Annotated in this window: 59 protein-coding genes and 1 pseudogene (1 of these 60 running past the window's edge); 34 read left to right on the top strand and 26 right to left on the bottom strand. The window is 72.2% G+C overall.

Going from position 1 to position 55586, the window contains the following annotated elements; genetic code table 11:
- From KME79_RS28210 to KME79_RS28195, 4 genes are all read left to right on the top strand, one after another.
- On the top strand, positions 1-16 hold the 3' end of the coding sequence (locus tag KME79_RS28210) for an AMP-dependent synthetase/ligase (RefSeq protein WP_308249080.1). 1778 nt of this gene lie to the left of the window's left edge; 16 of the gene's 1794 nt are visible here — the last part of the coding sequence; its start codon lies beyond the left edge, outside the window; the stop codon is at positions 14-16.
- Between the two features lie 62 nt (positions 17-78).
- Positions 79-1194, top strand: coding sequence for an acyltransferase family protein (locus KME79_RS28205; RefSeq protein WP_246640556.1), 1116 nt, complete (start codon positions 79-81; stop codon positions 1192-1194).
- Positions 1195-1362: 168 nt separating this feature from the next.
- Positions 1363-1911: a hypothetical protein gene (locus KME79_RS28200; protein WP_219547232.1), complete on the top strand. Its 549-nt coding sequence runs from the start codon at positions 1363-1365 to the stop codon at positions 1909-1911.
- A gap of 231 nt (positions 1912-2142) precedes the next feature.
- On the top strand, positions 2143-2628 hold the full coding sequence (locus tag KME79_RS28195; RefSeq protein WP_219547230.1) for a hypothetical protein: 486 nt from the start codon (positions 2143-2145) through the stop codon (positions 2626-2628).
- A gap of 64 nt (positions 2629-2692) precedes the next feature.
- Here the strand turns inward: KME79_RS28195 and KME79_RS28190 are convergent, their stop codons facing one another.
- Both KME79_RS28190 and KME79_RS28185 read right to left on the bottom strand, forming a co-directional pair.
- On the bottom strand, positions 2693-3529 hold the full coding sequence (locus KME79_RS28190) for an MBL fold metallo-hydrolase (protein ID WP_219547228.1): 837 nt from the start codon (positions 3527-3529) through the stop codon (positions 2693-2695).
- Entirely contained in the window at positions 3523-4119 is a 597-nt protein-coding gene (locus KME79_RS28185) for a dihydrofolate reductase family protein (RefSeq protein ID WP_219547226.1), read from the bottom strand. The genes KME79_RS28190 and KME79_RS28185 overlap by 7 nt, the downstream gene beginning before the upstream one ends.
- Positions 4120-4192: 73 nt before the next feature.
- Between KME79_RS28185 and KME79_RS28180 the strand changes: the two genes are divergently transcribed.
- A complete protein-coding gene (locus tag KME79_RS28180) occupies positions 4193-4687 on the top strand; it encodes a winged helix-turn-helix transcriptional regulator (RefSeq protein ID WP_219547224.1) in 495 nt (164 codons plus the stop codon).
- A 102-nt stretch (positions 4688-4789) separates the two neighbouring features.
- Here KME79_RS28180 and KME79_RS28175 read toward each other — a convergent pair whose 3' ends face one another.
- The 3 genes from KME79_RS28175 to KME79_RS28165 all read right to left on the bottom strand — a co-directional run bounded on the left by KME79_RS28175 (position 4790) and on the right by KME79_RS28165 (position 6826).
- Positions 4790-5302, bottom strand: a complete 513-nt coding sequence (locus KME79_RS28175; protein ID WP_219547222.1) for a hypothetical protein — start codon at positions 5300-5302, stop codon at positions 4790-4792.
- Between the two features lie 71 nt (positions 5303-5373).
- Positions 5374-5919, bottom strand: coding sequence for a hypothetical protein (locus KME79_RS28170; protein ID WP_219547220.1), 546 nt, complete (start codon positions 5917-5919; stop codon positions 5374-5376).
- 169 nt (positions 5920-6088) lie between these two features.
- Complete coding sequence (locus KME79_RS28165) at positions 6089-6826, bottom strand: phosphotransferase family protein (RefSeq protein WP_246640555.1); 738 nt, start codon at positions 6824-6826, stop codon at positions 6089-6091.
- An 86-nt stretch (positions 6827-6912) separates the two neighbouring features.
- Here KME79_RS28165 and KME79_RS28160 point away from each other — a divergent pair, with 86 nt between their 5' ends.
- On the top strand, positions 6913-7149 hold the full coding sequence (locus KME79_RS28160; protein WP_246640554.1) for a hypothetical protein: 237 nt from the start codon (positions 6913-6915) through the stop codon (positions 7147-7149).
- Positions 7062-7253, top strand: a complete 192-nt coding sequence (locus tag KME79_RS45390) for a mycothiol transferase (protein WP_246640571.1) — start codon at positions 7062-7064, stop codon at positions 7251-7253. The genes KME79_RS28160 and KME79_RS45390 overlap by 88 nt, the downstream gene beginning before the upstream one ends.
- 32 nt (positions 7254-7285) lie before the next feature.
- Here the strand turns inward: KME79_RS45390 and KME79_RS28155 are convergent, their stop codons facing one another.
- Together KME79_RS28155 and KME79_RS28150 are read right to left on the bottom strand one after the other, a co-directional pair.
- Positions 7286-7723, bottom strand: coding sequence for a hypothetical protein (locus KME79_RS28155; protein WP_219547216.1), 438 nt, complete (start codon positions 7721-7723; stop codon positions 7286-7288).
- Between the two features lie 79 nt (positions 7724-7802).
- A complete protein-coding gene (locus KME79_RS28150; protein ID WP_219547214.1) occupies positions 7803-9431 on the bottom strand; it encodes an ABC-F family ATP-binding cassette domain-containing protein in 1629 nt (542 codons plus the stop codon).
- 359 nt (positions 9432-9790) lie between these two features.
- Between KME79_RS28150 and KME79_RS28145 the strand changes: the two genes are divergently transcribed.
- Both KME79_RS28145 and KME79_RS28140 read left to right on the top strand, forming a co-directional pair.
- Positions 9791-10264 carry a SigE family RNA polymerase sigma factor gene (locus KME79_RS28145; protein WP_308249079.1) on the top strand — a complete coding sequence of 158 codons (474 nt, stop codon included), beginning with the start codon at positions 9791-9793 and terminating at the stop codon, positions 10262-10264.
- On the top strand, positions 10261-11415 hold the full coding sequence (locus tag KME79_RS28140; protein WP_219547212.1) for a hypothetical protein: 1155 nt from the start codon (positions 10261-10263) through the stop codon (positions 11413-11415). The genes KME79_RS28145 and KME79_RS28140 overlap by 4 nt, the downstream gene beginning before the upstream one ends.
- Positions 11416-11484: 69 nt before the next feature.
- Here KME79_RS28140 and KME79_RS28135 read toward each other — a convergent pair whose 3' ends face one another.
- Complete coding sequence (locus KME79_RS28135) at positions 11485-12054, bottom strand: MarR family winged helix-turn-helix transcriptional regulator (RefSeq protein WP_219547210.1); 570 nt, start codon at positions 12052-12054, stop codon at positions 11485-11487.
- A gap of 89 nt (positions 12055-12143) precedes the next feature.
- Here KME79_RS28135 and KME79_RS28130 point away from each other — a divergent pair, with 89 nt between their 5' ends.
- The 3 genes from KME79_RS28130 to KME79_RS28120 all read left to right on the top strand — a co-directional run bounded on the left by KME79_RS28130 (position 12144) and on the right by KME79_RS28120 (position 15000).
- Complete coding sequence (locus tag KME79_RS28130) at positions 12144-12719, top strand: NADPH-dependent F420 reductase (RefSeq protein ID WP_219547208.1); 576 nt, start codon at positions 12144-12146, stop codon at positions 12717-12719.
- A gap of 98 nt (positions 12720-12817) precedes the next feature.
- Positions 12818-13717 (top strand): dioxygenase family protein, encoded by a 900-nt coding sequence (locus tag KME79_RS28125; RefSeq protein WP_219547206.1) that lies wholly within the window; start codon positions 12818-12820, stop codon positions 13715-13717.
- Between the two features lie 113 nt (positions 13718-13830).
- Positions 13831-15000, top strand: a complete 1170-nt coding sequence (locus KME79_RS28120; protein ID WP_219547204.1) for an ArgE/DapE family deacylase — start codon at positions 13831-13833, stop codon at positions 14998-15000.
- A gap of 22 nt (positions 15001-15022) precedes the next feature.
- On the opposite strand, the gene KME79_RS28115 is transcribed toward KME79_RS28120, so the two are convergent.
- The 3 genes from KME79_RS28115 to KME79_RS28105 all read right to left on the bottom strand — a co-directional run bounded on the left by KME79_RS28115 (position 15023) and on the right by KME79_RS28105 (position 16407).
- On the bottom strand, positions 15023-15634 hold the full coding sequence (locus KME79_RS28115; RefSeq protein WP_219547202.1) for a TetR/AcrR family transcriptional regulator: 612 nt from the start codon (positions 15632-15634) through the stop codon (positions 15023-15025).
- The gene (locus tag KME79_RS28110; protein ID WP_219547200.1) at positions 15631-15990 is read right to left on the bottom strand and encodes a DoxX family protein; all 360 of its coding nucleotides are present in this window, start codon (positions 15988-15990) and stop codon (positions 15631-15633) included. The genes KME79_RS28115 and KME79_RS28110 overlap by 4 nt, the downstream gene beginning before the upstream one ends.
- Positions 15991-16173: 183 nt before the next feature.
- Positions 16174-16407 carry a hypothetical protein gene (locus tag KME79_RS28105; RefSeq protein ID WP_219547198.1) on the bottom strand — a complete coding sequence of 78 codons (234 nt, stop codon included), beginning with the start codon at positions 16405-16407 and terminating at the stop codon, positions 16174-16176.
- 143 nt (positions 16408-16550) lie between these two features.
- On the opposite strand from KME79_RS28105, the gene KME79_RS28100 reads away from it, so the two are divergent.
- Positions 16551-16994 (top strand): CBS domain-containing protein, encoded by a 444-nt coding sequence (locus KME79_RS28100; RefSeq protein ID WP_219547196.1) that lies wholly within the window; start codon positions 16551-16553, stop codon positions 16992-16994.
- 6 nt (positions 16995-17000) lie between these two features.
- Here the strand turns inward: KME79_RS28100 and nhaA are convergent, their stop codons facing one another.
- Positions 17001-18317 carry a Na+/H+ antiporter NhaA gene (gene nhaA, locus KME79_RS28095; protein WP_219547194.1) on the bottom strand — a complete coding sequence of 439 codons (1317 nt, stop codon included), beginning with the start codon at positions 18315-18317 and terminating at the stop codon, positions 17001-17003.
- 222 nt (positions 18318-18539) lie between these two features.
- Between nhaA and KME79_RS28090 the strand changes: the two genes are divergently transcribed.
- The 6 genes and pseudogenes from KME79_RS28090 to KME79_RS28070 all read left to right on the top strand — a co-directional run bounded on the left by KME79_RS28090 (position 18540) and on the right by KME79_RS28070 (position 21729).
- Positions 18540-19277, top strand: coding sequence for an NADP-dependent oxidoreductase (locus KME79_RS28090; RefSeq protein WP_219547192.1), 738 nt, complete (start codon positions 18540-18542; stop codon positions 19275-19277).
- Positions 19278-19377: 100 nt separating this feature from the next.
- Positions 19378-19980 (top strand): RNA-guided endonuclease InsQ/TnpB family protein, encoded by a 603-nt coding sequence (locus tag KME79_RS28085; protein WP_219547190.1) that lies wholly within the window; start codon positions 19378-19380, stop codon positions 19978-19980.
- Positions 19938-20057 (top strand): annotated as a pseudogene (locus KME79_RS47685) (hypothetical protein); the annotation flags it as partial. The gene KME79_RS28085 and the pseudogene KME79_RS47685, both read left to right, overlap by 43 nt.
- Before the next feature lie 137 nt (positions 20058-20194).
- Positions 20195-20578 (top strand): zinc ribbon domain-containing protein, encoded by a 384-nt coding sequence (locus tag KME79_RS45380; protein ID WP_443684585.1) that lies wholly within the window; start codon positions 20195-20197, stop codon positions 20576-20578.
- Entirely contained in the window at positions 20578-21027 is a 450-nt protein-coding gene (locus tag KME79_RS28075) for a cupin domain-containing protein (protein WP_219547186.1), read from the top strand. The genes KME79_RS45380 and KME79_RS28075 overlap by 1 nt, the downstream gene beginning before the upstream one ends.
- A gap of 111 nt (positions 21028-21138) precedes the next feature.
- Complete coding sequence (locus KME79_RS28070; RefSeq protein ID WP_219547184.1) at positions 21139-21729, top strand: HD domain-containing protein; 591 nt, start codon at positions 21139-21141, stop codon at positions 21727-21729.
- Between the two features lie 8 nt (positions 21730-21737).
- Here KME79_RS28070 and KME79_RS28065 read toward each other — a convergent pair whose 3' ends face one another.
- The gene (locus KME79_RS28065) at positions 21738-23567 is read right to left on the bottom strand and encodes a glycoside hydrolase family 15 protein (protein WP_246640553.1); all 1830 of its coding nucleotides are present in this window, start codon (positions 23565-23567) and stop codon (positions 21738-21740) included.
- Between the two features lie 218 nt (positions 23568-23785).
- Between KME79_RS28065 and KME79_RS28060 the strand changes: the two genes are divergently transcribed.
- From KME79_RS28060 to KME79_RS28045, 4 genes are read left to right on the top strand one after another with little or no spacing between them, the layout of a single operon-like run.
- Positions 23786-24199 carry a TOBE domain-containing protein gene (locus tag KME79_RS28060; protein WP_148030920.1) on the top strand — a complete coding sequence of 138 codons (414 nt, stop codon included), beginning with the start codon at positions 23786-23788 and terminating at the stop codon, positions 24197-24199.
- A gap of 9 nt (positions 24200-24208) precedes the next feature.
- A complete protein-coding gene (gene modA / locus KME79_RS28055; RefSeq protein WP_219547180.1) occupies positions 24209-24997 on the top strand; it encodes a molybdate ABC transporter substrate-binding protein in 789 nt (262 codons plus the stop codon).
- 6 nt (positions 24998-25003) lie between these two features.
- Positions 25004-25837, top strand: coding sequence for an ABC transporter permease (locus tag KME79_RS28050; protein WP_219547178.1), 834 nt, complete (start codon positions 25004-25006; stop codon positions 25835-25837).
- Positions 25834-26865 carry an ABC transporter ATP-binding protein gene (locus KME79_RS28045; RefSeq protein WP_219547336.1) on the top strand — a complete coding sequence of 344 codons (1032 nt, stop codon included), beginning with the start codon at positions 25834-25836 and terminating at the stop codon, positions 26863-26865. Before KME79_RS28050 ends, KME79_RS28045 begins: the two co-directional genes overlap by 4 nt.
- Positions 26866-26904: 39 nt before the next feature.
- Here KME79_RS28045 and KME79_RS28040 read toward each other — a convergent pair whose 3' ends face one another.
- From KME79_RS28040 to KME79_RS28030, 3 genes are read right to left on the bottom strand one after another with little or no spacing between them, the layout of a single operon-like run.
- Positions 26905-28170 carry an MFS transporter gene (locus KME79_RS28040; RefSeq protein WP_219547176.1) on the bottom strand — a complete coding sequence of 422 codons (1266 nt, stop codon included), beginning with the start codon at positions 28168-28170 and terminating at the stop codon, positions 26905-26907.
- Positions 28167-29258, bottom strand: a complete 1092-nt coding sequence (locus KME79_RS28035) for a PLP-dependent cysteine synthase family protein (protein WP_219547174.1) — start codon at positions 29256-29258, stop codon at positions 28167-28169. Before KME79_RS28035 ends, KME79_RS28040 begins: the two co-directional genes overlap by 4 nt.
- Before the next feature lie 56 nt (positions 29259-29314).
- Positions 29315-29752, bottom strand: coding sequence for a hypothetical protein (locus KME79_RS28030; protein WP_219547172.1), 438 nt, complete (start codon positions 29750-29752; stop codon positions 29315-29317).
- Positions 29753-29994: 242 nt separating this feature from the next.
- Here KME79_RS28030 and KME79_RS28025 point away from each other — a divergent pair, with 242 nt between their 5' ends.
- The gene (locus KME79_RS28025) at positions 29995-31305 is read left to right on the top strand and encodes an aminotransferase class V-fold PLP-dependent enzyme (protein WP_219547170.1); all 1311 of its coding nucleotides are present in this window, start codon (positions 29995-29997) and stop codon (positions 31303-31305) included.
- Positions 31306-31385: 80 nt separating this feature from the next.
- Here KME79_RS28025 and KME79_RS28020 read toward each other — a convergent pair whose 3' ends face one another.
- The 4 genes from KME79_RS28020 to KME79_RS46550 all read right to left on the bottom strand — a co-directional run bounded on the left by KME79_RS28020 (position 31386) and on the right by KME79_RS46550 (position 39440).
- On the bottom strand, positions 31386-32264 hold the full coding sequence (locus tag KME79_RS28020) for a universal stress protein (protein ID WP_219547168.1): 879 nt from the start codon (positions 32262-32264) through the stop codon (positions 31386-31388).
- Positions 32261-34957: a formate dehydrogenase subunit alpha gene (gene fdhF, locus KME79_RS28015; protein ID WP_308249077.1), complete on the bottom strand. Its 2697-nt coding sequence runs from the start codon at positions 34955-34957 to the stop codon at positions 32261-32263. Before fdhF ends, KME79_RS28020 begins: the two co-directional genes overlap by 4 nt.
- Positions 34954-36561: an NAD(P)H-dependent oxidoreductase subunit E gene (locus KME79_RS28010; RefSeq protein WP_219547164.1), complete on the bottom strand. Its 1608-nt coding sequence runs from the start codon at positions 36559-36561 to the stop codon at positions 34954-34956. Before KME79_RS28010 ends, fdhF begins: the two co-directional genes overlap by 4 nt.
- A gap of 155 nt (positions 36562-36716) precedes the next feature.
- The gene (locus KME79_RS46550; protein WP_219547162.1) at positions 36717-39440 is read right to left on the bottom strand and encodes a cation-translocating P-type ATPase; all 2724 of its coding nucleotides are present in this window, start codon (positions 39438-39440) and stop codon (positions 36717-36719) included.
- A gap of 202 nt (positions 39441-39642) precedes the next feature.
- Between KME79_RS46550 and KME79_RS28000 the strand changes: the two genes are divergently transcribed.
- The gene (locus KME79_RS28000) at positions 39643-40491 is read left to right on the top strand and encodes a universal stress protein (RefSeq protein WP_219547160.1); all 849 of its coding nucleotides are present in this window, start codon (positions 39643-39645) and stop codon (positions 40489-40491) included.
- A 552-nt stretch (positions 40492-41043) separates the two neighbouring features.
- The gene (locus KME79_RS27995; RefSeq protein WP_219547158.1) at positions 41044-41205 is read left to right on the top strand and encodes a hypothetical protein; all 162 of its coding nucleotides are present in this window, start codon (positions 41044-41046) and stop codon (positions 41203-41205) included.
- Positions 41206-41217: 12 nt separating this feature from the next.
- Here KME79_RS27995 and KME79_RS27990 read toward each other — a convergent pair whose 3' ends face one another.
- The gene (locus tag KME79_RS27990) at positions 41218-43731 is read right to left on the bottom strand and encodes a cation-translocating P-type ATPase (protein WP_246640552.1); all 2514 of its coding nucleotides are present in this window, start codon (positions 43729-43731) and stop codon (positions 41218-41220) included.
- A gap of 178 nt (positions 43732-43909) precedes the next feature.
- Between KME79_RS27990 and KME79_RS27985 the strand changes: the two genes are divergently transcribed.
- From KME79_RS27985 to KME79_RS27950, 8 genes are all read left to right on the top strand, one after another.
- On the top strand, positions 43910-44179 hold the full coding sequence (locus tag KME79_RS27985) for a metal-sensitive transcriptional regulator (protein WP_148030934.1): 270 nt from the start codon (positions 43910-43912) through the stop codon (positions 44177-44179).
- A 77-nt stretch (positions 44180-44256) separates the two neighbouring features.
- Entirely contained in the window at positions 44257-45591 is a 1335-nt protein-coding gene (locus KME79_RS27980; protein ID WP_219547156.1) for an MBL fold metallo-hydrolase, read from the top strand.
- Positions 45592-45615: 24 nt separating this feature from the next.
- Positions 45616-46185 (top strand): rhodanese-like domain-containing protein, encoded by a 570-nt coding sequence (locus KME79_RS27975; protein ID WP_219547154.1) that lies wholly within the window; start codon positions 45616-45618, stop codon positions 46183-46185.
- Between the two features lie 43 nt (positions 46186-46228).
- Positions 46229-46972, top strand: coding sequence for a sulfite exporter TauE/SafE family protein (locus KME79_RS27970; RefSeq protein ID WP_148030937.1), 744 nt, complete (start codon positions 46229-46231; stop codon positions 46970-46972).
- 186 nt (positions 46973-47158) lie between these two features.
- On the top strand, positions 47159-47842 hold the full coding sequence (locus KME79_RS27965; RefSeq protein ID WP_148030938.1) for a GntR family transcriptional regulator: 684 nt from the start codon (positions 47159-47161) through the stop codon (positions 47840-47842).
- A gap of 148 nt (positions 47843-47990) precedes the next feature.
- A complete protein-coding gene (locus KME79_RS27960) occupies positions 47991-49169 on the top strand; it encodes a CaiB/BaiF CoA transferase family protein (RefSeq protein ID WP_219547147.1) in 1179 nt (392 codons plus the stop codon).
- A gap of 37 nt (positions 49170-49206) precedes the next feature.
- Positions 49207-50361: an acyl-CoA dehydrogenase family protein gene (locus KME79_RS27955; RefSeq protein WP_219547145.1), complete on the top strand. Its 1155-nt coding sequence runs from the start codon at positions 49207-49209 to the stop codon at positions 50359-50361.
- 81 nt (positions 50362-50442) lie between these two features.
- Positions 50443-51591 (top strand): acetyl-CoA C-acetyltransferase, encoded by a 1149-nt coding sequence (locus KME79_RS27950; RefSeq protein ID WP_148030941.1) that lies wholly within the window; start codon positions 50443-50445, stop codon positions 51589-51591.
- A gap of 80 nt (positions 51592-51671) precedes the next feature.
- Here KME79_RS27950 and KME79_RS27945 read toward each other — a convergent pair whose 3' ends face one another.
- From KME79_RS27945 to KME79_RS27925, 5 genes are all read right to left on the bottom strand, one after another.
- Positions 51672-52367 carry an ABC transporter ATP-binding protein gene (locus KME79_RS27945; protein ID WP_148030942.1) on the bottom strand — a complete coding sequence of 232 codons (696 nt, stop codon included), beginning with the start codon at positions 52365-52367 and terminating at the stop codon, positions 51672-51674.
- Positions 52354-53142 (bottom strand): ABC transporter ATP-binding protein, encoded by a 789-nt coding sequence (locus tag KME79_RS27940; protein WP_148030943.1) that lies wholly within the window; start codon positions 53140-53142, stop codon positions 52354-52356. Before KME79_RS27940 ends, KME79_RS27945 begins: the two co-directional genes overlap by 14 nt.
- Complete coding sequence (locus KME79_RS27935) at positions 53139-54047, bottom strand: branched-chain amino acid ABC transporter permease (protein ID WP_219547143.1); 909 nt, start codon at positions 54045-54047, stop codon at positions 53139-53141. The genes KME79_RS27940 and KME79_RS27935 overlap by 4 nt, the downstream gene beginning before the upstream one ends.
- Positions 54040-54891: a branched-chain amino acid ABC transporter permease gene (locus KME79_RS27930; protein WP_219547141.1), complete on the bottom strand. Its 852-nt coding sequence runs from the start codon at positions 54889-54891 to the stop codon at positions 54040-54042. The genes KME79_RS27935 and KME79_RS27930 overlap by 8 nt, the downstream gene beginning before the upstream one ends.
- A gap of 137 nt (positions 54892-55028) precedes the next feature.
- Positions 55029-55586, bottom strand: a 558-nt coding sequence (locus KME79_RS27925; protein ID WP_219547139.1) for a VOC family protein, incomplete at its 5' end; no start/stop codon positions are given.

The raw sequence follows: 55586 nt of genomic DNA, 5'->3' as shown, positions 1-55586 counted from the left end.
GGAGCTGTACCGCTGAGCGCCGGACGCCAGGACCGGCAGACCGGCCGCGTCGCGGGCAGGCGATCGACGCTGGACCGGATGGTGGCGGACACGCCGGCGTCCCGTGACCGGGTGGTCGACGCCGCCCGCGCGCTGTGCATCGTGGTCGTCACCCTCTGGCACTGGACCTTGTCGGTCAACCATCGCACCGCCGACGGCAGCCTGGCCATGCCCAACCCGATCGATGCCGTGCCCGGTGGCTGGCTGGCCACCTGGGTGCTGCAGATCATGCCGGTGTTCTTCCTGGTCGGCGGGTACGCCAACCTGGTCGGCCGGCAGCGGGCCCAGGCACGCGGGACGACCGCCGGCCAGTTCGTCCGGGGCCGGTTGCGCCGGCTGCTGTGGCCGACCGCCGTCTGGGCCCTGGTCTGGCTCGCCGGCGAGCTGATCGCCGCCGCCCTGCCCGGCCCGCACCGGTGGATGTGGGAGTGGTTCCCCGGTTACCTGACGCCGCTGTGGTTCCTGGGCGTGTACGGCCTGCTGATCGCCGTGGTGCCGATCACCGCGAGCCTGCACGACCGCTACGGAGCCGGAGTCCTGGCGGCGCTCGTGCTGCTGATCGCTCTCGGCAGCGTGGCGAACCGCGGCGCCGGCCTGGCCTGGGCGGGCTGGGTGACCGCCGCCCTGGTGTGGCTGTTCTGCCACCAGCTCGGCTACGCCTGGCGCGGCTGGGAGCTGGGGCGGCGGCCGCCGGCGCAACGGCTGGCGGTCGCCGGGATCGGGCTGGCCGGGCTGGCCGGGCTGACCGTGGGCGCGGGCTACCCCCTCTCGATGGTGGGCACCACCGGCGCCGAATCCAACATCTTCCCGACCAACGCCGCCATCGCCGCCCTGGCCGTCTTCCAACTCGGGCTGCTGGCCCTGATCACGCCGGCCGCCGAGCGCCTGCTGCGCCGGCCGGCTGCCTGGAAGCCGGTGGTGGCCCTCAACGTGGCCGCGTTGACCATCTTTCTCTGGCACATGACCGCCTACCTGGTGGTGCTGTGGGCCTATGAAGGGCTGGGCGGCACCCTGTCGGTGGAGCCCACCGCCGGCTGGTGGGCCCAGCGCTGGCTGTGGCTCCTGGCCCCGTCGGCCGTGCTGGCCGTGCTGGCCGCCCTGTTCCTCCAGGTCGAGGTGGCCGCCCGCCGGCCCCGTAAAGAGGCAGGTCGCTGACCTCGGCACGCTGATCCGCTCACCGTGACGGCCCCCTTGCGCCGGGATACCCCACCGCCGGTCCGAGGGCGTCAGCCGTGCGGCGTAGTCGCATCAGCCTCCGGTCGTACGAAGGTGGCGCTCCCGTGGTGGACGCGCCCGGCCGCCGCCGCTTCCTACCGTGACGCCGTGACCATCAACGAAACGGCGCAGAGCGGGCGGGTGGCGGCGGGGCTGGCGGCGTCCGCCGGCGGGCTGGCCATGGCCGTCACGGGCGTGATGCAGGCGATGCGGCCCATGGACGATGATCCTCGCGTGCTCGGTGAGGAGCACCTCATGCTCGGCCTCTTCGCGGCCTCGCTGATCCTCCTCGTCCCCGGCCTCGTCGCGCTCGCCCGCCACGGCGGCCGTACCGCCCTCGTGGGGGCCGTCGTGGTCTCGGCCGGCCACGTCCTGCTGGCGTTCGGCGCCACGTCGTCGAACCTGCGCGGCGAGGACTACGCGTGGTTCCCCTTCGTGGCCGTACCGGCGAACCTCGGCATGCTCGTGGGGGCGATCATGATGGCGGTGTCGCTGTGGCGAGCCGGGCAGGTGCCTCGCGCCGTGGCGGCGGCCCTTCCGGCCCTCTGGGCGTGCGAGATCATCCTCGCCCAGCTCGGCGGCGGGCTGATCGCCGGCCTCTACTGGCTCGTCGTGGGCGTCCTGCTCACCTCCGGCACCTGGCGAACTCGCCGATGAGCTCGCGTTCGGTGATCCGGACGAGCCCTGATGGAGTGCAGGCATCTCCGTCTTCTGAGGGTGACCCCGGGCGGGGCGAGCAGAACCGGCCGCCGGCCGAGACGCTTTTCGCGTGGGGGCCGGAGCTCCTCAAGGGGTTCGCCGCCGGTGCGAGTGTCGTGCTCGCCGTCATGTTCGGGTGGGCGATCGTCGTGGGCCTCATCCTCGGACTCGTCGGCGCGCTGCTCGGCCATGGACCCGAAGACCCCCGAGCTGGACAAGTTCTTCGACGACTACTTCGAGCCGGTGTACTACGGCCTGCCGGGCCTCGCGGTCCTGGTCGGGGGCGGCGGCTGGGGGATACTCCGCCTGCTGGAGCGGCGAGAGGAGCGGGCGGACCGGCACGCGATCGTGCTGGAGAGCAGGGCCAAGGCCGTCCAGGACGTGGTGCGCGAATCGGCGAGCGTGTCGGAGGACCTCGACCGGGAGATCGCGGAGAAGCTCGCCCGGCTCACCGAGCTCACCGCCCGTCTCGAAGCGGTGCGCAAGGAAGTCCAGCTGACGGAGGAGCAGACCAGGATGGTGGACGTCGTCATCGGCAAGCATCTGGTCGGCCAGGCCAGGGCGCAGCTCGTGCAGCAGGTGGTCTGCCTGGTCCTGGCCTTCCTGCTCGGCTTCGTCGTCAACTGGCTGTCCACGCCGGCGCTCGACACGCTGCGGGGCTGGTGGACCACCTGAGCGTCCCCCAGGCCGCCGGAACGTCCTCGCGTTCGCGCGTACCGGCTGTGCCGCACGCCGAGAACTAGCCGGGCGTCCCGTCGCGCTCGCTTCTCCGGGCGAGGCTCTGGGCTTGGCCCGCGTGTATGTCGCTCACCCATTCCCAGCCGGGCTGGGCCGACGGGCCGAGTCGTGGGTCGTCGGGAGTACGGCCGTCACGCAAGGCGTGCACGTACGCGCGGTCCAGTTCGATCCGCGCGCGTACCTGGTCGGCTCCGCCGACGGACCCGTGACCGGGGACGAGGACATCGGCGTCGCCCGCCACGTCCTCAAGCAGTCGCAGCCCGGCGAGGTACTCCTCGACCGGGTCGTTGGTGCCGTTGAAGTCGTCGAGCATCGGAACCAGGACGTCGGACAGCATGTCGCCGGCGACGAGAACCCCGCGTTCCTCGATCAACAGCGCCGCGTGGCCCGGGGAATGAGCCGGATGCTCGATGATCCGGACTTGAGGGCCATCCCACGGAATCCGGGTGGTTCCGGCAGGCAGAGCGGTGATGAGGCCGAACAGGTCCAGCGGTGTCTCGTCGGCGATCTCCGGCGGCAGCCCTTCGGCGACGCGGTCTTTCCAATCCGGGTTCGAGCGCAGATCTCGCATGGAAGCCGCACAGCGGGCCGTACCGTAACGGGGCGCGTCGCCCAGCTCGGCGTGCCAGAGCACGTGATCCCAGTCAGGATGCGTCGAGAAGCCTGCCACCACAGGCCGGCCCAGCTCGCGAAGGTCGTTCGCGAGGCACGCCATTTCGTCGCCCGTTATCCCGGCGTCGATGAGCATCACGCCGGCCCGGCCCCGCACGACGACGGTGTTGTTCTGGAGCAGCTCGCTCTGATGGACGAGCACACCCTCCGCGACCTGCCTCAGCACGAGCTCGTCTCCTTCGCGTCCCGGACGGCGTAGTGATGCATCGTGACGCCCTGCTCGAACGATCGCTGCTCCAGCAGGTCGAGATCGATCGGCAGGTCGTAGTCGTCGAACAGCGGCCTGCCGAAGCCGAGGATCGAGGGATGGGTGAAGAGCAGCAACTCGTCAAGAAGCCCCGCCCGGAGCAGCTGCGTCGCGAGCGCCGCGCCGCCCACGCTGATGCTGCCGTCGGTCTCGGCCCGCAGGGCGGCGAGCCGCTCGATCGCGTCGTCCCCGCCGATGATCCGGGTGTTGTGGCCGGCGCTGCGGCGGGTGCGGGAGACGAGCACCTTGGGCTTGGCGGTCCAGATCTCACCGTACTCGCGCATGACGTCCGGCAGCGACGCGTCCTCGCTTGACCGCGGCCAGTATTCCTCCATGGCTTCGTAGTAGACCCGGCCGTGGACCATGAGCGCGAGCGCCCGCGTCCGCGCGTTGGCCTCGCGGTGCAGCTCCTCGTCGACGCGCAGCCACTCGCCGGCGCCGTTGTCCCCCGGAACCTGCTCGATCCGCAGGTCGAGGGATACCTGCATCGAGTAGATGAAGCGACCCATCAGCTCCTCTTCCAAAGTGGTTGCAGTGTGCAACTACTATATGGGGGGCGAAATACCTGTCAAGGAGGAACAAGTGGAACCACGGTCCGGGTGTCCGATCAACGCCGCCGTCGAGGTGCTCGGAGATCGCTGGTCGCTGCTCGTGCTGCGCGACGTCATCTTCGGCGACCGCCGCCACTTCCGGGCGCTGCTCACCGGGTCGATCGAGGGCATCGCCTCGAACATCCTCGCCGACCGTCTCGTACGGCTCGTCGAGGCGGGGATCCTCACCCGCGGCACCGCCGTGCGGGGGCAGCGCGCCCGCTACAGCCTCACCGAAGCCGGTATCCAGACCCTTCCGATCATTTACGCCCTCGGCAACTGGGGCCTCGACTGGCGGCCGGGCGGCGACGAGCTCCGGAGCCGGCAGCGGCTCATGCGCGATGAGGGCCCGGCGTTCGTCGAGGAGCTGATGGACGAGCTTCGCGTCCGCCACCTCGGGGCCCCGCCGAAGCCGCACGACGGTCCGGGGCCGTTCGAGCGCCTCGACGCCGCCTGTGCCGCGAGTGACGGAACGGCCCCGCCCTGACCTTCCCGGCTTCGGTAGCTGGCCGTCACGTCGTTCGGCGCCACCGACATGAATGAGGGGCTGCCCCGTCGTCCGGGGGAGCCCCTCACCTGCGGTCGGCGTTCAGGCGCAGCCGCGCGCCTTCACGGAGAAGGCCGGGATGGTCAGGCCGGCGCTGCTGGAATGCGGGGTGACGTGGACCGTGCCGCCTTCGAACCGCAGCTCGTACTCGCCCTGTCCGCGGCACGCGTAGTGGTCGGTGTAGGTGCTGGTGTTGCCGGAACGGGCGATGTACACGCTGTTGCTGCGCGACTCGGTCCAGGCGGGGACGCCGTCCTTCGACAGGGACAGCTTCGAGCTCATCGAGCAGTCGGAGTTGGACCACAGGGCGACGCCGTGCCAGCACTCCAGGGTGAGCGTGTTGGTCGGCTCCAGGGTGCGTTCGCCGAAGGTGTGGGTCTTCCACGCCTCGGTGAGGCAGATCGTGGCCCTGGCGGAGTAGTTGCCGGAGGTGATCTCCTTCATGGCGCAGCCGCGGGGAGGGTTCTGCGAGGACGCGGAGGCGGGGTGTGGGGCCGCCGTGAGGGCCAGTGCGGCGGTGAACAGCACGGTCAAGCTGCGGAACGGTCTCGTCATGGACGCATGTTACTCAGGGCGACGGTATGAATACGAAGAGTGGTCGGCCGTTTTCTTTCGTGGTGCCGGTGTCAGTGGGTGCAGGTGGCCGAGACGGTGACGTCGTAGATCCACCACGCGCCGCCGGGCGCGGTGTAGACCAGGGACGACGTCGTGGCGTAGCCCGTGCACGCCTGGCCCGCCGCCAGGAGCGCCGCGCGGGCGGCCTGCGCGCCGTTCTCGACGGCGGCGTTCGGGCTCGTGCCGCCGGCCTGACGGGTCTCGGTGCGCGGGACGGTGTACGACACCGGCGGCGGGACCTCGCAATTGCCTGACGCGGTCGCCTCGTAGATCCACGCCGAACCGTCGGGCGCGGTGTAGAGGTGCCTGGTGGTGACAGACACGCCCGAGCAGACCTCGCCGGCCGCGGCGGCCTGCTGGTTCAGCGCGGCGCGGGCGTTGGCCTCGGCGGCCGCCTTTCCCGCCGCCGGGCTGGGGCCCCAGCCCGAGGAGGTGGCCGAGCGGTAGGCGGCGGCGAGCGCGGCGGGAGCGGACAGCACCGCGCCGGCGGTCAGCGTCAGGGCGAGGACGAGGGCGAGGCGCAGAACCTGGGCAGGACGACGAGCGCTGAGTGCCATGGTGTCCCTCTCGCAAGGAGGTTCGGGATCGTCACCATAGAACCGGGCAGGCCGGGCCGACCAGCGCCGAGGGCGCGGGCAGGCGTCCGCGCACGTCGAGACTGAAACTTTCACCTGGGTGTGCGCCGCTCGCGTCAGGACATGGCGTAGTCGTCGGTCTCGTGCGGCCTCACAGCCGGGAGTTCAGCACGGCGACCTCGGGCCACGGGTCGAAGCCGTGCTCGATCAGCCAGCGGACCGCCCGCAGGCTCCGTAAGGACCACCACGCGCGGATCACGTCGAGGTCGACGTCGGTGCCGTAGCCGGCGACGACGTCGCCGAGGCGCTCCTCGTGCCCGAGCGTCAAGGTGGCGAGGTCGAACAGGGCGTCACCCGGCCCCGCCTCGGACCAGTCGATCACGCCGGTGATCTCGTCACCGTCGGCGAACACGTGGGTGACCTGCAGGTCGCCGTGCGTGAACACCGGTGTCCACGGCCGGAGCGCGGCCTCGGCGACCCGGCGGTTCCGCGTGACCACGCCGGCGGGGAGGACGCCGTTCGCGACGAGCCACGCGCATTCGCCGTCGAGGCGCGATGCGACCTCGTCGAGGCTCCGGCCGGGCCAGGGCGGCGGCGGCGCGTCGTGCAGCGTGCGTGCGGCGGCACCCGCCGCGGCCCACGCCGCCGACGACGCGGTCGACGGTTCGCCGAGGCGGCCGAGCGCCGTCCCCGGCAGGGCGGCGAGGGCGAGCACGGGCGGCTTCCGCCACAGGACCTCCGGGGTGGGGATCGGCGCGATGGCCATCGCCTCGACCTCGACGTCGGCGCGCGTCCGATCAGCGTCGATCTTCAGGAACACGTCGCCGACGCGCAGGGTCGCGCGCTCCTGATGGGCGACGACGACCTCGACCTCCTCCACACCGGCCATTATCTCGGGATGACTACCGACATCGCCGGATTTATCGCGTACGACCGGGCGGCTGACCGCCCTCGATCCCATGCCAGGGTTACGACATGACCGATACGCCATGGGAACCGCCGCTGGCCGGTGACGAGAGCGCCCACCTGCTCGGCGCGCTCGATCGGCTGCGCACCACCTTCCGCTGGAAGGCCGACGGCCTGGACGAGGAGTCGCCCGCTCCCGCGCCACGCTCGCCGCCGCGCTGGCCGACGGCGGTCTCGACCAGCTCGCCCACGTCTCCACCCCCGACGGACGGCACGCGAGCCTGCGCCGCCTGGTCTGCGACCTGATCGAGGAGTACGGCCGGCACACCGGCCACGCCGACCTCCTGCGCGAGGCGGTCGACGGCCGGGCCGGAGAGGACCCTCCACCCGGCTGGCGCCAGGTGAGCTAGGCACAGACCTGCCGAACGCCTCGGACTGACGATCAACCTGGCTGGTCCTCATACCACTTGGGTGTGGCGACCTCCAGGGGATCGGGGGCGGTACCGGATCCGGGGATGACGTAGAGGTCGACGGTGTCGGAGCTGTGGTCGCGCGATCCGTTGACGATCCAGTCATCCTCGACCCGATCCGCGGAGACCGGCTGATCGAAGAAGCCGCCCTCGGCAAGGTCCCACAGCAGGCGATAGCCGACCTTCAATCCGCGTCGGTGCACTTCGGCGCGTACGGCCTCGACCGTCTTGCCGTGAACCTCGTAGCCCTCCAGGGATTCGCCCCCCGGGGCGTAGAGAAGGGGGTCCGCGTAGGCCTCGACGTGACCTTCGTCGGGGTCCCGGACGCGTACAACCCGGTCGGGGTGAAGGGCGTCGGCGAGATCGGGCTCGTCGGGATGGCCGCCGCCATCGCCAACGCCGTCTTCCACGCCACGGGCAGGCGCATCCGCTCCGTGCCCATCACGATCGACGATCTTCTCTGAGCACCGCGGCCCGGCGGCACCCTCGCTACGGCGGGCCTATCTCCAGACGCGGCCAGCCGGCGAGGTCCCGCAGGAGCTGCCGGTCGTGCGTGGCGACGACCACGGCGGCGCTCGTCTTGAGCATCGCGTCGGTCAGCTCGTCGACGAGCGCCGGTGACAGGTGGTTGGTCGGCTCGTCCAGCAGGATCAGGCCGGGCCGGCCGGCCAGCGCGAGCGCCAGGTCGAGGCGCCGCTGCTGTCCCTGGGACATCCGCCCGACCGGCGTGCGCATCGCCTCGGAGTCCAGCAGCCCGAGCGATCCCAGCGGGACGGCGTCGGCGTCGCGCAGTCCCTTGTGAGCCACCAGCCGCCCCACGTGGCGTGCGTACACCTCGCGGGCGGTGAGCGCGGGGTCCTGCCCGGCGGTCTCCTGGGTGACCTGGGCGATCCGTGCCCCCTGCGCCGTCCGGACGTGCCCTTCGGTGGGTTCGAGCGCACCGGCCAGCACCGCGAGCAGCGTGGACTTCCCGGCGCCGTTCGGTCCGGTGACGAGCAGCCGGTCGCCCCCGTCGAGGGTGAGATCGATGGGCCCGGCCAGCCGCCCGCCGACGGCGACGCCATGCGCGCGCAACTGCGGCGCCCCCGGCCGGACGCCCAGGTCCGGCCACCGCAACGACGGCGGCGGTTCGGGCACGTCGATCCGGTGCGCCAGCAGGGCTTCCCGCTGACGGTTCAGGGCCTGCACGACGCCCGGCGCGCGGGACTGGCGCTGGTGCTTGCCGGTCCCCTTGTCCGGCCGCCAGCCGGTGGAGAGCCGGTCGCGGGCCTTCGACACCGCGTCCTGCAGCCGCCGATGCTCGGCCTGCTGCTGCTCGTGGTCCTGCTCCCAGCGCTCACGCTCGCGACGCCGGGCGTCCTGCCAGGCGTCATAGCCGCCTGCGTACAGCCGCGGCTTCCCGTCGCGGGCCGGGTCGAGGTCGAGGAACCGGTCCGCGACGTCGCGCAGCAGCGCCCGGTCGTGGCTGACGACGGCGAGGCCGCCGTCGTGCTCGCGCAGCCTGCGGGTCAGGAAGTCCAGCCCGCCCGCGTCGAGGTGGTTGGTCGGCTCGTCGAGCAGCAGTACGTCGTGCCGCGCGCCGAGCAGGCAGGCCAGCCGCACCCGGTAGCGCTGACCGACCGACAGCGTCGCCAGCGGGCGGTCGCGGTCGGTGCAGGCGCCGAGGGCTTCGAGGGCGACGTCGACGCGGCGTTCGGCGTCCCACGCGTCGAGCCGGGTGGCGGCGTCGAGCGCGGTGGCGTAGCGGTCGTCGGCGGCGGGGTCGCCCTCGGTCATGGCGAGGGTCGCCTCCTCCAGCGCGTCGAGGGCCGCGAGCGACGCGGCCAGCGCCTCGGACGTCAGGGTGCCGACGGTCTCGCCCTCTCGCGCGGACAGCTCCTGGCGGGCCAGTCCGATCGTGCCGGCACGGTGCACGGCGCCGTCGTCCGGTGTGATCAGTCCGGCGAGGACGTGCAGCAGCGTCGTCTTGCCACGGCCGTTCTCGCCGACGACGGCCACCCGCGACCGGGCGGAGACGGTGATCGAGACGTCGGTCAGGACACGCCGGGACCCGCGGGTGACGGTGACGCCCGTGGCGCGTACGTGTGCGCTGTCGCCCGCCTCGACGGGCAGGGACATGGTTTCGGTAGTGGGGATGAGGTTCAACGGTGCTCCGCAGCTCGCAGTGGAGCCGGGCAACAGCAAAGGGCCGCCCGGCGGGAACCGGGACGGCGAGCGCGGATTCAGCAGGAAGAAGGCGCCGCCGTCAGCGGGCGGAGCGGATCTTCTGCGACCAGATACCTCGTGCCATGACGGCCACGTTAGCAGCCTTGAGGCGCCACACTCATCCGGATTTCGCCCGGGGCGCATGATGGTGACTTCCGTCTCACGAGGCAACCTGGACGGCGACTGTGCATGGAAGAGGTATGCGATTCGCGATTCAACGAACGGTGGAGGAGCCGGAGCCACCGCCTGCCCCGGCCATGGACGAGGCTGTCGTGGCCGAACTCTTCCTGACTCAGCGGCTGGGCCTGGTCCGGTTGGCGTACTTGCTGGTGGGCGATCAGGAGACGGCCGAGGACGTCGTCCAGGACGCCTTCGCGGCGCTGCACCGCCGATGGAGCCGGTTGACCGACCGTGATCGGGCGCTGCCCTACCTGCGGGCGAGTGTGGTGAACGGATGCCGCATGGTCCACCGCCGCCGGTCCATCACGAGCAGGTTCACCGGCGATCGGCAGAAGCCGTTCCGGTCGGCGGAGGCTGTCACGCTGCTGGGGGAGACGCGCCGCGAGGTGTCCGACGCGGTACGCGCCTTACCCCGCCGCCAGCGAGAAGCCGTGGTGTTGCGCTACTACCTCGACCTGTCCGAGGCCGAGATCGCCGAAGCCATGGGAGTCAGCCGCGGAACGGTGAAATCGACCGTCTCCCGAGCCCTGAAGGCACTCACCGTCAAACTGGAGGGAAACCGATGACGTCATGGCTCGAAGACCAGCTCAAGGACACCCTCACCGCCGACGCCGAGCGGATCCGCCCGGAAACCCTGCGCCCGGCGGCGCGGGCCCTTCCCGCGCGCCGGCTCGCCCTGGCGGTCCCGCTCGCGGCCGCGCTCGTCGTCGTGGTCATCGGCGCGGTCGCCGCCATGGTGGCCGGGACAGGAGGCGCGCCCACCGCGCCCGCGACGCACGCTCTCACCGGCCCGCGTTTCCTGCTGATGGCGAGCGCTGACGGCGTGACGGTCCACGACGCCGGTACCGGGAAGGTCACGAGCCGGCTCGGGCTGCCCCCCACCCCTGAGGGAAGCTTCCAGGAGCCCGGTGGATATCTGCTCGCGGGCGCCGGCGACGGTGAGACCTTCTACATCGCGCAGAGCGTGCAGTCGCGCGAGACGCAGGTGAGCAGCACAAGGTTCCACCGAGCGCGGGTCGACGGACAAGGGAGGCCGGCCGAGCTGGTTCACGACGTGATCCCCAAGGTGCTCGGTACGACGGCGAGCTCCCTTGCTGTCACCGGCGACGGCACCCGGCTCTCCTACAGCCTCGACGGCGAGGTGTGCGGTAAGGGGAAGACGTTGCGCTTCTGCCCCGGGGCCCAGCTCACGGTCGTCGATCTGCCCACGGGTACGACACGCACGTGGACGACGAACGTCGCGGGACAGATCGAGAGCCTGTCATGGGCGGCCGATCGCCGCACCCTCGGTCTCGTGGTCGGATCCGAGGCCCGGGTCCTGGACACGGCCGCCTCCGGCACCACACTCGCGGCCAGTCGCGTCGTAGCGCCAGGGCAGGAGGTCACGGCCTCGACGATCAACCCGGACGGCCGCAGCATGCTGATCGGCCACAGCCGGCTGTCCGACGGCCGGCGACCGCACCGCTACACCGTGGACGAGTACTCCGTCACAGACGGACGCAAGATCCGCACCCTGTTGAGCAGGGACCACGAGGGCGAGAGCATCGCGCGCTGGAACCTGATCCGTTACGACGGCACCGGGCGCCACCTCCTGCTCGCGGGCAACTTCCATCCACTGAGCAGAGTCGACGAGGGACGCGTCACGTCCTTGGTCCACCCCGGATCTCCCGATCCCGAGCTCTTGGGGTCCCGCCCGGTGATCGAGGCGGCCTGGTAACCGGCCCTCGACGACCCGTTCCCGTTCGGCGGGGCGCGATGTCGGACGGCTGGACGGGCCGGCCGATTCCTACGCCTGTGAGCTGTCCGTCCTGCCGTCGCGGCGCCGCGCTTCGGCGTCGTCCGGTGAGCCGTCGTCCCCGTCTGAGGCCTCGTCGTAGCGGGTGTAGAGCGCGGCCACGGCCCGCGACGGGTCCAGCTCGGCCAGGATGGCGTCGCTGATGGCGGTGACCTGGTCGAGCTGCTCGTCGGTGAGCACGTCGACGATGTGGTGCCGGACGGTGGCCACGTGCCCGGGCGCCGCCTGCCGCACCTTCGCCCACCCGTGGTCGGTGAGCCGGGCGTTGATCGCCCGGCGGTCCTCCGGGCAGGGGACGCGCTCCAGCAGGCCGCGGCCCTCCAGGCGGGTCACCACGTGCGAAAGCCGGGGGAGCGTCGCGTTGGTCTGCTGGGCCAGCTCGGTCATGCGCAGGGTCCGGCCGGGCGCCTCGGACAGCATCGCCAGCGTGTAGTACTCGAACTCGGTCAGCCCGGAGTCACGGCGGAGTTGCGCGTCCAGGACCCCGGGGAGCAGTTCGAGCACCGCCCGCAGGCGGATCCAGGCGCGTAGCTGCCGCCGGTCGAGCCACGGAGTGTCCACGGTCAGGTCCCTCGTCCAGGAATAGTTGTAGCGACAAGTTTGCTCTCATGGGTACCAGTCGTGCAACGACCACCACAAGGAGCACCGACATGACACAGGTGAGCATCATCGGCCCCGGCGCCATGGGTTCGGCCATCGCCGACCTGGTCCGCAGAAGCGGCAACACCGTCGAACTTCTCGGCCGGGACGACACAGGCAAGCCCGTCACCGGTGACATCGTCGTCCTCGCCGTCCCGTACGGAGGGGTGGCCGGCGTCATCGCCCAGCGCGAAGGACAGTTCGACGGCAAGGTCGTCGTCGACATCACCAACCCGGTGGACTTCTCCACGATGGACTCCCTGACGGTCGCGGCCGACGGCTCGGCCACCGCCGAGATCGCCGAGGCGCTGCCCCGCTCCCAGGTGGTCAAGGCGTTCAACACCAACTTCGCCGCCACCCTGTCCCAGGGCAGCGTCGGCGAGCAGCCCACGACCGTGCTGATCGCCGGCGACGACGCCGGCGCCAAGGCCGCGCTCGCCCAGATCGTCACCGACGCTGGCCTGCGCGCCGTCGACACCGGCCCGCTGAGCCGGGCCCGCGAGCTGGAGGCCCTCGGCTTCCTGCAGATCGGCCTCGCGGCCGGCGAGAAGATCGCCTGGACCGGCGGGTTCGCCGTCGTCGCCTGACAGCCGCCCCGCGACCCCGCGCGGGATGACCGACGGCCGCGCCCCCGGCGGCCCTCGGCCCGATGAGACACCCATGATCTCCCCGACGAGGAGCCCCGATGACCACCACCACGACCGCCGCCGACGCCCGCATACCCGCCGCGCACCCGTTCGCCACGCACCTGAAGCGCGCCGCCGCCCTCGAGGCCGCCGAACCGCACCGGCCGTGGACGGCCCAGGACGGGCCGCTGCCCAGCCTCTACCTGTCCCACGGCGGCGGACCCATGCCCTTCGAGAGCCCCGACTGGCTCACTCCGCTGCACGACTGGGCCCGGGCCCTGCCCAAGCCGAAGGCGATCCTGGTCGTCTCCGCGCACTGGGAGTCCGCGCCGCTGTCGGTGAGCGCCGAACGACCCAGCGAGCTGGTGTACGACTTCGGCGGCTTCGACGCGTTGTACTACACCTTCCGCTACGACACGCCCGACGCCGGGGAGCTGGCGCGGCAGGTCGTGGGGGTCATGCCGGACACCGGTCAGGTGCACCGGCACACCAGCCGCGGGCTGGACCACGGCGCCTGGGTCCCGTTGAAGATCATGTATCCGGCCGCCGACATCCCGGTGCTGCAGCTGAGCCTGCCCACCGAGGACCCCGATCGGCTGCTGTCCATCGGCGAGCGGCTGCGGCCGCTGCGCGAGCAGGGCGTGCTGGTGATCGGCTCGGGGCACATGACGCACGGCCTGCCGTTCCTGACCAGGGAGATGTTCCTGGAGAACAAGGTGCCCGGCTGGTCGTCCGACTTCGACGCCTGGGCCGCCGACGCGCTGGCCCGCGGTGACGTCGCCGAGCTCGCCCGCTTCCGCACCGCCGCCCCCGGCATGCCGTACGCGCACCCGACCGTCGAGCACTTCACCCCGCTGTTCGTCGCCCTCGGCGCGGCCACCGACCCCACCGCCCCGGTGGTGACCACACTCGACGGCTACGGCGTCGGCCTGTCGCGGCGTTCCTTCCAGGCGGCCTGAGCGCCCGTGTGATCGCCGGAGCCCGCCTGACGCCTCCCACGAAGATCCCCGAGACGCCGGAGACGTCGATAATCGAAGGGTCGATCCACCGCACCGGCCTTCGGAAGGTCCGCATGCCCCCTGCCCCTCCCTCCGCCCCTGACCCCCTCGACCCCCGCGGCCTGCTGGCCAGGCTGATCGCCATCGACTCCGTCAACCCGGACCTCGCGGCCGACGGCGCGGGCGAGAGCGCCATCGCCGGTTTCTGCGGCGAGTGGCTGGCCGCCCGCGGTTTCGAGGTGCACCGTCTGGACAAGCGCGGCGCCCGGCCGTCGGTGGTCGCGGTCGCTCGCGGGGCCGGTGGCGGCCGGTCGCTGATGCTCAACGGTCATCTGGACACGGTGGGCGTGGCCGGCTACGACGGTGACCCGTTCGGTCCGGAGATCCGTGACGGGCGGATGTACGGCCGCGGGTCCTTCGACATGAAAGGCGGCCTCGCGGCCATGATGATCGCCGCCGTCCGGGCCACGGCCGCCGGGCCGCTGCGCGGCGATGTGGTCCTCGCCTGCGTCGCGGACGAGGAGCACGGCAGCACCGGTACGGAGGAGGTGCTGGAGTCCTTCACCGCGGACGCGGCGATCGTCACCGAGCCGAGTCATCTCGAAGTCACCCTGGCGCACAAGGGCTTCGCCTGGTTCGACGTGGTGATCGAGGGTCGTGCGGCCCATGGTTCGAGGCCCGACCTGGGCGTGGACGCCATCGCCAAGGCCGGGCACTTCCTGGTCGCGCTGGAGGAGCTGGGGACGCGTCTCGCTCAGGGCCCGGCGCACCCCCTGCTCGGCACCGGCACCGTGCACGCCTCGGTCATCGCCGGAGGCCAGGAGCCCTCCACCTACCCGGCGCGCTGCCGCATCACCCTGGAGCGGCGCACCGTACCGGGGGAGAACGCCGACACAGTGGAGGCGGAGCTGACGGCCGTGCTGGATCGCCTGGCCGCCGCTGTGCCCGGCTTCCGCTACCGCCTCACGCGAGGACTGCACCGCGAACCGTTCCAGGCCGACCCGGAGGCGCGGATCGTCCGTACGCTGACCCGCCATGCGGAGGCGGTCCTCGGGCGTCCGCCGGTGGTGCGCGGGGAGCCCTTCTGGACGGACGCGGCCCTGCTGGACCGCGCCGGCATCCCCTGTCTGCTGTTCGGCGCCGACGGCGAGGGCGCGCACGCGGCCCGCGAGTGGGCGGATCTGGCCTCGCTGGACCGTCTCACCCGCATCCTCACCGCCACCATCACGGACTTCTGTTCCTGACATCCCGGCCGATGCGTCCCGGTCACGTGCCGTCCGGTACGAGGGGCAGGAGGATCTCGTAGAGCTCGCGAAGCCGGTCGGCGTCGACAGGAGGGTAGACGACGCTCGCTCCGACCGCGAGCAGGTAGGGCAACAGGGCCGCGGTCCGGGCCTCCTCGTCGCTGGCGACGGCTGATCGCCACACCCGCTGGAGTGCGGACAGTCTGGCCTCGTCCAGGCGGGTCTGCACGACCCGCACATCCGCGTCCCACGTCGCCCACGCCCGCAGGGCGGTGTCGATCTCCGGCCGATAGAGCCCCGTGTTCCCGGGGCGGACGAGCTCCGTCAGCCGGGTGAGGATCGCCCGGGCACCGGCCGATTCCCCGATCTCGGAGATCGCACTGTTGAGCGCTTCGACCGACAGGCGCTCGAAATGGGCGAGAAGCGCCTTCTTGTATCCCTCGGCGCCATCGAAGTGATGGTGGAACGACCCTTTCGACAGGTTGAGCCGAGCGGCGATCCGGTCGATGCGAATCCCCGCCGCACCTTCTTCTGCGAGGATCTTCAGGCCTTCGTCCAGCCACCGGTCTCGTGCCGTGCTCATCGGATCAACGTACCATCCGGTATGGAACGGTCCGCGCTCGCCGAGATTCACGTCATGAAGCTGTAGACGCCAACCGCGACGCAGATCAGCAGCATGGCGGTGGCGTTGAGGAAGAGGTTGCGGCCGAAGTCCCGGGCCGCGATGTGCATCGCGATGGCGACCAAGAAGTAGAGGACGAGCGCGGCACAGGTCACGGCGGCGAGGTACGGCAGCCAGATGCCCAGGATCAGCCCCGCCGCGGCGGCGAACTTCAGCGGCGGCATGATCCACCAGTAGCGCCGCGGCCAGTTCACGTCCTCGAAGCACCGGGCGATGAACGGAACGGGCTTGACGCACATGACGGCGTCCCCGGCCTGGATGATCGCCAGGACGACGACCGGCCAGACCGGATCGGGCAATGCTGACACGTCTGCCCCTCGGTCGATGGATACCTACACCGTACCATACCGTATAGTACGGTCTCGTACGAGCTGATTTCCTGGGCCCACGTAGCCGCGATCGACGGGGAGATGGCGACCATCGGTGATCCGCCGATCTCGCGCTCCACCTCGTCCACCGCGACCCGGTGCTGGGCGGTTCCGCGCTCTGGGCTACGTCAGATCGCCGTCATCGCGGAGGGACGTGGGGCTCGTGGTTCCGTCGACTCGCGGGCGCCGGTGCCGGCCTGGCGGTGAGGTAGCGCAGCATCTCGGCGGCGTCGGCGGGTCCGGCTGCGGGTCGCGGTACGTCACCGCGCCGGCCATCAGGTCGATCAGCACGTCCAGGTCGGCGTCGGCGGCCACCACGCCGTCCTGCTGGGCGCGCCGGAACCTCCCTTCGTTCACGGGACGTGCTCGTGAACGAAGTCGTGCGCCCGTCGATCCGTTACGTCCAGGGGTACAGCTCGGCGAATTTGCGGATAGGGTCGTCTCAGGTGAGCCGGGAAGTCTGGTCGGCGCGTCATGCTGTCGAGGCTTGAGGATGCACTGTGCGCGCTCGTGACCTGATCATCGACCTTCCCGTGCTCGGCCTGAACGCATCCGTCGGCGACGCCGTGCGGCTGCTCGCCGAGCGGGATCTGCCCGGACTCGTCGTGGTGGGCGACGACGGATCGCCGTACACGGTCCTGCCGGGCACCGAGGTTCTGCGGCTGGCCGTCCCTCACCACTTCCAGGTTGATCCGAACCTGGTCCGGGTGGTGGACGAGGCGGGCTCTGACGATTTCCCGCATCGGATGAGCGGCCGGGCCCTGCGCGACTGCCTTTCCGCCCGCCCCGGGAATCTGCCGATCTGCGGCCCCGACACCACCACGCTGCAACTGGCGGTCCTGATGACGCGCACGCGCAGCCCGCTGGTCGCGGTCGTGGAAGGGGGCCGTCTCCTGGGCGCGCTCACGCTCAACACCCTGCTGGAGGGGACCCTCGCCGCGTGACGGCGGTCAGTTCTGCCGGGCCTGGTCGGGCTCGTACACGTCCGGGACGCCGTCCTGGTCAAGGTCGGCGGTCTCGATCTCGTGGATGCGCCGGTAGGCGCGGTTGCGCAGGCGCAGGACCACGGTCGCCAGGAGCGCGGCGGTGACCGATGCGGCCAGCACCGCCACCTTGACGTGCGCGTCGTCACCCACGCCGAAGGCCAGTTCGCCGATCAGCAGGGAGACGGTGAACCCGATCCCGGCCAGCAGCGACAGTCCCAGCATGTCGACCCAGGAAAGGTTCTCGTCCAGGTCGGCGTGGGTGAAGCGGGCCATGAGCCAGGTGGCCGTCATGATGCCGATCGGCTTGCCTACGATCAGGCCCACGACGACGCCCAGCACCACCGGGTCGCGGAAGGCGCTCATCAGGCCGTCCGCTCCGCCGAGGGTCACTCCCGCGGACAGGAACGCGAACACGGGCACAGCCACCCCGGCCGAGAGGGGACGGAAGCGGTGTTCGAAGTGCTCGGCCAGGCCGGGGCCCGCGTCCGGGCCGCCGGCGTAGTGGCTGCGCAGGACGGGTACGGCGAAGCCGAGCAGGACGCCGGCGACGGTGGCGTGCACGCCCGAGGCGTGCACCAGCGCCCACGTGATGGCGGCCAGCGGCAGCAGCAGCCACCAGGAGCGCACGCGACGCTGCACCAGCACGGTGAACAGCGCCAGCGGCGCCAGCGCCGCCAGCAGCGGGACCGGCGAGAGGTGGTCGGTGTAGAACAGCGCGATGATGACGATGGCCACCAGGTCGTCGACCACGGCCAGGGTGAGCAGGAAGGTGCGCAGCGCCGTGGGCAGGAACCGGCCGATGACCGCCAGCACGGCCAGGGCGAAGGCGATGTCGGTGGCCGTCGGGATCGCCCAGCCGCGGGCCGCGCCTTCCACGCCCCCGGCGAAGAGCAGATACAGCAGAGCGGGGACGATCACCCCGCCCAGCGCGGCAGCGATCGGGACCGCGGCCCGCCGGGCGTCGCGCAGGTCACCGGCGACGAACTCGCGTTTGAGCTCCAGCCCGGCCACGAAGAAGAAGATCGCCAGCAGGCCGTCGGCGGCCCAGGTGGCCAGGCTCAGGTTCAGATGGAGTGCTTCGGGCCCGAACGTGACGCCGCGCAGCGTCTCGTAGGCGTCCGCCCAGGGGGAGTTGGCCCAGACCATCGCCACCACCGCGCCGACCAGGAGCAACGCCCCGCCGACGGTCTCCTTGCGGAGGATGGCGCCGATCCTCAGTGTCTCGCCCCAGGACCCCCGGCCGAGCAGGGCAGGCTTGCGGGGCGGGACAGGGTTGGTCATGAGGCGCTCCGGGATTCGGGTACGAGTCGGTCATTTGCCGACCAGACTTCCCGGCGCACCTCCTCTCACTGTACCGACCGGCCGGGAGTGCCTGTCGAGCGGAGGGGGTCCGGAGCCATCGCGCGCGGATCCGCGCGGCACGTCGTGGCGGGGCCGGGTCCGGGAGGGTAACGCCTGTACGTTCGTCCTGTTCGATGTCTCCACCACGAGCGAGGAGCCGTCATGCGGGCCATCACCGTTCGAGACCGCGCCGCCGGTCTGGCCGGGCTTTCCCTGACGGAAGAGCCGTACCCGCACGCCGCCGAGAACGACGTCGTCGTCCGGGTGCATGCCGCGGGGTTCACCCGCGGCGAGCTCGACTGGCCGGCGACGTGGTCCGATCGCGCCGGCCGCGACCGGACGCCCAGTGTGCCCGGGCACGAGGTGTCGGGTGTGGTCGCCGAGCTGGGATACGGGACGACCGGCCTGACCGTCGGCCAGCGGGTGTTCGGGCTGACCGACTGGGCCCGCAACGGCTCGCTGGCCGAGTACGTCGCGGTGGAGGCCCGCAACCTCGCGCCGCTGCCGGCCGGTGTCGACCACACCGTGGCCGCCGCGCTGCCGATCTCAGGACTGACCGCGTGGCAGGGCCTGTTCGACCACGGCCGTCTGGTCGCCGGCCAGACCGTCCTGATCCACGGCGTCGCGGGCGGTGTCGGCTCTGTCGCGGCGCAACTCGCGCGCGGCACGCTCGTCACCATCGTCTCCCCGCCCGCCGTCCGGCCTCCCGGCGGGCGGGCGATCTTCTTCGTCGTCGAGGCCGATCGTGCCCGGCTGGCGGACCTGGCGCGGCGGGTCCGGGACGGACGGCTCCGCCCGATCGTCGGGGCCGTGCGGACGCTCGCCGAGGCGCCCTCCGCGTTCGCGCCGACCCAGCGCGTCTCCGGCAAGACGATCATCCGGGTCACGGAAGGCGGATAACCGGGCCGTCACCAAACACCTACAGCGTGGATGCCCCCTCCTTCAGGGCGGGGAGGAAACGCGGAACAGCCGGACACTTCTGTCCCCTGAATTATTGTCGGTGACAGTCAGTAGTGTGATCGGCGTGTCCCGCTACCGACTCCAGCCCAGGCCTGCCCAGGAGCAGGCGCTGCTGGAGCACTGCGGGCACGCCCGATACGTGTGGAACCTGGCGGTCGAGCAGCACGCCCACTGGAAGCCAGGGCGTAAGAGTGCGCCCGGTTTCGCCGAGCAGTGCCGCCAGCTCACCCAGGCGCGGGCGGCCTGCGCGTGGCTCCGTGCCGGGTCGACCATCGTCCAGCAGCAGGCGCTCAAGGACTTCGCCCGAGCCATGGCGAACTACTTCGGCGGAACCCACCGGCGCCCGACGTGGCGCAAACGCGGGCAGGGGGAAGGCTTCCGGATCGTCGCCGTCAAAGCGGGTGACGTGCGCCGCCTGTCCCGCCACGTCGGCGAGGTCAAGATCCCCAAGGTGGGCTGGGTGCGGTTCCGCTGGTCCCGCACCGTCCCCGAGGGCGTCAAGTCGTTCCGGGTGACCCGCGACCGCGTCGGGCGCTGGCATGTGGCGTTCGCCGCGATCCCCATACCGAGCAGAGGCGGCTGGCGCGTCTGCTGCGGAAGTTGGCGCGGGCCAAACGCGGGTCGAACCGGCGCGACCAGGTGAAGGCGGCGATCGCGAAGCTGAAGGGGCGTGAGACTGACCGGCGCAAGAACTGGGTGGAGAAGACCAGCACGGACCTGGCCCGCAGGTTCGACGTGATCGCCGTCGAAGACCTGAAGATCCGTAACATGACCCGGTCGGCGTCCGGCACCCTCGAAGCGCCGGGCCGCAACGTCCGCCAGAAAGCGGGCCTGAACCGGGGCATCCTCGCCAACGGGTGGGGCCGGCCGTGGCGCGGCTGGAGCATAAGGCTCCCGGCCGCGTCCAGAAGATCAACCCCGCGTGTACGAGCCAGCGGTGCTCGGCGTGCGGGATCGTGGACCGGGCGGCGCGTGAGAGCCAAGCGCGCTACCGGTGCCGGTCCTGCGGATACGCTGGCAACGCCGATGTGAACGCGGCCAGAAACATCGCACACGCGGCAGGGCATGCCGTTGCTGCGCGGGGAGGCTTGCCGTTGGGCGAGCCGGTGAACCGCGAACCTCAACCTGTCTCCTCTCAGCGTGAGACGGGTTGGAATCCCACGCCTTCAGGCGGGGGAGGATGTCAATCCTCCTGCCCGATCCCCGCTTCGTACGTGCGAAGCAGGACAGGAGAGCCGTGATGATCCGCGTACTGTCCGCCGGTGGGCTTCTGGCCGCGTCCGTCGCGTGCGCGCCCGCGGTGGAGCGCGCGACCGCCCAGCCGCCGGTGGCCGCCACGGTTTCGCGGCCGCCGTCCGAGACGCTGTCGCCCCTCCTGGAGCAGCCGCTGCCGAACGTCGAGGGCAAGACGTTCACCTCGGCGATCGTGAGCTTCCCGCCCGCCGCACGCGCGGCGCCGCATCGGCACGGCCAGGCTTTCGTCTACGCGTACGTACTCGAGGGCACCGTGCGCAGCCGGCTCGGCGGCGAGCCGGTGCGTGCGTACCGCCGGGGCGAGAACTGGGTCGAGCCGCCGGGCGCCCACCATGTGCTCACGGAGAACACCAGCCGGACGCGGCCGGCGAAGCTGCTGGTCGTCTTCGTCTCCGACACGGGAGACAAGCTCAAGGTCGACGACCCGCCAAGATAGGCCATCGGCCGCGCGGGCTCGGTCAGCGCGGTCCCCGCATCGCGTACCGACCGCCGCATGCGGCCGAATCCGGACCTCGGCGACCTGGCGACCGGATGACAAGCTGGGCCCATGTTCCCGGAGACTCCCGCCGCCGCGGCGGCGCTGTCGGTGGCCAGGCGTTTCTACTCGCCCGCGCTGTTCAACCACCGCGTCCGCTCCTACCTCTGGGGGACGATGTACGGCACGGCGCACGGGATCGCCTTCGACGACGAGCTCTACTACGTCTCGGCCCTGCTCCACGACATCGGGCTGACGGAGCCTTTCGACAGCCACAGGGCGCCGTTCGAGGAGGCCGGAGGACATCTGGCCTGGGTCTTCGGCGTGGCAGCCGGCTGGCCGGCGGAGCGGGCCGCCAGGGTCGGCGAGATCATCGTGCTGCACATGCGCGACGACGTGTCCCCGGCCACCGACCCGGAGTCCCACCTGCTGCAGGTCGCCACCAGCTGGGAGGTGGTGGGACGGCGGCCGGAGGAGTTCTCGCCGGAGGCCCGGGCGGAGATGCTCGCCCGCCATCCCCGGCTGGGATTCGGCGCGGAGTTCCTGGCGTGCTTCGAGGACCAGGCGAGGCGCAAGCCGGACGGCGCCACCGCCGCGTCGGTCGGGAACGACGTCGCGGGGCGGATCGCCGCCAACCCCCTCGAAGACCGCCGGCTCGCCTGATTTCGCCGTCAGCCGAGGGCGTGGTCGAGGTTGAAGGCCGCGCTGATGAGCGCGAGGTGGGTGATGGCCTGCGGGAAGTTGCCGAGCTGCTCGCCGGTGTGGCCGATCTCCTCGGCGTACAGGCCCAGATGGTTGGCGTACGTGAGCATCTTCTCGAAGGCCAGGCGGGCCTCGTCGACGCGGCCGGCGCGGGCCAGGGCCTCGACGTACCAGAAGGAGCAGATGGAGAACGTGCCCTCCGAGCCCCGCAACCCGTCGGAGCTGACCGCCGGGTCGTAGCGGTAGACCAGCGAGTCGGAGACCAGCCCGTCGCCGAGTACGTCGAGGGTGGACAGCCACTTGGGGTCGGTCGGCGAGACGAACTTGGCCAGCGGCATCATCAGCAGGGACGCGTCCAGCACGTCCTCGTCGAAGTGCTGGACGAACGCCCGCAGCTTGGCCGACCAGCCGCGCCGCATGATCTCCTGGTAGATCGCGTCGCGTGCCTCGCGCCAGCGCGGGATGTCGGCGGGCAGCCCGCGCTGGATCGCCACCCGCATGGCACGCTCGATGGCCACCCAGCACATCAGCCGCGAGTAGACGAAGTTCTTACGGCCGCCGCGGGTCTCCCAGATGCCCTCGTCGGGCTGGTCCCAGTGCAGGCAGACCCAGTCGACCAGGGTGCAGAGCTCGTCCCAGCGGTCGCTGGCGATCGGGTCGCCCCACTTGTTGTAGAGGTAGATGGAGTCGATGAGCGCCCCGTAGATGTCGAGCTGGAGCTGGTCGGCGGCGGCGTTGCCGATCCGCACCGGGGCGGAGCCCCGATAGCCCTCCAGATGGCCGAGTTCGTGCTCGGGCAGGTCGCTGCGCCCGTCGATGCCGTACATGATCTGCAGCGGGCCGGTGCCGCTGTCGCTGCTGAGCGGCACGTGCGTGGACAGGAAGCCCATGAAGGCCTCCGCCTCCTTGGTGAAGCCCAGCCTGAGCAGCGCGTACACGCAGAACGCGGCGTCGCGGATCCACACGTAGCGGTAGTCCCAGTTGCGCTCGCCGCCGAGCTGCTCGGGCAGGCTGGTCGTCGGCGCGGCGACGATCCCGCCGGTCGGGGCGTAGGTGAGCAGCTTGAGCGTGAGCGCGGAGCGGTGGACCACCTCGCGCCACCGGCCACGGTAGCGCGAGGACGACAGCCAGCGCCGCCAGTAGCGGACCGTGGCGGTGAACTCGTCCTCGGCCTCCGCGATCGGGCAGCCGCGCGCCGCCAGGTCGCCGCCGATCCGGTCGAGCGCGAACACCGCCTGCTCTCCCTCGCTGAGCTCGAACTTCGCCCACGCGTCCTGCCCGTCGGTCTCCATCGGCACGCTGGCGGTCAGGGACAGCGACAGCGACGCCGACTCGAACAGCACGCGATCCTCCTGCGGGATCACGGTGTGCGGCTGCCTCGCGTAGTCGAAGCGGGGCGCGACCCGGGCGCGGAACGGGAGCGAGCCGCGGACGCAGGACACCCGGCGGATCATCCGGTGCCGGTCGGCCTCGCGCGAGTCGTCCGCGATGGGCATGAAGTCCTGGATCTCGCCCACCCCGTCGTCGGCGAAGAAGCGGGTGATGAGGACGTTGGTGTCGGGGAAGTAGAACTGTTTGGTCCTGGCCGGGGTGTCGGCGGCCAGCTCGAACGAGCCGCCCCGGTCGGCGTCGAGGATCGCGGCGAACACGCTGGGCGCGTCGAAGCGCGGGCAGCAGTACCAGTCGATGGTGCCGTTGGTGCCCACGAGCGCCACCGTCCGCAGGTCGCCGATGAGACCGTGGTCTCCGATCGGCAGGTAGCGGGAGTCGCCTGAGTGACCGGGTTCTCCAGCAGTCATGGCCGCCCTTTCTCCCTGTCTGTCCCTCAAGGTAGACATGTTGGGTTCGTGACAGCCTCTGAGGTTCGCCAAGGGGCGGCAGATCTTCCTCGGGTGTTCTCGCCGGCCCGGTCACGCCGCGGATCTCGTGGATGCCATGGCAGATCCGTAGAGAGCGCCGCTGTTGCGGTGGAAGACCGGTATTCAGGTTGGCATGTGCGAAGGGTATGGTGAGGGCTGTGACGACGTTCCGGATCAGTGAGGCCGCGGCGCTGCTCGGGGTCAGCTCCGACACGGTCCGCCGATGGGTGGACGCGGGCCGGCTGCGCGCGGAGCGCGACGAGCACGGCCACCGGCGGGTCAACGGCGCCGACCTGGCCGCCTTCGCCCGCGCCCAGGTCGAGTCGGTCGGCGACGGCGGCCGCACGTCGGCGCGCAACCGTTTCCGCGGGATCGTCACCGAGGTGATCCGCGACGCGGTGATGGCGCAGGTGGAGATCGCCGCGGGGCCGTTCCGGGTGGTGTCGCTGATGAGCCGCCAGGCCGCCGACGAGCTGGGCCTGGAGCCGGGGGTGGTGGCGGTCGCCGTGATCAAGTCCACCAACGTCGTCGTGGAGATCCCCGGTCACGAGCGCGTGGCCAGTCATCTGTGAGGAGCCCCCTTGGTCTTTCGTCTTTCCCGGTGGGCGGTCGCCCTGCCCGTCGCGCTCGCGCTGGGGTTGTCGGGGTGCGGCTCCGGCGCCACGTCCCCCGCTTCGGAGGCGGCGTCCGGCGGCGACGCGAAAGAGGTGACGGTGTTCGCGGCGGCGTCGCTGACCGGGACCTTCACCGAGCTGGGCAAGGCCTTCGAAGCCGCGCATCCGGGCACGACGGTCCGGTTCAACTTCGGCTCCAGCGCCACGCTGGCCCAGCAGCTCGTCCAGGGCGCCCCGGCCGACGTGTTCGCGGCGGCGAGCCCGGCCACGATGAAGACCGTCACCGACGCCGCGCTGGCCGGTGCGCCGGTCACGTTCGTACGCAACAAGCTGCGGATCGCCGTCCCCGCCGACAACCCCGCGCAGGTGGACGAGCTCAAGGACCTGGCCGACCCCGAGGTGAAGGTGGCGCTCTGCGCCGAGCAGGTGCCGTGCGGGGCGGCGGCCGCCAGGGCGCTGGCCGCGGCCGGGCTGAAAGTCACCCCGGTCACCCTGGAGCAGGACGTCAAGGCCACGCTGACCAAGGTGCGGCTGGGGGAGGTGGACGCGGCGCTGGTCTACGCGACCGACGTGATCGCCTCGGACGGCAAGGTGACCGGCATCGAGTTCCCGGAAGCGGACCAGGCGATCAACGACTATCCGATCGCCACCCTGGCCAAGGCGCCGGCCGGTGAGGCGGCCCGGCAGTTCGTCGACCTGGTGCTGTCGCGGCAGGGCAGGGACGTGCTGACCGAGGCCGGCTTCGAGGCGCCCTGATCAAGGATGAGCTCTTCCGCGCCGGAGCGCCTCGACCTGCCGGGCCCGCGCCGTGAGGTCTCCGGGCGGCTGCCGTGGATGCTGGTGCTGCCCGCCGTGGCAGGGCTGGTCTTCCTGGTGCTGCCGCTGGCCGGGCTGCTGATCCGTGCCCCGTGGCCGACGCTGCTGGAGCGGCTGGCCGAGCCGCAGGTGCTGGAGGCGCTGCGGCTGTCGCTGGTGTCGGCCACCGTCGCCACCGTCGTGTGCCTGCTGCTCGGGGTGCCGCTGGCCTGGCTGCTGGCCCGGGTGGAGTTCCCGGGCCGGAGGCTGGTGCGGGCGCTGGTCACCGTGCCGCTGGTGCTGCCGCCGGTGGTCGGCGGTGTCGCGTTGCTGCTGGTGCTGGGGCGGCGCGGGCTGGTCGGGCAGTGGCTGGAGGCGAGCTTCGGGATCACGCTGCCGTTCACCACCGCGGGGGTGATCGTGGCCGAGGCGTTCGTCGCGATGCCGTTCCTGGTGATCAGTGTCGAGGGCGCGTTGCGCGGCGCCGACCGGCGTTTCGAGGAGGCCGCCGCCACGCTCGGCGCCTCCCGCTGGACGGTGTTCCGGCGGGTGACGCTGCCCATGGTCATGCCGGGGGTGGTGGCCGGGGCGGTGCTGTGCTGGGCGCGGGCGCTGGGCGAGTTCGGCGCGACGATCACGTTCGCCGGCAACTTCCCCGGCACCACCCGCACCATGCCGCTGGCCGTCTACCTGGCCCTGGAGACCGAGCCGGAGGCCGCGATCGTGCTCAGTCTCGTGCTGCTGGCCGTCTCCGTGGTCATCCTGGCCAGCCTGCGCGACCGGTGGGTGAGCGCGCCATGACCCTGCGCGCCCGCCTGGTCGTCAACCGGCCCGCGTTCACCCTCGACCTCGACCTCCATGTCGCCGCCGGGGAGGTGGTCGCGCTGCTCGGCCCCAACGGCGCGGGCAAGACCACCGCGCTGCGCGCCCTGGCCGGGCTCACCCGCATGTCCGGCGGGCAGATCAGCCTGCGCGGCCGGCCGCTGCACACCCTGCCTGCCGAGAGCCGCCCGATCGGCATGGTCTTCCAGGACTACCTGCTCTTCCCTCATCTGTCGGCGCTGGACAACGTCGCCTTCGGGCCGCGCTGCCAGGGCGTCTCCAAGGCCGAGTCGCGCCGTGCCGCCGCCGCCCTGCTGGAGCGGGTCGGCCTGGCCGGCCGAGCGAGCGCCAGACCGGCGCAGCTGTCCGGCGGGCAGGCCCAGCGGGTCGCGCTGGCGCGGGCGCTGGCCGTGCGGCCGGAGCTGCTGCTGCTGGACGAGCCGCTGGCCGCGCTCGACGCCCACACCCGGCTGGAGGTCCGCTCCCGGCTCCGACGCCACCTGGCCGACTTCGACGGCGCGACGGTCCTGGTCACCCACGACCCGCTCGACGCGATGGTGCTGGCCGACCGGCTGATCGTGATCGAGCACGGCGCGATCGTCCAGCAGGGCGCGCCGGCCGAGGTCGCCCGGCGCCCGCGCACCGACTACGTGGCCCGGCTGGTCGGGCTCAACCTGTATCGCGGCACCGCGGACGGCGGCCGGGTCAAGGTCGGCGAGCTGCTGCTGCACACCTGCGAGCAGTTCGACGGGCCCGCGTTCGTCGCCTTCCCGCCCGCCGCCGTGGCGCTCTACCGCTCCCGCCCGGACGGCAGCCCGCGCAACCTGTGGCGGGCCACCATCGACGGCATCGAACGGCACGGCGACAACGTCCGGGTGCACCTCGACGGGCCCGTCACCGCGTTCGCCGACATCACCCCCGCGGCCGTGGCCGACCTGGACCTGACCCCGGGCCAGCGGATCTGGGCCTCGGTCAAGGCCACCGAGACCCACGCCTACCCGGCATGAGCGACCACGGCATCACCCGGGAGCGGGTGCGCCCGCCTTCTACCGCTTGCGGGTGCCGTACGAGTGGGCGGCGGGGACCCGGCCGGCGACCGGTAGCCGCTCCCTCCTGTCCAGCCGCCTGACGGCCGCCGCGGAGGCCAGCCCCGCGGCGGCCAGCAGCGCCCACGGCAGAGCTGTCATGCCGTTGGAGCGGCCCGCGTCGACCAGGGCGCCCGCCAGCAGGTTGCCGGCCAGGATCCCGATGCCGGACAGCAGGTTGTACACGCCGTAGTAGGTGCCGATCAGCCGGTCTCCCGCCAGGTCGGCGATGGTGGCCATCTCGAACGGGAAGGCGGCCAGCGTCCCCAGGGTGAGCAGCAGCGTGCACGCCACCAGAGGCAGCAGCGCCCAGCCCGGGGGCAGGGCCAGGTGCGCCGTCGCCGCCGGGGGCAGGAACGCGATCCCCATGAGGGCCAGGCCCCGGCTGATCGCCTGTCCCCGGCTCCACCGGGCCGAGCACCAGGCGGTCAGCCGTACCTGCCCGGCGATGCCGAGCAGCGCCGACAGCGCGTACAACGCCATCACGCCGCTCTCGCCGCCGCCGACCCGCTCCACCTCCAGCGGCAGCGCCAGGTACATCTGGAACGACAGCGCGTAGGAGGCGATCATCGCGGCGGCGAAGGAGACGAAGGCCCGGTCGCCGAACGCCCGCCGCCAGTCGCTCAGCACCGGCTGATGCTCACCGGCGGGCCCGCTCCGGGCCGGCAGCCACAGGCCCTGCATGACGGTCAGCACCGCGAAGACCCCCGCGGCGGACAGGCACACGGCGGCGAAACCGGCGTTCAGCAGGGCGATGCCGACCAGCGGGCCGAGCAGGATGCCGCCCTGGTAGAACACGTTGAACACGGCGAACGCGGCCACCTTGCGCTCACCCGCCTCGCACGCCAGGTAGGCGCGGGCCGCCGGGTTGAACAGCGCCCCGGCGACCCCGGTCACGGCGGCCGCCACGAGGAGCCACGGCAGCGACGTGGTCAGCCCGAACAGGGCGAACCCGATCGTACGGAGCGCGCACCCCAGCATGATCAGCGGCTTGTAGCCCAGCCGGTCGGCCAGGGTGCCGCCGATCAGGAACAGGCCCTGCTGGCTCAGGTTCCGCAGGCCCAGGACGAGCCCGATCGTCCAGGCGGCCAGACCGGCGCCGGTCGACAGATGCTGGGCGAGGTAGGGCATGAGCATGTAGAAGCCGAGGTTGATGCCCGCCTGGTTGATCTGCAGCAGCTGGATGGGCCGGTCGAAGGAGCGGAACTCGGCCAGGGTGCGCCTCATCGCCCGGCTGCCAGCGGGGCGCGCACGCCTGTGCAGCGTGTCCAGCGGAGGACTTCCCGCTCGTCCGGAGCGATCAGCAGGTCCGGCTCGCCGGCCGGGACGGCGCCGAGCAGGCCGTGGGCCCGGCAGTAGTCGTCGTCGTAGATGCTCTCCCAGTAACGCCACGGCCCGTCCGGGAAGATCGCGACGATGGTCCGGCCGGGCTGCGTGCGGGCCAGCCACCGGGCCACGAGGGCGACGGCGCCGGTGCTCCAGCCGCCGGAGACGTAGTGCAGGGCGGCCAGCGTGCGGCAGGCCCAGACCGCTTCGGCCGGGGCGACCCAGTGGACCTCGTCGAAGGCGTCGTAGGCGACGTTGCGCGGGTAGATGCTGGAGCCGAGCCCGCGCATCAGCCGCGGCCTGGCGGGCTGGCCGAAGATGGTCGAGCCCACGGTGTCCACGCCGACGAGGCTCAGGCCGGGGAAGTGGCGGCGCAGCACGCTGGAGATGCCCGCGCTGTGCCCGCCCGTGCCGACCGAGCACACCAGCGTGTCGATCTGGGGCACCTGGTTCAGCAGCTCGTGGGCCAGCCCGGCGTAGGCGTCCACGTTGTCGGGGTTGTTGTACTGGTCAGGACAGTAGGCGCCGGGGCTCTCCGCGAGGAGCTGCCGCACCCGTTCGCGGCGGGCCTGCTGCCAACCGCCGACGGCGCAGGGCTCGGTGACCATCTCCAGCCGTACCCCGTAGGAAGCCAGCAGCCGGCACATGAGCGGCTCCATGCCGGGGTCGGCCACGAGCACGACCGGATGGCCGAAGACGATGCCGGCCAGCGCCAGGCCGAGCCCGAGCGTGCCGCTGGTCGACTCGACGACGGTCGCGCCCGGCTGGAGGTCGCCGCGCGCCCGTGCCCGGCGCACCATGTGCAGCGCCGGGCGGTCCTTGATGCCGCCCGGGTTGAAGCCTTCGAGTTTGGCCCAGAATCCTCCGCCGCCCGGCACGAACGGCTCGGATATGAAAGTCAACGGCGTATTGCCGACCGAGAGCGGCAGCGTCGAATATCTACCGGACGGCGCCTCTTTCAGGCGCGCGGAAACAGCTTGCGATGACATGATGGAGATCCCCGAAATGAATGGACGGTTGACGGCTCATGAAAAGGCCGCGCGTCCTATATGCGCATCACACAGAGATCTTCCTGACAGGACGTGGGGCGGCCCGCCACGGCCGCCGGGGCCGTGCCGCCCACGGCGGCGGGAGGGGAGACGACGATCGCGGCCGGCATGGGCGCGCCGGTCGGCGGGCCGGCCGGGTGGGTCGCCGAGCCGTCCTGCTCCGTGCTGTGCCTGTGTCTCTCGGGCAGCTGGTGATGCCAGCAGTGCGCACGGTGCTGAGCTGCGGCGACGTGCCCCTGGTCCGCGGCGTGACCGCCGTCGCCGAGCTGGGCGCTGTGGCTGGCCTGCTCCGACAGCTCCAGGGCGGCGCAGGCGCCGCCGTGGGCGAAGACCGCGACGATCAGCCAGACGACCGCCAGCAGCGCGTGCGACACGAGCCGCCCGGCGCGAGATCCGGCCGGGCGGCGCGAAAGGGTCGTCCGTGTCGCTGACATCACCTGAAATAGTGCCCGGAAGGCGGCCGGGCGCGCTCGGGAGGAGCAAACTTTCCGGTAAAGCTACCGCCGGTCACAGGTTATGGCGGGCTTTCTCGCCGAGAGCGACCGGTCATTCGTCTTATCTGCGCGACACGGCGCCGAAGGTTTGCCCTGTCCACCCGAATATCGGCCACACTGGACAGCGCGGCGGTCCTTCTCGTCCGCCGTCCGTCAATTCCCGCTGATATCAGGAGTGCGCCATGGCCCTGTCCAGACGACGGATCGTCGCCGGCTTCGGCGCCATGGCGGTCGCCGCCGTGGCATGCCCCTATGACCGGGAGCGCGCGTACGCGCCGGCGACTCTGGCCGTGCCGCCCGGCGTCGCCCCGGAGCGGCTCGCGCGTGACGAGCGCTTCTGGGCGACCGTCGCGCGGCAGTTCCGGGTGAGCCCGGACTTCGTGAACCTGGAGAACGGCTACTACGGGGTCATGCCGGAGCCGGTCCGGCGGGCGTACCACCACAACGTCGACCACCTCAACCAGCACAGCTCCCACCTGCTGCGGACCACCTACAAGCCGAGAGCCGACGAGGTCCGCGACCGGATCGCCGCCCTGCTCGGCGTGACGAGGAACGAGATCGCGCTCACCCGGGGCGGCACCGAGGCCCTGCAGAACCTGATCTCCGGCTACCGCCGCCTGCGCCCGGGCGACGCCGTCATGTACGCCGACCTCGACTACCACAGCGGGCAGTACGCCATGAACTGGCTGCGAGCCCGGCGCGGCGTCACCGTCGAGCGCATCGTCATGCCCGAGCCCGCCACCCGTCAGGCGGTGCTCGACACCTACGAGCGAGCCCTGCGCCTGCACCCGAAGGTGCGGCTCCTCCTGCTCAGCCACATGAACAACCGCACCGGCCTGGTCACCCCGGTACGCCAGATCATGGCCATGGCGCGTGAGCGCGGCGTGGACGTGATCGTGGACGCCGCCCACTCCTGGGGCCAGCTCGACTTCACCATCGCCGGCCTCGACGCCGACTTCGGGGTGTTCTCGCTGCACAAGTGGATGGGCGTGCCGCTGGGCGCGGGGTTCCTCTACATCCGCGCGGATCGCCTGGCCGACATCGATCTTCTGTACGACGACGAGACCTACCCGGCGTCCGACATCCGCTCACGGGTGCACTCGGGCACCATGAACGTGGCCCCGTTCCTGACCGCGGACGCCGCCCTGGACTTCCACGAGACCCTGGGCGCGAAGGCCAAGGAGGCCCGCCTGCGTTTCCTGCGCGACCGCTGGGTCCGCCGGGCGCACGAGCTCGGCGCGCGGGTCCTCACCCCGGACGAGCCCGGCATGTACGGCGGCATCACCGCGTTCCGGCTGCCCGGCCGCGACTCGGAAGCTGACAACGTCGCGATCGCGGACGAGCTCATGACCAAGCACCGGATCTTCACGGTCGCCCGCAGCGGCATGAGCGGCGGCGACGCCGTCAGGGTCACCCCCGCCCTGTTCACCTCCACCGACGACGTCGACCGCCTGGCAGCGGCCCTGAGCGACCTCGTCACCCGGCCTCGGTGAACGCCTCCGCAGGTCAGGGCGTCAGCGCGAGCCGTACGGCCAGGCAGCGTGCCTGACAGATACCCCAGGTGACGGCAGGGTCACGGGGCCGGTGGGACCACCGCGACCGGGCACCTGGCCTCGCGCAGCGCGGTCTGGGTCACCGGTCCCAGCAGCAGGCAGGCGGGTGACTCGTTGCCGCGGCTCCCCAGCACGAGGAGCGTCGCGTCCTGGGCCGTCTCGATCAGCGCGCGCTGGGGCCGCTCGGCCACGAAAGCGGTCATGACCGGCACCTCGGGGTGCCTGCGGGCCAGCTCCGACGCGACCTCGCGGAAGCGGGCCTCCGCCCCCCTGCGCAGCGCGTGCGAATCCACGAAGGGCAGCGGATCCTGCCAGGCCGACGAGCCGCACTCGGTCCAGCAGCAGAGGGCCTGCACCGTGCCGCCGCGCAGGGCTGCCTCGTCCAGGGCGAAGTCGAAGGCCGCCAGGCTCGGGGGCGAGCCGTCGAGCCCGACCACGATCCGGACCTCCGGGCTGCTCGGCGGCGGGACGGGCCGTACGATGACGACCGGCCGCGCGCTGTGCGCGGGCACCTGCACGGCGGCCGACCCCACCTGCAAGCTGTCGAACCCGCCCTGCCCGCGGGACCCGAGCACGGTCAGCTCCGCGTCGCGCCCGGCCTCCAGGATCACCGCCGCCGGCGTGCCCTTGCCGAGCAGTTGCAGGACATTCACGTCGGGAGCCAGCTCCCGGGCACGGCGGACGCCCTCCTCCACGATGGTCAGGGCGACGTGCTCGATCTGCGCCATGATCTCGTGGGTGACGGGCCGGAAGGCGTAGGGCCAGTGCAGGGCATGGCAGACCAGTACCGGCAGCCCTCGGATGCGCGCCGCGTCGAGCGCCCAGCTCAGCGCCTGGTGGCTCCCCGGCGAGTCGTCGTAGCCGACCAGTACGGGCCGACCGGCGTATCCATCGCTCATCGCCGCCTCCGGAGAAGTTCTGTGTCCTTCGTCAGCGCCGTCAGCCGCACGGCGGTGACCTTGTATTCAGGGCAGGAGGTCACGGTGTCCGCCCGGTCGGAGGTGAGGGCGTTGACCCCGCTGGAGGGGAAGTGGAAAGCGCAGAACACCTGGCCCGGAGCCACGTCGTCGCTGAGGCGGGCGATCAGGGAGGCGCTGCCGTGGCGGCTCTCCACCCTGACCCGGTCGCCGTCGCGCAGGCCGTGCCGGGCCGCGTCGTCCGGATGGACGTCGACCCGGTCGACGGGGTCGAGCCGCAGATTGTCCGTACGACGGGTCATCCCGCCGGAGTTGTAGTGCGCCCAGCGCCGTCCGGTGACCAGGACCAGAGGGTAACGGTCGTCGGGCTGCTCGCCCGGCGGCAGATAGGGCGCGGCGCTGAGGTGGGCGAGCCCGTCGGGGGTCGCGAACCGTTCCCGGTAGAGCGAGGACTCGCCGGGCCGGTCGGGGTCCGGGCACGGCCAGCAGACGGCGCCTTCGCGGTCGAGCCGTCCGTGCGACAGCCCCGCGAAGGCGGGGACCAGGCGGGCGCACTCGTCCAGAGCGTCAGCCGGGGTGGGGCACCCCAGGTCGGCGCCGAGCGTCGCGGCCAGCGCGTGGATGACCTCGAAATCGGTGAGCACCCCTTCCGGCGGGCGGAGGGCGGCGCGCACCCGCTGGAAGCGGCGGTCGAAGTTGACGAAGGTGCCTTCCTTCTCCAGCCAGGACGCGACCGGGAACACGACGTCGGCCCTGCGGGCGGTCTCGGACAGGAACAGCTCGCTGCAGACGACGAGCGGGCAGGCGTCGAGCGCCTTGGCGACGAGGGTGCTGTCGGGATCGGTGGCGCAGACGTCCTCGCCGATGACCCACAGCGCGCGGAGCTCTCCCGACCGGGCGGCGGCGAACATCTGCGGGATGCGCAGCCCCGGCCGCGGGGGAACCGGGGCGCCCCACACCTCCTCGGCCCTGGCCCGCGCGGCGGGGTCGGTCACCTTCCCGTACCCGGGCAGGAGGTCCGGCAGCGCGCCCATGTCGGAAGCGCCCTGGACGTTGTTCTGGCCGCGCAGCGGGTTCACCCCGAAGCCGCGGCCGGTCCCGACCGCTCCGCGCAGGATCGCGAGGTTGGACAGGGTGCGCACGCCGTCGGTGCCGTGCAGGTGCTCGGTGACGCCCAGCCCGTAGACGATCGCCGGCCGCTCCGCCTGGCCGAAGAGTCGGGCGGCCGCGACGATGTCGCCGGCGGGGACGCCGGTGACGGCGGCGGCCCGCTCCGGCGAGTAGTCCTCCAGCAGCGCGGTGAGCTCGGGCAGGCCGCTCGCCCGATGGCGCAGGAACTCCTCGTCGACCAGGCCCTCGGCGAGCATGACGTGGGCCAGCCCGTGGAAGAGCGCGACGTTGGTGCCGGGCCGGGGCCGCAGGTGCACGTCGGCGTAGCGGGCCAGGCCGACCGCCCGGGGGTCCGCCACGACGAGCCGTGCCCCGCGCAGGGTCCGCTGGAGCAGCCGCGCGCCGACCACCGGATGCGCCTCGGCCGGGTTGGCGCCCACCAGCAGCAGGCAGTCCGCGGTCTCCACGTCGTCGAAGCCGTCGGTGCCGCCGGACAGGCCGAACGTCGCTGTCAGTCCGGCGGCCGAGGGGGAGTGGCACAGCCTTGAGCAGTTGTCGACGTTGCTGGTGCCGATCACGACCCGCATGAACTTCTGGAGCAGGTAGTTCTCCTCGTTGGTCGCCCTGGCCGAGGAGATCGCCGCCACCGCGCCGGGGCCGCCCGCGGCGACCGCGGCCCGTAGCCCCCGGGCGACGTGGTCGAGCGCCTCGCGCCAGCTCGCCGGCCGCAGCCGGCCGGCGCGGCGCAGCAGCGGCCCGGTGAGACGCTCGGGCGAGCGGAGGAAGCCGTGGGCGAACCGTCCTTTGACGCACGCGTGCCCGCGGTTGACCGGGCCGTCGTGGGCGGGCGACACCGCGATCACCTCGCCGTCGCGCGTGAGCACGTCCAGCGAGCAGCCCACCCCGCAGTAGCCGCACGTGGTGCGGGTGCGGGCCGCCTCCGGCGCTCGGCCGCCGCCGGGCAGGCCGGGCTCGGTGAGCGCCCCGGTGGGACAGGTGTCGACGCAGCCGCCGCAGGAGACGCAGTCGGACTCCGCCCACGGCCCTCCCGTGCCGGGCGCCACCACCGTGTCGGAACCCCGTCCGGTCAGGGTGAGGGCGAAGGTGCCCTGCACCTCGGCGCACATGCGCACGCACCGGCCGCAGGCGATGCACAGGTCGCGGTCGAGGTGGACGTACGGGTGGCTGTCGTCATGTCCCCGGCCGCCGGCTCCCCTGGCCAGGTCCGCGGCTATCCCCAGCGAGTGGCAGAGTGTGGCCAGCTCGCTGCCGCCGTCGAGCGCGTACGGCGGCAGCGCCGAGACGATCAGCTCGACCGCCTCGCGGCGCGACGTCCGCAGATCCTCGGCGGCGACCTCGATCCGGGCGCCGTCGGCGGCCGGAGTGACGCAGGCGGCCACCACCGAGCCGCCGGATCTGACCAGGCAGGTGCGGCAGGAGCCCACCGAGGTCAGCCGGTCGTCGTCGCACAACGTGGGCAGCTCGCCGCCGGCCGCGCGCACGGCGTCGAGCATCGAGGCGCCGTCCGCCACGTGCGCGGTCACCCCGTCGACCAGAACCCTCACCGGTCCCACCCCGCCAGCCGGTCGCCGTAGGCGCGGGCGAGGCTGCGCACCGCCGCCGGCACGCGACGTCCGAAAGCACACAGGCTGGCCTCGCCCATGACGCGCAGCAGCCGCGCGTACTCGTCGCCCGCCCGCGCGGCGGTCCGGGCGATCTCCAGACCCCGGCGGGACCCCACCCGGCACGGCGAGCACGCCCCGCAGCTCTCCGCGGCGGCGAACTCCCACACGTGCCGCAGCACGTCCTCGGGCTCGACGTGCTGGTCGAAGGCGACGAGCCCGGCGTGTCCGAGCGCCGCGCCGCGACCGGCCAGGGCCGTCTCCGACAGCGGCACGTCGAGTTCGCCGGCGGCGAGGAAGCCGCCGAGAGGCCCGCCGACCTGCACCACGGCCAGCTCCGAGCCCTCGCGCAGGCCGCCGCCCAGTTCCTCGACGATCGCGAGCACGGACGTGCCGAGTTCGACCTCGTAGCAGCCCGGCCGGGCGAACCGCTCGGACAGGCAGACCAGCTTCGTGCCGGTCTCCGAGGACGTGCCCCGCGCGGCGTAGGCGTCTCCGCCCCGCTGGACGATCCACGGGACCGCGGCCAGCGTCTCCACGTTGTTCACCACGGTCGGGGCGTCCCACAGGCCCTGCCTGGTCGGGTACGGCGGGCGCGGCCGGGCGCAGCCACGCCCGCCTTCGAGCCCCGCGACGAGGGCGGTCTCCTCGCCCGCGACATAGGAGCCCGCGCCCTCGGCCACCTCGATGTCGAGATCGACGCCGGTGCCGTGGATCCGCCGTCCCAGATGCCCGTCGGCGCGTGCCCGCTCCACCGCGGCCCGCATGCGGGCCAGCGCCCGCGGATACTCCGACCGGACCAGCACCACGCCGCGGCGGCCTCCGGCCGCGTGACAAGCCAGCGCCAGCCCTTCCAGCACCCGTCCCGGATCGGCCTCCATCAGCAGCCGGTCGGCGTACGAGCCCGGGTCGCCCTCGTCGCCGTTGGCCACCACCACGGTGTCGGGCGAGCCCTGGGCGGCGGCCCACTTGGCGGCCACCGGGAAACCGGCTCCTCCGCGCCCGCGCAGCCCGGAGGCCGCCACCTCGGCGAGGACCCGGTCCGGGGCGAGCGTCCGCACCACGCGGGGCCACACCTCCCAGGGATCCTCTCTCCCGACGACGCCGGCCAGCACCACCGGAGCGCCGGTGGCGTCGGCGGCGGGTATCGGGGGAGCGTGGGCCCGCGCGCGGCCGGAGAGCTGGGCGGCCGGCTCCGGGCCGGTGCACGGCGTGTCGCCGTCGAGGCAGGCCGGGCCCGCGTAGCAGTAGCCGAGGCACCGGACGCTCTGCAGCGAGACCCGCGCCTGCGCGTCCACGTGGTCCGCCGCGACGCCGAGCGCCTCCTCCACCTCCTGGACGTGGCGGCCCGACCCGGCCGCGAAGCAGGCGGCGGCGGTGCAGACCCGGACGTGACGGCGACCGCGGGGAGCGGCCAGATCGGCGTAGAAGGTGGCCGGTCCGAGCCCCGCCGCGGCCGGCAGGCCGAGTCGCCGGGCCACTTCGGGCGCCCGCTCCTCGGCGGATCCTTGTCCGGCTCTCGCCGCCTTGGACAGGGAATCCAGCATCCGCGGACGCCCGCGACGCTCGGCCAGCGCGCGAAAAGCGTCGAATCTGCTGGTTGAACCCACATTCCCATCATGAACCCGTGCCGGTGACTGTCCTACGAAGGCGCTGGTCATCATTGGGCAAGGGCACATTCACGGAACCGCCGCGAGACCGATCACAGCTGCTGGGCCTCCCGGCGGCGCAGCAGCCACCGGCGGATCTCGTCGGCGCCCCAGACGATCAACGGGAACGGGGCCACGAAGGCGAGCATGTCCACTGTCAGGGCGGCGGTGCCCAGCAGCGCCTGGAACGGCGGGGTGTAGATGAGCACGGCGGCCAGGGCCAGCTCGAAGGCGATGCCCCACAGCAGCAAAGGGTTGGAGGTGACGCCGACCGAGCGCAGGGAGGCGCGTTCGGTGCGGGCCGCGAACGCGGTGCCGATCTGGCACGTGATCATGCCGAGGAAGGTCATGGTGGTCGCCTGCCGGTAGGCATGGTGCAACGGGCTCCCGGGACCGGTCGGATCGCCCGGGTGCCAACCGGCTCTCAGGAGTACGTAGAAGAACCCGGACATGGACAGGACGGCGCAGATCACGCCGAGGAACAGCCAGGCGCGCAGCAGCATCGAGGTGCGGATCACGCTCTCCGAGCGCTCGCGCGGCGGGCGCCGCATGAGACCGGGCTCGGCGGGTTCGCGTCCGAGCGCGAGCGCGGGCAGGGTCTCGGTGCCGACGTCGAAGGCGAGCAGCTGCAGCACCGTGAGCGGAAGCGGGACGGCCCCGCCCGCCAGGGCGAACACCAGAAACGGGACGATCTCGGGGGTGGTGTGGGCGAAGATGTAACAGATGAACTTGCGGATGTTGTCGTAGACCTGCCGGCCTGACCTGATGGCGGCCACGATGGTGGCGAAGTTGTCGTCGGTGAGCACCATCGTGGCGGCTTCCTTGGCCACGTCGGTGCCCGAGCGCCCCATGGCGACTCCGATGTCGGCGCGGCGCAGCGCCGGCGCGTCGTTGACCCCGTCGCCGGTCATCGCCACCACGTGCCCCTCGGCGCGCAGCGCGTCGGCGATCCGCAGCTTGGCCTCGGGCGAGCTGCGCGCGAAGATCAGCTGACGGTGCTCGCGCAGCAGCGCGTCGAGGTCGTGCTCGCTCATGGCGTCGAGCCGCTCACCGGTGACGACCACCGGGTGCTCGCCGGCGATGCCCACCTGCTGGGCGATCGCCGCCGCGGTCAGCGCGTGGTCACCGGTGACCACGATGATGCGGATGCCGGCGGCATGGCAGTACGCGACGGCCTCGGCGACTTCGGCCCGCGGCGGGTCGTGCATCGCCACCAGGCCCAGCAGAGTCAGTTCGCGTTCGGCGTCCGCACGCTCCTGGGGCGCGGGCCGTGCCGGATCGAGGCGGCGTGCGGCCAGGGCGAGCACGCGCAGGCCCCGGCGGGCGTGGGCGTCCACGACCTGTTCGACGTCGTGGCGCCGGGCCGCGGTGAAAGGCCGGACCTCGCCGCCCTCCATGATCGCGGTGCAGAGCGGCAGGACCGTCTCGGGAGCTCCCTTGGTGTCCACCCACGTGCCGCCGTCACGTTCGTCGACGGTCGACATCCGCTTCAGCACCGGGTCGAAGTGGAACAGGCGCAGCCGCCCGCCGGTCCGGCCGGGTGGGCCGAGCCGGTCGGCGGCGGCGAGCATCGCCATCTCGGTCGGGTCGCCCGTCAGGGTTCCGGCGAGGTCGCGCTGGGCGTTGTTGCACGCCACCATGACGGAGAGCAGCCCTCCGAGCGCCGGGTCCCGGGCGTCCCCGGCCGCCGGGCCGTCCTCCGGCTCGTAGGTCCCGGCGGCGGTCCAGATCACGGTGACGCGCATGCGGTTCTCCGTGAGCGTGCCGGTCTTGTCGGTGCAGATCACCCCCGTCGCCCCCAGCGTCTCCACCGCGCTCAGCCGTTTGACCACCGCTCCCCGCCGCGCCAGGTCGCGCACGCCCAGGGCCAGCGCCAGGGTGATCACCGGCAGCAGGCCCTCCGGCACGTTGCCCACCAGCAGCCCCACGGCGAACACCGCGGCCTCCGGCACCGGCAGGTGCGCGCCGAAGGTCGCCAGCGGGACGAAGGCCGCCCCGGTGACCACCGCGATCGCCGCGATCAGCCACGCCACCTTGCGGACCTGCCGCTCCAGCGGGCTCTCCTCGCGCTGGACGCGTTCCGACAGCGCCGCGATCCGCCCCAGCTCGGTCCGCATCCCGGTGGCGAACACCACCGCCCGAGCCCGGCCCTCGGTGCACATCGTCCCGGAGAACACCAGGTCGCGAGCCCGCAGCAGGCTCACCCCGGTATCCAGCAGCACCGCTGAGCGGAAGACCGGCATGGCCTCGCCGGTCAGCATCGACAGGTCGATCTCGACACCGCCCTCGACCAACCGGGCGTCCGCCGAGATCCGGTCCCCCTCGTCGATCACCAGGACGTCGCCGGGCACCAGCTCGGCGGCGGGCACCACCGCCGGACGCCCGTCGCGCAGCACTTTCGCCTGCACCGGCAGGTACGCGGCCAGCGCCTCGACCGCCCGCTCGGCCTGCAACTCCTGGACGAACGCGAACGCCGCGTTGATGACGATCACCACCACGATCGCCACCGCCACCGGGATGATCCCCGCCACCCACGCCAGAGCCGCGGCCGCCCAGAGCAGCAGCGCCAGCGGGTGGGTGAACTGCCGCACCAGCTCCCCAGGCCACCGATGACCACCACGGCGGTGGAGCTCGTTCGGGCCGTACTGGACCAGCCGCCGCGCCGCCTCCCGCGAGGTCAGACCGGACCGGGCGCTGCGCAGATCACGCAGCAGCAGCTCCAGCCGTTCAGTCGGATCGACCTCCCGGCCCTGGGCCGGCTGCTCCGCCTGGCTCATCGATCACATCCCCCGCACTGGATCACCTTCCTGCCCGGCTCCCTCCAGGGGTCCGCGAAGATGGGTTGATACCCAGAACGTGCGTGGCGGGGGTCTGGAGAAGGCAATCCGCGGGGCGGCCCTTGGGACGGAATCAACCGCATCAACCTGGGGAGATACGGAGAGGGGCAGCACGGTGGCCGGCTGAAGGGGAGGGCGTGTCATGGCGGGAAAGATCATGGCCGGAGTGGACGGTTCCGTGCCGGCGACCGCGGCCGTCGAGTGGGCGGCCGCCGACGCGCACCGCCGCGGGCGCTCGCTCCACCTCGTGCACGTGCACGAGCACTGGCCGCTCGTCCTGGACGAGGCCGAGTCGCGGTACGGCGCCGATGCGCTGCGGGCCGCCGCCGCCCGGGCACACGAGGTGGCGTCAGACGTGGAGGTGACCACGGAGGTGCGGAGCGGCAACGTCGTCGAGCAGCTGATCATCGAGTCGGCCTCGGCCGAGTGCGTGGTCCTGGGCAGCCGGGGACGGGGCGGCTTCGCCGCGATGTTGCTCGGCTCGGTCAGCGCGGCCGTGGCGGGATACGCCGCCGTGCCCGTCGTCGTCGTGCGCGGCAGGGCCGAGGCGACGTACGGGCGGGTCGTGGTCGGCTACGACGGCTCGAAGTGCTCCCGGACGGCGATGAGGTACGCCATCGAGCAGGCGCGCGCCCGCCGGGCCCGTGTCCACGCGGTGTTCGCCTGGCAGGTGCCGATGTCCGTGCCGTACGCCGCCGCCTACGTCGGTGTCCTGGACAGCGCCTTCGAGGAGCAGCAGCGCAAGGCCCGCGAAGCGGTGACGCCGTGGCGGGAGGAGAACCCGGACGTCGAGATCACCGACGAGCAGGTGTGCGAGCATCCCGTCGCGGCCCTCATGAAGGCTTCGGCCACGGCCGATCTGGTCGTGGTGGGCTCGCGTGGCATGGGCGGCTTCGCCTCGGCCGTGCTCGGCTCGGTGAGCCGCGGCGTGCTGAACCACGTCACCTGCCCGGTGGCGGTCGTCCGGCCCTCGGCGGCGGGCGACAGGTGACACGGCCGGTCACAGCTGCCGATGAGCGTGTTGGACTGCTGCAACTGGGACGCGAGGATGTCCAGGACTTCTCCCACCTTCTTGCCCTGATAGGCCGGGGGGTCGCCTTCCTGGAACTCGTACGGGAGGTCGAGTGCCGCCTCTCCCTCGACGTTCGCCTGCCGGAGCCACTCCAGTGCGGCGCTCTCGCGTCCTGGCCGTACGGGCAGGACCGCCTTGGCCCACGCGGCGTTGAGGAACTCGTTGCGGCGGGCGTCGCCGTCGATCTGGATCAGCCAGCCGAGTGAGCTCCCCAGGGGCGCGGGCTGTGTCTGCTCGGTGATGAGGTAGTTGACCCGCCACTCGTCGGTGGCGTGGCCGCGCGGATCGATCGCCGACGCTGTCCTTCGTGGGCAGGGGAGGGTCCGGGGGATCGGGCGGGACCGGCGGGACCGTTCGGGGCCTCCAGTAGTCCGGGGCCACGAAGTACAGCATCTCGTCCACGTCGAAGATCTGCCGGAGCAGCTCCGACCCCAGGTACTGGTTCTCGAACAGCTCGAACGGCTTGAGCTTGTGGATCAGGCTGCCGTAGATCACCTGGCGCTCCTCGCTGCGCAGGTCCTGCGACGGCCGCGGGCGTTCTCCGACGCGGCGCTCAGGCCGAGCCCCTACGACGCGCACCACACGGTGCCCGCCATCGCCTTCGGGCACGCCGCGCGGTTCGCCCTTCCCTGACTCCGGTGGCAGTCAGCGGACGGCTTCGGGCACGGGCTCGCGATGCAGGATGCGGTCCAGCCGGGCGGCGGCGTAACCGAGGACCGACAGCGCGGTCACGACGAGCAGGTCTCCGGCGGCGAGGGGTTCGGTGCTGAGCAGGTCGCGGAGCAGCGGCACGTACAGGCCGGCGAGCTGCAGCAGCAGCGCTCCGGCCACGGCGACCAGCAGCGCCGGGTTGGCGAGGGAGCCGGGGCGCGCGCGGGACCCGAGCGCGACGCCGAGCTGGACGGCGCCCAGGGTGAAGAACGCCATGCTCTGCCAGGGACGTCCGGTGTGCAGGGCCCAGACGGCGACGCCGAGCGTGACGACGGTCAGGACGACCGCGATGCGGATCACCCGCTGCCACAGGCCCGCGCCGAGGATGCTCTGGTCCGGCGGGCGCGGCGGGCGGCGCATCGCGGCCGGTTCGGCGGGCTCGCCGCCGAGCGCGACGCCGGGCAGGCCGTGGGTGAGCAGGTTGACCCAGAGGATCTGGGCGGGCAGCAGCGGCAGCGCGAGCCCGAACGCCGGGCCGATCAGCATGACGGCGATCTCGGTGGCGCCACCGGACAGGCCGTAGACCAGGAAGCGGCGGATGTTGGCGTAGACGCGGCGGCCCTCGTCGACGGCGGCGACCACGGTGTCCAGGTCGTCGTCGGCCAGGACCAGATCCGCGGCCTGGCGGGCGACCTCGGTGCCGCGTCCCCCCATGGCGACGCCGATGTCGGCGCGGCGCAGCGCGGGGCCGTCGTTGACGCCGTCGCCGGTCATCGCGACCACCTCGCCGTCCGCCCGCATGTCCTCGATGAGGGCGAGCTTCTGCTCGGGGGTGGCGCGCGCGTACACGGAGGCGCCGGAGTGTCCGTCGGAGGTGGCGAGGGCGCGGCAGTCGACGACCGGCTCGCCGGGTCCGATGATGCCGAGTTCGGTGGCGATGGCGCCGGCGGTGCCCGGATGGTCGCCGGTGATCAGGATCGGCCGGATGCCGGCGCGCCGGCAGGCGGCCATGGTGCCGGCGGCGGCCCGGCGGGGCGGGTCGAGGATGGCGACCAGGCCGAGGAGCCGCAGCCCTTCCTCCGGCACCTCCTCGGGGATGCCGGGCAGGTCGGCCTCGGCCACGGCCAGGACCCGGTAACCCTCGAGGGCGAGGCGTGCCGCCTCGGCGGCGGCGTCGTCCAGGAGCGCACGGTCGTCGGCGAGGACCGGCGCGCGCAGCAGCACCTCCGGCGCGCCCTTGCAGATCACCTTCGACCGGCCCTCGGGCAGCCGGTGCAGGGTGCTCATCCGCTTGCGGGCGCTGTCGAAGGGCCGTTCGGCGATGCGGGGGTAACGGCGGTCCAGCTCGCCGCGGTCCAGGCCGAGCTTGGTGGCCGCGGTCAGCAGCGCGGCCTCGGTCGGGTCGCCCAGGGCCCGCCACTCCTCGCCGTCGCCCCGTATCAGCCGCGCGTCGTTGCACAGCGCGGCGGCCGTCAGCAGGCCGGCGAACGCCTCGGGCGCCGCGTCGCCCTCGACCTCCCCGTCCGGCCCGTAGCCGGTCCCGGTGAGCGCCGCGCGCGCGGCGGGGGTCCACAGCCGGCGCACGACCATCTGTCCCTCGGTGAGGGTGCCGGTCTTGTCGGTGGCCAGGACGGTGACCGAGCCGAGCGTCTCGACGGCGTGCAGGCGGCGTACGAGGGCGCGCCGCGCGGCCATCCGCCGGGCACCCAGCGCCAGGCTGAGAGTGACCACGGCGGGCAGCGACTCCGGCACCGCCGCCACCACCAGGCTGATCGCGGTGATCACCATCAGCTCCAGCGGCTGCCCGCGCACCAGGCCCAGCGCCCCGACCACCACGCACAGGAACACCGTCACCCCGGCCAGCAGCCGCCCCACCCCGACCAGCCGCCGCTGCAGGGGCGTCAGCCCGGCCGCCGCCACCATCAACGCCGCGATCCGCCCGGTCGCGCTGGCCGCGCCGGTCGCGCTCACCTCGCCCCGGCCGCGCCCGCGCAGCACCACCGTGCCCGCGGCGATCTCGTCACCGGGGTTCTTGTCCACCGGCACCGACTCGCCGGTCAGCGCGGACTCGTCGATCAGCAGGGCCGCGGCCTCTCCCAGGCGGGCGTCGGCCGGGACGATGTCGCCTTCGGCCAGCACCAGCACGTCGCCCTGGACGACCTCGGCCGCGGGCACCTCCCGCTGGGCGCCGTCCCTGACGACCCGGGCCGTGGGCGCGGTGAGCGTGGACAGCGCGGTTATGGCCCTGTCGGCGCGCACCTCCTGGGTGACGCCGACGCCGGTGTTGACGACGATCACCAGGAGGATGACGGTCATGTCCGTCCAGTCGCCGGTGAACGCGGTCAGCGCGGTGGCCACCAGCAGCACGACGATCAGCGGGTCACGGAGCTGCCCGGCCACCCGCCGCCACAGCGGCGTGGGCGGCTTGGCGGGCAGCAGGTTGGGTCCGTCGAGGTCCAGCCGTACGGCCGCCTCCTCCGACGTCAGCCCCGGTGATGCCAGCGTCATCGGTTCACCCATCTCTCCCGGCTCGCACGACCTCTCCCTCATCTTCGCTGGTCACAGTCGGGTGGCCAGGGCCGAAGGTCACACAGTCCGGCCTCGATGACCTATTCCCAGGACCCCGGGACCTACGTGCCCGAGCCCGATTTGCGGAGAAGGGTACCCCTAGGGGTATGCTGCGGTCATGGAGCTGAACGAGAGCATGGTGGGCGACGCGCTGACTCGACTGAAGCGGGCGCACGGCCAGCTCGCCGGGGTGATCGCGATGATCGAGGCGGGGGAGGACTGCACGAAGGTGCTCACCCAGCTCGCCGCCGTTTCCAAGGCGCTCGACCGCGCCGGGTTCAAGATCGTCGCCTCCGGTCTGCGGCACTGCCAGGACGCGCAGAACCGCGGCGACCAGCCGCCCATGAGCGTGGCGGAGCTGGAGAAGCTCTTCCTCGCGCTCGCCTGAGACCCGCGGCCACGTCGTGGCCGCGTTTTTCTGACTCTCCTATACCCCCAGGGGTATTTAATGGGAATGGACGCACGATGGACATCACCTCTTTCCGGACGCCCGGCCTGGGCGACCAGACCTACCTGCTGACGTACGAGGGCAAGGGCGTCCTCGTCGACCCGCAGCGCGACATCGGCCGCTTCCTGGACGCCGCCGCCGAGCGCGACGTCGAGCTGCGGTTCGTGCTGGAAACCCACATCCACAACGACTACGTCTCCGGCGGCGAGCAGGCCGCGCTGCGCACCGGCGCCGAGCTGGTGCTGCCGGCCGCCGCGACGCCCGCCTACCGGCACACGCCCGCCTTCCACCTGGAGGACATCGACGGCGGCGCCGGCCTGACCCTCCGGCCCATCCACACGCCCGGCCACACGCCCGAGCACACCAGCTACCTGGTGCTCGTCGACGGCGAGCCGGTGGCGCTCTTCTCCGGCGGCAGCCTGCTGGTCGCCTCGGCGGGCCGGCCCGACCTGCTCGGTCCCGAGCGCGCCCGCTCCCTGGCCCGCCTGCAGCACGGCTCGCTGCACCGCCTGGCCGCGCTGCCTCCCGGCGTCGGGCTGTACCCGACCCATGGCGAGGGCTCGTTCTGCACGGCCAGCGGCGCCGGCCGGTTGACGTCCACCATCGGAGCCGAGCGCGAGGGCAACCCGATGCTGGCCATCGACGACCCGGAGGAGTTCGCCGACGCCATGCTCACCGCTCCCATGCCCATCCCGGCCTTCTACCGGCACATGGGCCCGGCCAACACGCTCGGCGCCCCGCCCATGCCGGCCGTGCGCGTCCCCGAGCTCGACGCCGCGCCGGAGGGCTCCCACGTCGTGGACATCCGCCCGCGCGGGGTGCAGGCCCGCGGCATGCTGCCCGGCTCTACCGGCATCGAGCTGGACGAGGACTTCGGCAGCTGGACCGGCTGGCTGCTGCCGTACGCCGAGCCGATCACGCTGGTCGCCGAGCCCGGCCAGGACGTCACCGAAGCCGTCACGCAGCTCGCCCAGATCGGCATCGACACCGTGCGGGGCGTCGTCCGGCATCCCGGCCCGGACGCCACGCAGACCTACGAGCTCGCCGGGCTCGACGTCTTCGTCAAGCGACTCGCCCAGCCGCGCGCGCAACTGCTGGATGTCCGGATGCCCAGCGAGCGGGAGCAGGTCCGGCTGCCGGGCACGGTGGAGCGCTTCCTGCCCGACCTGTTCGTCCAGGGCGTGCCCGCCGAACTCGACCCGGAGCGACCCGTACTCGTCGCCTGCGCCTCCGGGCGCCGCGCGGCCATCGCCGCCGGCTTCCTCGCCGGCCGTGGCTACCGGCCGGTCGCGCTCAACGGCGCGGGCATCGCCGAGGTCGCCGACGCCCTCCGCCAGCACCACACCGCCTGACAACCTTCCCAGGAGAGAACCTTCGTGTCCCACATCGACACCGCCACCGCCCGCGCACTGATCACGACCGACCCCGGCGTCCTCGTCGTGGACGTCCGCACCCCGTCCGAGTTCGAGTCCGCCCACATCGACGGCGCCGTCAACCTGCCGCTCGACCAGGTGGACGCCCACCTGCGACGCATCGTCCAGGACGCCGGCGGCCGCATGGTGCTCGTCTGCCAGTCCGGCGGCCGGGCCGAGCGGGCCCGCAGAGCGCTCAGCGAGGCCGGACTGCCCGGCGTGGCGGTGCTGGACGGCGGCATGAACGCCTGGATCGCCTCCGGAGCACCCGTCAACCGCGGCCGGCCGCGCTGGCCGCTGGAGCGGCAGGTCCGGCTCGTCGCCGGGAGCATCGTGCTCGTCTCGGCCGTGACCAGCCTGTGGGTCCCGGCCGCCGTGTTCGTCGCCGCGTTCGTCGGCGCGGGCCTGACGGTCGCGGCGCTCACCGACACCTGCGCCATGGGCATGCTGCTGGCCAAGCTGCCCTACAACCGCGCCGGCGAGGTGGACGTCGAAGCCGCCGTCGCCCGTCTGCGCGGGCCTTCGGCCCCTTGACCAGGCGCTTTCTCATGTCCTTTACATACCCCCGGGGGTATTTGTGATCGCCTTGACTCTCGCCGCCGCCGTCGTGGTGGGCATGACGCTCGGACTCTTCGGCGGCGGAGGGTCCATCCTCACCGTTCCCCTGCTGGTCTACCTGGCGGGTGTCCCGGTCAAGCAGGCCATCGCCATGTCGCTGTTCGTCGTGGCCGTCACCAGCGCCGTCAGCGCCGTCGGCCACGCCAGGGCCGGGCGCGTCCGCTGGCGCACCGGGCTGATCTTCGGCGCCGCGGGCATGGCGGGCGCGTACGGGGGCGGCCTGATCGGCCCGCACCTGCCCGAGACGCTGCTCATGGTGGCCTTCGCGGCCATGATGCTCGCCACCGCCGTCGCCATGATCCGTGGCCGTCGTGTCACCCGTGCGGTCCCGCGAGAGCTGCCCGTCCCGCACGTGGTCGCCGAAGGCGCCGTGGTCGGCCTGGTGACCGGGCTCGTCGGCGCGGGCGGCGGCTTCCTGGTCGTGCCCGCGCTGGTGCTGCTCGGCGGCCTGCCCATGGGCGCGGCGGTGGGCACCTCACTGGTCGTCATCGCCATGAAGTCGCTGGCCGGCCTGGCCGGATACCTGCACTCCACGCCCGTCGACTGGTCCCTGGCGCTGTCGGTGACCGCGGCGGCCGTGGCCGGCGGGCTCGTCGGCGGCGCCCTCGCGGGCCGCCTCGACGCCGACCGGCTGCGCAGCGGGTTCGGCTGGTTCGTCCTGGTGACGGGCGTCGTCGTCCTCGTCCAGCAGGCGCCGCTGTAGGCGGATGGAGCACCCTGGCGCCGGCGCCGGGTGGCTGCTTCTATAGAGACGAAACCCCTGGTACGGCGACCGTATCCGCTCGGATCGGCCGGATAATATAGCCGATCGGGGTGTCGTGCGGGACGCTGCGCGTCTAGGATCTTCAGCGCGACACGCGTCGGGGGAGCCGAGACGAGAGGTGGTGCGATGGGCGCCAGGGCGGCAGAGGCGGGGCGGCCGCAGCTCAGCGACGACGCCGCCGCCTACGTGCGCAGCATGATCATGTCGGGGCAGTGGCGTCCGGGCGACTCCGTCCGGCCGGAGGCGGTCGGCCAGGCGCTGAGCATCTCCGCGACCCCGGCCCGCGAGGCGCTGCACGTGCTGCGCGTGGAGGGCTTCCTGGAGCTGCTGCCCCGGCGTGGGTTCCAGGTGGCGCGGCTGACGGGGCAGGACATCCGCGACCTGTTCGAGGCGCACGCGCTGATCTCGGGGGAGCTGGCCGCCCGGGCCGCGGTCCGGGCGACCCCTGACGAGCTCGACGAGCTCGACGCCCTGCATCACGAGCTGCTGGCGGCGGCGTACCGCAAGGACCTGGCGCTGCTGGAGGAGAAGAACCACGCCTTCCACCGCCTGATCAACCTGGTCGCGGACGCCCGCAAGATCACGTGGGTGCTGACCCTGACCGGGCGGTACATCCCCACCCGCTTCTACTCGGAGATCGAGGGGTGGCCGCAGGCCACCCTGCACGACCATTCGAAGATCCTGGAGGGCCTGCGCGCCCGGGACGCGGAGGCGGCGCGGGCGGCGATGCACGATCACATCGCCAACGCCGGGGATCTGCTGGCCAGGCAGTTCGACAAGCGCGCGGCGGGCGAGCAGGACCCCGCGTAGCCCGTTCATGGAGCCAGGTGCCGGCCGGTCTCTATAGAGTTTCGCGCTCCCGTGTGCGGGGGGAAATCCTGCTCAGCTACGAGATTCATGAGACATCTGGCGATTCGAGCATAAATAATATATTTTATATCGGGACGAAAGGGGAGACGTGCTGCCACTTACAGGGATCACCGTGGTCGCGCTCGAACACGCGGTGGCCGCGCCGTTCGCGACGCGCCAGCTCGCCGACCTCGGCGCCCGGGTGATCAAGATCGAGCGGCCCGGCTCCGGCGACTTCGCCCGGCGCTACGACGAGTCGATCAACGGACAGTCCAGCTACTTCGTCTGGCTCAACCGTTCCAAGGAGTCGGTGACGCTGGACGTGAAGTCGCCGCGCGGCCGGGAGATCCTGCACGAGCTGGTCGGCCGGTCCGACGTGCTGGTGCAGAACCTCGGGCCGGGCGCGGCCGACCGGCTCGGCCTGTCGGCCGCCGCCGTGCGGGCACGGGACCCCCGCAAGATCGTGCTCGGCATCACCGGCTGGGGCAGCGACGGCCCGTGGGCCGGCCGCAAGGCGTACGACCTGCTCGCCCAGTGCGAGGCCGGCCTGGTCTCGCTCACCGGGTCGGCGGACGAGCCCGCCCGGGTCGGCATCTCGGTCGCCGACATCGCCGCCGGGATGTACGGCTTCAGCGCCGTCCTCGCCGCCCTCTACCAGCGGCGGCTCACGGGCGAGGGCGCCACCCTGGAGGTCTCGCTGTTCGAGGCCCTGGCCGAGTGGATGGGCCAGCCGGCCTACTACACCGCCGGGAGCGGCCGCCAGCAACCGCGCGCGGGCGCCCGGCACGCCACCATCGCCCCGTACGGGCCGTTCACCGCGGGAGACGGGCGCACGGTCCTGATCTCGATCCAGAACGAGACCGAGTGGGTGCGGTTCTGCGCGGAGTTCCTCGGCGCGCCCGAACTCGCCACCGACCCGCGCTTCGCCACCAACACGCTGCGCGTGGCCAACCGCGACGCCCTGGAGGCGATCGTGGACGCCCGCTTCGCCGCTTTCGGCGCGGCCGAGGCCTCCGCCCTGCTCGACCGGGCCGGGATCGCGAACGCCGGCGTCAACACGGTCGGCGACTTCCTGGACCACCCGGTGCTGCGGGAGCGCAAGCGGTGGCGGGACGTCGACACCCCCGGCGGCGCCATCCGCGCGCTGCTCCCCCCGATCTCCCTCGGCGACGAGGAGCCGCGGATGGACCCGGTGCCGGCCGTCGGCGAGCACACCGCGGCCGTCCTGGCCGAGCTGGGCCGCTCACCGGGGGAGATCGCCTGCCTGGCCGACGAGAAGATCATCTGACGCGGGGCGGCACCGCGAGATCAGCGAAGGAGTACCGATGACGTTGAACGCCGAAGAGACGGCCATGGTCGAGGCGGTGCGCGACTTCGTCGACCGCGAGGTACGGCCGGTCGCGAGGGAACTGGAGCACGCCAACGCCTATCCGGGCGAGCTCATCGACCAGATGAAGCGGATGGGCGTCTACGGTCTCGCCATCCCCGAGCCGTACGGCGACGTCCAGGTCTCCACCCCGTGCTTCGCGATGATCACCGAGGAGCTGGCACGTGGATGGATGAGCCTCGCCGGGGCCATGGGCGGGCACACCGTGGTGGCCAGGCTCATCCTCGCGTACGGCACTCAGGAGCAGAAGGACCGCTACCTGCCGCGGATGGCGACGGGCGAGCTGCGCGCCACGATGGCGCTCACCGAGCCCGGCGGCGGCTCCGACCTGCAGGCGATGCGCACCGTGGCCAGGCGTGACGGCGACGGGTACGTGATCGACGGCACCAAGACCTGGATCAGCAACGCCCGCATGTCGGGTCTGGTGGCGCTGCTGTGCAAGACCGACCCCGCGGCCGAGCCCCGGCACCGCGGCATCTCCGTCCTGCTGGTGGAGAAGGTGCCGGGGGTCACCGTCACCGCCGACCTGCCCAAGCTCGGTTACAAGGGCGTGGAGAGCTGTGAGGTGGTCTTCGACGGCGCGCGGGTCCCGGCGGACGCGCTGCTCGGCGGCGTGGAGGGCGCCGGGTTCACGCAGATGATGCGCGGCCTGGAGATCGGCCGCATCCAGGTGGCGGCGCGGGCGACCGGGGTGGCCAGGGCCGCGTTCGACGACGCGCTCGCCTACGCCCAGCAGCGGGAGTCGTTCGGCAGGCCGATCTGGCGGCACCAGGCCGTCGGCAACCACCTCGCCGAGATGGGCACCAAGCTGACCGCCGCCCGACGGCTGCTGCTGTACGCGGCCGAGCGCTACGACTCGGGTGAGCGCAGCGACATGGAGGCGGGCATGGCGAAGCTGTTCTGCTCGGAGGTCGCGATGGAGATCGCCCTCAACGCGATCCGGGTGCACGGCGGCTACGGCTACTCCACCGAGTTCGACGTCGAGCGCTACTTCCGCGACGCCCCGCTGATGATCGTGGGCGAGGGCACCAACGAGATCCAGCGCGACGTCATCGCCCGGCAACTCGTCGAGCGCGGCGGCCTGCCCTTCTGACGGCGGGGTCGCACGGGCCGGGTAACGCCGGGCCGTCATCCGGCGCACGCCGGGATAACGCCGCGCTCGTAGCCTCCCGGCATGGCTGAAGCTTTCATCATCGATGCCGTCCGTACCCCGGTGACCAAGCGGGGCGGGCCGCTGAGCACCGTCCATCCCGCCGACCTCGGCGCCCACAGCATCCGCGCCCTGGTCGAGCGGACCGGGATCGACCCGGGACTCGTCGACGACGTCGTGTTCGGCAACGTGGACTCGGTGGGTCCGCAGTCGTTCGACATCGCCCGCACCTGCTGGCTCGCGGCGGGGTTCCCGCTGCACGTGCCGGGGGTGACGATCGACCGGCAGTGCGGATCGGCCCAGCAGGCCGTGCACTTCGCCGCGCAGGCCGTGATGAGCGGCACGATGGACCTCGTCGTCGCCGGCGGCGTGCAGAACATGAGCATGGTGCCGCTGATGTCGGCGGCGAACGCGGGCCGGGCGCTCGGCTTCGACGACCCGTTCTCCACCTCGCCGGCGTGGACCGGCCGGTTCGGGGACGGCGAGGTCAGCCAGTTCCGTGGCGCGGAGATGATGGCCACCCACTGGGACATCTCCCGCGAGCAGATGGAGGAGTTCGCCGTCGAGTCGCACGAGCGGGCGCTGCGGGCGAACGCTGACAAGCTCTTCGAGCCGGAGATCGCGCCGCTCGACGGCGTCGGCGCCGACGACGGCCCGCGCGAGCCGAACTGGGAGAAGATCAGGTCGCTGCCCACGCTGCTGCCCGGCGGGCGCATCACCGCGGCCTGCGCGAGCCAGATCAGCGACGGCTCCGCGGCTCTGCTGATCGCCGGCGAGCGCGCGGTGAAGCACCTCGGGCTGACCCCCCGGGCGCGCATCCACCACATGAGCGTGATGGCCGACGATCCGATCATGATGCTGTCCGCCCCGATCCCCGCGACGGAGCGGGCGCTGCGGCGGGCCAAGATGACGCCGGACGACATCGACGCCGTCGAGATCAACGAGGCGTTCGCGCCCGTGGTGCTCGCCTGGCTGAAGGAGACCGGCTTCGACCCGGCCAGGGTCAACCCCAACGGCGGGGCGATCGCGCTGGGCCACCCGCTCGGCGCGACCGGCGCGCGGCTGATGACGACGCTGCTCAACCACCTGGAGCGCACCGGCGGCCGCTACGGCCTGCAGACGATGTGCGAGGGCGGCGGCCAGGCCAACGTCACCATCATCGAACGCCTCTGAGGCAGAGCGAGGAACGAAACGGCCGGGCCGGCGGGATCACCGCCGGCCCGGCCGTTCCCACCTGGCCACCTGAGGTCGCGTCAGGCCAGGTAGGTCTCCAGCAGCCGGTTCTCGTCGAGGTCGGCGCTGTTGCCGGAGGTCACGACGTCACCGACGACCATCACGTAGGCCCGGTCCGCCACCTCCAGCGCCAGCCCGGCGTTCTGCTCCGCCACCAGCACGGCGGTGCCGGTGGCCACCACCCGCTTCAGCGCCTCCAGCACGTCCCCGACGATGCGCGGCGCGAGCCCCATCGACGGCTCGTCGATCATGAGCAGGCGCGGCTTGGCCATGAGCCCGCGCGCGATCGCCAGCATCTGCTGCTCGCCGCCGGAGAGCACGCCGCCGAGGTCGTCGAGCTTGCGCCCGAGCACCGGGAACAGGTCGATCATCTCGGCCATGCGCTCCTCGACCCCGCCGCCGGGCAGCCGGTAGCCGCCCATCAGCAGGTTGTCCCGCACGGTGAGCGTGGACAGGATGGCCCGTCCCTCGGGCACGTGGCTGACGCCGAGCCGGGCGATCCGGTGCGCGGCCGTGCGCCCCATCACCCGGCCGTCGATCTCGACGGTGCCGGCGGCGGGCCGTACCAGGCCGGAGATGGTCCGCAGCAGGGTGGTCTTGCCGGCGCCGTTCGGGCCGACGATGGCGACGGCCTCGCCGGTGCCGACCGTGAGGCTCACCCCGTGCAGCGCCTCCACCGCGCCGTAGCGGGTGACGAGGGATTCAACGACCAGCATCGGGTGCCTCCACTGCGTTACGGTCGTGGGTGCCGAGATAGGCCGTCTTGACCCGTTGGTCCTGCCACACCTCGGTGGGCCCGGCCTCGGTGAGGACGCGGCCCCAGTCGAGCACGACGACGCGGTGGCAGACCTCGGTGACGAGCCGGACGTTGTGGTCGACGAGCAGTACGGTCACGCCCTCGTCGTTGATCGAGCGGATGAGCTCGCCGATCTCGTCGGACTCGGTGCGGTTCATCCCGGCGGTGGGCTCGTCGAGCAGCAGCAGCCGGGGTTCGGTGGCCATCGCGCGGGCGATCTCGACGCGCCGCCGCATGCCGTAGGAGAGCTCGGCCACGTCGGCGTCGATCACGCCGGTGAGTCCGACGCGGTCGATGAGCCGCCGGGCCACCTCGTGCTGCTCGGCCTCCTCCCGCCTGCGGGTCCTGCCCATCTGCCAGCGGCGGCCCTTGAAGGACAGGTGACGGCCGATGAGGACGTTCTCCAGGACCGTGCTCTCCTCGAAGAGCTGCAGGTTCTGGTACGTGCGGGCGACGCCCGCGGCGGCGAGGCGGTGCGGGCGCAGGTCGGCCACGTCCGCCCCGGCGAGCCGGATGGTCCCGGTCGTCGGCTTGAGATAGCCGCTGATGAGGTTGACGACGGTCGTCTTGCCGGCGCCGTTGGGCCCGATGAGGCCGCAGATGGCGCCCTGCCGCACGGTGAACGAGACGTCGTCCACGGCCTTCATGCCGCCGAAGTGCTTGCTGACCCCGGACAGTTCCAGGAGTGCGGTCATGGGCTCGCCACCTTCTCCGCAGGTTCGTCGATCTTGGGAGACGGCGGGTTCCCACGGTCCCGCCATCGTCGTCGCAACCCCCGGTAGAGCGACCGGTCGGACAGGCCGTTCGGCGCCACCAGCAGCACCACCACGAGCAGCACGCCGTAGACGATGTCCTCCCAGTGGCCGCCGGCGACCTGCAACAGGTCGCGCAGGATCGTCAGCCCCCAGGTCAGCAGGACCGGCCCTGCCCAGTGCCCGTTGCCGCCGACGAGCACGTACGTGAACACGATCACCAGCGTGGCGAAGCCGTACTGGTCGGGGCTGATCACCATGGTCCGGTGCGCCTCCAGCGCCCCCGCGCAGCCGGCGATCGCGCCGGCGGCGGTGAAGGCCACGAACCGCACCCGGAACACGTTGATGCCCAGGCCCTCGGCGGTGCGCTCGTCCAGCCGCACCGCCTTGGCGGCCCGGCCGAAGTGGGAGCGGTGACCGAGCTCCAGCACGAGGAAGGCCACGGCCAGGGCGATGATGAGGTACTCCGTTTTCACCTCGACCGGGATGCCGGCGATGCCGTTCGGCCCGTTGGTGAAGTCGCTGATCCGGATCAGCACGACGATGGCCTGCGCGAGCGCGAGGCTCCCGAGCGCCATGTAGATGCCGCGCAGCCGCAGCACCGGCGGCGCGAACAGCGCGCCGATCGCCCCGGCGAGCAGCGTCGCGGCGAGGAGCCCGACGGCGAACGGCAGCTCGGTCTTGGTGGAGACGAGGGCGGCCGTGTAGCCGCCGACGGCGGCGAATCCCATCGGGGCCAGCGACATGATGCCGACCCGGAACGTGACGTGCACGCTGACCACGAGCAGGGTGAGGATGAGAGCGGTGTCCAGCCGGAAGAGCTGGAGCGGTTCGAGCCAGTCAAACACGTGCGGCCTCCTTCTTGCCGAAGAACCCGGACGGCCGCGCGACCAGCACCGCGAGGATGGTCGCGAACGCGATGATCTCCCGGAACACGCTGGACACGTACGAGGTCGCGTACACCTCGATGACGCCGAGCACCAGGCCCCCGACGATCGCGCCCTTCACCGAGCCCATGCCGCCGAGGATGATCACCGCGAAGGCGACCAGCAGGAGGCCGTCACCCGATGAGTAGGACACCTGAGCCGCCGACGCCGCCACGAAGATGCCGGCCACGGCGGCGAGGCCGCCGGCGACGAAGAAGCAGATCGAGAAGACGAGCTGGCTGTTCACGCCGAGCAGTTCGGCGGTCTCCCGGTTGTGGGCGACCGCCCGCACCGCCCGCCCCGACCTGGTGCGGTTCAGCCAGAAGGCGAGGCCGGCCATCGCCACGATCGCGATCGCCAGCATGACGACCTGGAGCCGCGGCACGTTCTGCCCCGCCACCTCGAAGGCACCCACCGGGAAGCCCTGCCGGGGGAACGCCTCGGTCTGCGCGTCGGTATAGGTGCGCAGGATCGTGGTGAGCACGAGCGAGACGCCGATCGTCGCGACGACGAAGGAGAACTCGGGCGCCTTGCGGGCCCGGAGCGGGGCGAGGACGGCCAGGTCGAGGAGCACCGACAGCACGCCGGCCGCCACCATGCCCACCAGGATGGCGAGCGGCACCGGCACTCCCAGGTGCAGGGCCGCCAGGGCGGCGAAGCTGCCCCAGGTCAGGATCTGCGCATGCGCGAAATTCAGGATGCCGAGGACACCCCACACCAAGGTGACGCCTACGCCCAGCAGGGCGTAGGTACTTCCCAAGGCCAAGCCGTTAATGGTCTGCTGCACACCATCCTCCGCTCCCTCTCACAGCCTTGGGGGACCAGGCTGACTTCGGTGTGACGAGATAGGTGCCCAGCGTTCCGTCAGCTCGTTAACGCCACCGTTACGTCCCGATACGGGCGTTAACCACGGCCGGATCCGAGCTCCGGGAACTCCATGAGGTTCAGCATGGTTCCGTCCGGGTCGCGGATCGTGAGCACGTGGCGGTGCCGGCCCGGCATGGGGGTGAGCGTGACCGGCCCGGCCACCACGGGCACGTCGTGCTCGCGGATCCGGGCGAGGGTGGCCGTCATGTCGCGGACGCGCAGGCCCAGCCGGGCCAGGCCGGGCTGCTTGGCCGTACGGGGGACGGGCTCGCCGCGTTCGTCGGCGAAGCACAGCAGGTCGAGGTAGGTCGCGGCGTCGTCGTCGCTCCAGGTGAGCAGCGCGGCCTTGCAGCGCACCGAGCCCGTGACGTCGAGGATCGCCTGGAAGTCCGCGGCGGCGTCGAACTCGAAGACCTGCCCGATCAGGCGGGCGCCGAGCACGCGGGTGTAGAAGTCGAACGACCGGTCGAAGTCCGCGCAGACCACGTTGGCGTGGACGAGGTGGGTGATGCCCAGGGTCATGGTGGAGGTCCTCTCTCCGTGCGAGTGACGACGCCGCCCCGGCACGCTGGTGGCGTGCCGGGGCGATCGGGA

The sequence above is a fragment of the Nonomuraea harbinensis genome, from assembly GCF_019396385.1.
Lineage (GTDB): Bacteria > Actinomycetota > Actinomycetes > Streptosporangiales > Streptosporangiaceae > Nonomuraea > Nonomuraea ferruginea.
Note: the sequence above shows the minus strand (reverse complement) of the source record. Positions and strands in the feature narration are given on the sequence as shown.

Bases quoted from the DNA above. Each gene is read 5' to 3' on its own strand.
- KME79_RS28120 (WP_219547204.1), top strand. From the start codon at position 13,831: ATGCCCCCTGCCCCTCCCTCCGCCCCTGACCCCCTCGACCCCCGCGGC.
- KME79_RS28000 (WP_219547160.1), top strand. From the start codon at position 39,643: ATGGCGGGAAAGATCATGGCCGGAGTGGACGGTTCCGTGCCGGCGACC.
- KME79_RS28140 (WP_219547212.1), top strand. From the start codon at position 10,261: ATGACGTCATGGCTCGAAGACCAGCTCAAGGACACCCTCACCGCCGAC.
- KME79_RS27985 (WP_148030934.1), top strand. From the start codon at position 43,910: ATGGAGCTGAACGAGAGCATGGTGGGCGACGCGCTGACTCGACTGAAG.
- KME79_RS28010 (WP_219547164.1), bottom strand. From the start codon at position 36,561: ATGCTGGATTCCCTGTCCAAGGCGGCGAGAGCCGGACAAGGATCCGCC.
- KME79_RS28205 (WP_246640556.1), top strand. From the start codon at position 79: ATGGTGGCGGACACGCCGGCGTCCCGTGACCGGGTGGTCGACGCCGCC.
- KME79_RS28185 (WP_219547226.1), bottom strand. From the start codon at position 4,119: ATGGGTCGCTTCATCTACTCGATGCAGGTATCCCTCGACCTGCGGATC.
- KME79_RS27945 (WP_148030942.1), bottom strand. From the start codon at position 52,367: ATGCTGGTCGTTGAATCCCTCGTCACCCGCTACGGCGCGGTGGAGGCG.
- KME79_RS28040 (WP_219547176.1), bottom strand. From the start codon at position 28,170: ATGAGGCGCACCCTGGCCGAGTTCCGCTCCTTCGACCGGCCCATCCAG.
- KME79_RS46550 (WP_219547162.1), bottom strand. From the start codon at position 39,440: ATGAGCCAGGCGGAGCAGCCGGCCCAGGGCCGGGAGGTCGATCCGACT.
- KME79_RS28150 (WP_219547214.1), bottom strand. From the start codon at position 9,431: ATGTCCCTGCCCGTCGAGGCGGGCGACAGCGCACACGTACGCGCCACG.
- KME79_RS28195 (WP_219547230.1), top strand. From the start codon at position 2,143: ATGGACCCGAAGACCCCCGAGCTGGACAAGTTCTTCGACGACTACTTC.
- KME79_RS28165 (WP_246640555.1), bottom strand. From the start codon at position 6,826: ATGGCCGGTGTGGAGGAGGTCGAGGTCGTCGTCGCCCATCAGGAGCGC.
- KME79_RS27990 (WP_246640552.1), bottom strand. From the start codon at position 43,731: ATGACGCTGGCATCACCGGGGCTGACGTCGGAGGAGGCGGCCGTACGG.
- KME79_RS28125 (WP_219547206.1), top strand. From the start codon at position 12,818: ATGACCACCACCACGACCGCCGCCGACGCCCGCATACCCGCCGCGCAC.
- KME79_RS28075 (WP_219547186.1), top strand. From the start codon at position 20,578: ATGATCCGCGTACTGTCCGCCGGTGGGCTTCTGGCCGCGTCCGTCGCG.
- KME79_RS28035 (WP_219547174.1), bottom strand. From the start codon at position 29,258: ATGTCATCGCAAGCTGTTTCCGCGCGCCTGAAAGAGGCGCCGTCCGGT.
- KME79_RS28070 (WP_219547184.1), top strand. From the start codon at position 21,139: ATGTTCCCGGAGACTCCCGCCGCCGCGGCGGCGCTGTCGGTGGCCAGG.
- KME79_RS28020 (WP_219547168.1), bottom strand. From the start codon at position 32,264: ATGAGCGATGGATACGCCGGTCGGCCCGTACTGGTCGGCTACGACGAC.
- KME79_RS27955 (WP_219547145.1), top strand. From the start codon at position 49,207: ATGACGTTGAACGCCGAAGAGACGGCCATGGTCGAGGCGGTGCGCGAC.
- nhaA (WP_219547194.1), bottom strand. From the start codon at position 18,317: ATGACCAACCCTGTCCCGCCCCGCAAGCCTGCCCTGCTCGGCCGGGGG.
- KME79_RS28065 (WP_246640553.1), bottom strand. From the start codon at position 23,567: ATGACTGCTGGAGAACCCGGTCACTCAGGCGACTCCCGCTACCTGCCG.
- KME79_RS28050 (WP_219547178.1), top strand. From the start codon at position 25,004: ATGAGCTCTTCCGCGCCGGAGCGCCTCGACCTGCCGGGCCCGCGCCGT.
- KME79_RS27980 (WP_219547156.1), top strand. From the start codon at position 44,257: ATGGACATCACCTCTTTCCGGACGCCCGGCCTGGGCGACCAGACCTAC.
- KME79_RS28130 (WP_219547208.1), top strand. From the start codon at position 12,144: ATGACACAGGTGAGCATCATCGGCCCCGGCGCCATGGGTTCGGCCATC.
- KME79_RS28170 (WP_219547220.1), bottom strand. From the start codon at position 5,919: ATGGCACTCAGCGCTCGTCGTCCTGCCCAGGTTCTGCGCCTCGCCCTC.
- KME79_RS28025 (WP_219547170.1), top strand. From the start codon at position 29,995: ATGGCCCTGTCCAGACGACGGATCGTCGCCGGCTTCGGCGCCATGGCG.
- KME79_RS27950 (WP_148030941.1), top strand. From the start codon at position 50,443: ATGGCTGAAGCTTTCATCATCGATGCCGTCCGTACCCCGGTGACCAAG.
- KME79_RS27940 (WP_148030943.1), bottom strand. From the start codon at position 53,142: ATGACCGCACTCCTGGAACTGTCCGGGGTCAGCAAGCACTTCGGCGGC.
- KME79_RS28175 (WP_219547222.1), bottom strand. From the start codon at position 5,302: ATGACGAGACCGTTCCGCAGCTTGACCGTGCTGTTCACCGCCGCACTG.
- KME79_RS28045 (WP_219547336.1), top strand. From the start codon at position 25,834: ATGACCCTGCGCGCCCGCCTGGTCGTCAACCGGCCCGCGTTCACCCTC.
- KME79_RS28160 (WP_246640554.1), top strand. From the start codon at position 6,913: ATGACCGATACGCCATGGGAACCGCCGCTGGCCGGTGACGAGAGCGCC.
- KME79_RS27965 (WP_148030938.1), top strand. From the start codon at position 47,159: ATGGGCGCCAGGGCGGCAGAGGCGGGGCGGCCGCAGCTCAGCGACGAC.
- KME79_RS28030 (WP_219547172.1), bottom strand. From the start codon at position 29,752: ATGTCAGCGACACGGACGACCCTTTCGCGCCGCCCGGCCGGATCTCGC.
- KME79_RS28090 (WP_219547192.1), top strand. From the start codon at position 18,540: ATGCGGGCCATCACCGTTCGAGACCGCGCCGCCGGTCTGGCCGGGCTT.